49 protein-coding genes (1 of these 49 only partly in view) are annotated in these 57,183 nt (G+C 66.5%); 33 read left to right on the forward strand and 16 right to left on the reverse strand.

The window, feature by feature from the left end; genetic code table 11:
• The first annotated feature begins 373 nt into the window (after positions 1-373).
• The 6 genes from ACVOLJ_RS11205 (at position 374) to ACVOLJ_RS11230 (ending at position 6,063) form a co-directional block, all read left to right on the forward strand.
• Positions 374-829 (forward strand): MarR family winged helix-turn-helix transcriptional regulator, encoded by a 456-nt coding sequence (locus ACVOLJ_RS11205; protein ID WP_475280998.1) that lies wholly within the window; start codon positions 374-376, stop codon positions 827-829.
• 106 nt (positions 830-935) lie between these two features.
• The gene (locus tag ACVOLJ_RS11210) at positions 936-1,145 is read left to right on the forward strand and encodes a DUF1656 domain-containing protein (RefSeq protein ID WP_475280999.1); all 210 of its coding nucleotides are present in this window, start codon (positions 936-938) and stop codon (positions 1,143-1,145) included.
• On the forward strand, positions 1,142-2,059 hold the full coding sequence (locus ACVOLJ_RS11215; protein ID WP_475281000.1) for an efflux RND transporter periplasmic adaptor subunit: 918 nt from the start codon (positions 1,142-1,144) through the stop codon (positions 2,057-2,059). The genes ACVOLJ_RS11210 and ACVOLJ_RS11215 overlap by 4 nt, the downstream gene beginning before the upstream one ends.
• The gene (locus ACVOLJ_RS11220) at positions 2,056-3,516 is read left to right on the forward strand and encodes an efflux transporter outer membrane subunit (RefSeq protein ID WP_475281001.1); all 1,461 of its coding nucleotides are present in this window, start codon (positions 2,056-2,058) and stop codon (positions 3,514-3,516) included. Before ACVOLJ_RS11215 ends, ACVOLJ_RS11220 begins: the two co-directional genes overlap by 4 nt.
• A gap of 3 nt (positions 3,517-3,519) precedes the next feature.
• Positions 3,520-5,562 carry an FUSC family protein gene (locus ACVOLJ_RS11225; RefSeq protein ID WP_481564140.1) on the forward strand — a complete coding sequence of 681 codons (2,043 nt, stop codon included), beginning with the start codon at positions 3,520-3,522 and terminating at the stop codon, positions 5,560-5,562.
• Positions 5,563-5,664: 102 nt separating this feature from the next.
• Complete coding sequence (locus tag ACVOLJ_RS11230; protein ID WP_475281003.1) at positions 5,665-6,063, forward strand: hypothetical protein; 399 nt, start codon at positions 5,665-5,667, stop codon at positions 6,061-6,063.
• Between the two features lie 49 nt (positions 6,064-6,112).
• Here ACVOLJ_RS11230 and recD read toward each other — a convergent pair whose 3' ends face one another.
• From recD to recC, 3 genes are read right to left on the reverse strand one after another with little or no spacing between them, the layout of a single operon-like run.
• On the reverse strand, positions 6,113-7,993 hold the full coding sequence (recD, locus tag ACVOLJ_RS11235) for an exodeoxyribonuclease V subunit alpha (RefSeq protein WP_481564141.1): 1,881 nt from the start codon (positions 7,991-7,993) through the stop codon (positions 6,113-6,115).
• Positions 7,990-11,664: an exodeoxyribonuclease V subunit beta gene (gene recB / locus ACVOLJ_RS11240; protein WP_481564142.1), complete on the reverse strand. Its 3,675-nt coding sequence runs from the start codon at positions 11,662-11,664 to the stop codon at positions 7,990-7,992. Before recB ends, recD begins: the two co-directional genes overlap by 4 nt.
• A complete protein-coding gene (recC, locus tag ACVOLJ_RS11245; RefSeq protein WP_481564143.1) occupies positions 11,661-15,005 on the reverse strand; it encodes an exodeoxyribonuclease V subunit gamma in 3,345 nt (1,114 codons plus the stop codon). Before recC ends, recB begins: the two co-directional genes overlap by 4 nt.
• Positions 15,006-15,199: 194 nt before the next feature.
• Between recC and ACVOLJ_RS11250 the strand changes: the two genes are divergently transcribed.
• From ACVOLJ_RS11250 to ACVOLJ_RS11275, 6 genes are read left to right on the forward strand one after another with little or no spacing between them, the layout of a single operon-like run.
• Positions 15,200-15,988, forward strand: coding sequence for an ABC transporter ATP-binding protein (locus ACVOLJ_RS11250; RefSeq protein ID WP_475281007.1), 789 nt, complete (start codon positions 15,200-15,202; stop codon positions 15,986-15,988).
• A complete protein-coding gene (locus ACVOLJ_RS11255; RefSeq protein ID WP_006404088.1) occupies positions 15,988-16,737 on the forward strand; it encodes an MlaE family lipid ABC transporter permease subunit in 750 nt (249 codons plus the stop codon). Before ACVOLJ_RS11250 ends, ACVOLJ_RS11255 begins: the two co-directional genes overlap by 1 nt.
• Before the next feature lie 58 nt (positions 16,738-16,795).
• Positions 16,796-17,320: an outer membrane lipid asymmetry maintenance protein MlaD gene (gene mlaD, locus ACVOLJ_RS11260; RefSeq protein WP_006404090.1), complete on the forward strand. Its 525-nt coding sequence runs from the start codon at positions 16,796-16,798 to the stop codon at positions 17,318-17,320.
• Positions 17,317-17,979, forward strand: a complete 663-nt coding sequence (locus ACVOLJ_RS11265; RefSeq protein ID WP_100467683.1) for an MlaC/ttg2D family ABC transporter substrate-binding protein — start codon at positions 17,317-17,319, stop codon at positions 17,977-17,979. The genes mlaD and ACVOLJ_RS11265 overlap by 4 nt, the downstream gene beginning before the upstream one ends.
• Positions 17,969-18,280: an STAS domain-containing protein gene (locus ACVOLJ_RS11270; protein ID WP_475281008.1), complete on the forward strand. Its 312-nt coding sequence runs from the start codon at positions 17,969-17,971 to the stop codon at positions 18,278-18,280. The genes ACVOLJ_RS11265 and ACVOLJ_RS11270 overlap by 11 nt, the downstream gene beginning before the upstream one ends.
• A gap of 1 nt (position 18,281) precedes the next feature.
• On the forward strand, positions 18,282-19,283 hold the full coding sequence (locus tag ACVOLJ_RS11275; protein ID WP_481564144.1) for an MlaA family lipoprotein: 1,002 nt from the start codon (positions 18,282-18,284) through the stop codon (positions 19,281-19,283).
• A 129-nt stretch (positions 19,284-19,412) separates the two neighbouring features.
• Here ACVOLJ_RS11275 and ACVOLJ_RS11280 read toward each other — a convergent pair whose 3' ends face one another.
• The 3 genes from ACVOLJ_RS11280 to ACVOLJ_RS11290 all read right to left on the reverse strand — a co-directional run bounded on the left by ACVOLJ_RS11280 (position 19,413) and on the right by ACVOLJ_RS11290 (position 22,041).
• Entirely contained in the window at positions 19,413-19,958 is a 546-nt protein-coding gene (locus tag ACVOLJ_RS11280; protein ID WP_475281010.1) for a glutathione peroxidase, read from the reverse strand.
• 65 nt (positions 19,959-20,023) lie between these two features.
• Positions 20,024-20,422: a hypothetical protein gene (locus ACVOLJ_RS11285; protein WP_475281011.1), complete on the reverse strand. Its 399-nt coding sequence runs from the start codon at positions 20,420-20,422 to the stop codon at positions 20,024-20,026.
• A 71-nt stretch (positions 20,423-20,493) separates the two neighbouring features.
• Positions 20,494-22,041 (reverse strand): DNA recombination protein RmuC, encoded by a 1,548-nt coding sequence (locus ACVOLJ_RS11290; protein ID WP_481564145.1) that lies wholly within the window; start codon positions 22,039-22,041, stop codon positions 20,494-20,496.
• Between the two features lie 45 nt (positions 22,042-22,086).
• On the opposite strand from ACVOLJ_RS11290, the gene ACVOLJ_RS11295 reads away from it, so the two are divergent.
• Positions 22,087-22,692 carry a glutathione S-transferase family protein gene (locus tag ACVOLJ_RS11295; protein WP_481564146.1) on the forward strand — a complete coding sequence of 202 codons (606 nt, stop codon included), beginning with the start codon at positions 22,087-22,089 and terminating at the stop codon, positions 22,690-22,692.
• An 83-nt stretch (positions 22,693-22,775) separates the two neighbouring features.
• Here ACVOLJ_RS11295 and ACVOLJ_RS11300 read toward each other — a convergent pair whose 3' ends face one another.
• Entirely contained in the window at positions 22,776-23,783 is a 1,008-nt protein-coding gene (locus ACVOLJ_RS11300) for a zinc-binding alcohol dehydrogenase family protein (RefSeq protein ID WP_475281014.1), read from the reverse strand.
• A 91-nt stretch (positions 23,784-23,874) separates the two neighbouring features.
• On the opposite strand from ACVOLJ_RS11300, the gene ACVOLJ_RS11305 reads away from it, so the two are divergent.
• The 4 genes from ACVOLJ_RS11305 (at position 23,875) to ACVOLJ_RS11320 (ending at position 27,490) form a co-directional block, all read left to right on the forward strand.
• Entirely contained in the window at positions 23,875-24,849 is a 975-nt protein-coding gene (locus tag ACVOLJ_RS11305; RefSeq protein WP_475281015.1) for a LysR family transcriptional regulator, read from the forward strand.
• Between the two features lie 12 nt (positions 24,850-24,861).
• Entirely contained in the window at positions 24,862-25,491 is a 630-nt protein-coding gene (leuE, locus tag ACVOLJ_RS11310) for a leucine efflux protein LeuE (RefSeq protein WP_475281016.1), read from the forward strand.
• The gene (locus ACVOLJ_RS11315) at positions 25,488-25,892 is read left to right on the forward strand and encodes a hypothetical protein (RefSeq protein ID WP_481564147.1); all 405 of its coding nucleotides are present in this window, start codon (positions 25,488-25,490) and stop codon (positions 25,890-25,892) included. The genes leuE and ACVOLJ_RS11315 overlap by 4 nt, the downstream gene beginning before the upstream one ends.
• A 170-nt stretch (positions 25,893-26,062) precedes the next feature.
• Complete coding sequence (locus ACVOLJ_RS11320; RefSeq protein ID WP_475281018.1) at positions 26,063-27,490, forward strand: amino acid permease; 1,428 nt, start codon at positions 26,063-26,065, stop codon at positions 27,488-27,490.
• 70 nt (positions 27,491-27,560) lie between these two features.
• On the opposite strand, the gene ACVOLJ_RS11325 is transcribed toward ACVOLJ_RS11320, so the two are convergent.
• On the reverse strand, positions 27,561-28,802 hold the full coding sequence (locus tag ACVOLJ_RS11325) for a dipeptidase (RefSeq protein WP_475281019.1): 1,242 nt from the start codon (positions 28,800-28,802) through the stop codon (positions 27,561-27,563).
• A 205-nt stretch (positions 28,803-29,007) separates the two neighbouring features.
• Here ACVOLJ_RS11325 and ACVOLJ_RS11330 point away from each other — a divergent pair, with 205 nt between their 5' ends.
• Together ACVOLJ_RS11330 and ACVOLJ_RS11335 are read left to right on the forward strand one after the other, a co-directional pair.
• Positions 29,008-29,826 (forward strand): protein klaA, encoded by an 819-nt coding sequence (locus ACVOLJ_RS11330; RefSeq protein ID WP_481564148.1) that lies wholly within the window; start codon positions 29,008-29,010, stop codon positions 29,824-29,826.
• Positions 29,823-30,692: a hypothetical protein gene (locus ACVOLJ_RS11335; protein ID WP_481564149.1), complete on the forward strand. Its 870-nt coding sequence runs from the start codon at positions 29,823-29,825 to the stop codon at positions 30,690-30,692. The genes ACVOLJ_RS11330 and ACVOLJ_RS11335 overlap by 4 nt, the downstream gene beginning before the upstream one ends.
• Positions 30,693-30,737: 45 nt before the next feature.
• On the opposite strand, the gene ACVOLJ_RS11340 is transcribed toward ACVOLJ_RS11335, so the two are convergent.
• The gene (locus ACVOLJ_RS11340) at positions 30,738-31,907 is read right to left on the reverse strand and encodes a class I SAM-dependent rRNA methyltransferase (protein ID WP_475281022.1); all 1,170 of its coding nucleotides are present in this window, start codon (positions 31,905-31,907) and stop codon (positions 30,738-30,740) included.
• Between the two features lie 316 nt (positions 31,908-32,223).
• On the opposite strand from ACVOLJ_RS11340, the gene ACVOLJ_RS11345 reads away from it, so the two are divergent.
• The gene (locus tag ACVOLJ_RS11345; RefSeq protein WP_481564150.1) at positions 32,224-33,180 is read left to right on the forward strand and encodes a TerC family protein; all 957 of its coding nucleotides are present in this window, start codon (positions 32,224-32,226) and stop codon (positions 33,178-33,180) included.
• Between the two features lie 106 nt (positions 33,181-33,286).
• A complete protein-coding gene (locus ACVOLJ_RS11350; RefSeq protein WP_481564151.1) occupies positions 33,287-34,057 on the forward strand; it encodes a rhomboid family intramembrane serine protease in 771 nt (256 codons plus the stop codon).
• 111 nt (positions 34,058-34,168) lie between these two features.
• Here ACVOLJ_RS11350 and ACVOLJ_RS11355 read toward each other — a convergent pair whose 3' ends face one another.
• The 7 genes from ACVOLJ_RS11355 to rpmH all read right to left on the reverse strand — a co-directional run bounded on the left by ACVOLJ_RS11355 (position 34,169) and on the right by rpmH (position 42,949).
• Positions 34,169-35,284, reverse strand: coding sequence for a glycerophosphodiester phosphodiesterase (locus tag ACVOLJ_RS11355; RefSeq protein ID WP_481564152.1), 1,116 nt, complete (start codon positions 35,282-35,284; stop codon positions 34,169-34,171).
• Between the two features lie 108 nt (positions 35,285-35,392).
• Entirely contained in the window at positions 35,393-36,337 is a 945-nt protein-coding gene (locus tag ACVOLJ_RS11360; protein ID WP_481564153.1) for a BRCT domain-containing protein, read from the reverse strand.
• Between the two features lie 119 nt (positions 36,338-36,456).
• Positions 36,457-37,806, reverse strand: coding sequence for a tRNA uridine-5-carboxymethylaminomethyl(34) synthesis GTPase MnmE (gene mnmE, locus ACVOLJ_RS11365; RefSeq protein WP_475281026.1), 1,350 nt, complete (start codon positions 37,804-37,806; stop codon positions 36,457-36,459).
• Positions 37,807-37,809: 3 nt separating this feature from the next.
• Positions 37,810-40,479 (reverse strand): polysaccharide deacetylase family protein, encoded by a 2,670-nt coding sequence (locus ACVOLJ_RS11370; protein ID WP_481564154.1) that lies wholly within the window; start codon positions 40,477-40,479, stop codon positions 37,810-37,812.
• Positions 40,480-40,593: 114 nt separating this feature from the next.
• Positions 40,594-42,309, reverse strand: coding sequence for a membrane protein insertase YidC (yidC, locus tag ACVOLJ_RS11375; protein ID WP_475281028.1), 1,716 nt, complete (start codon positions 42,307-42,309; stop codon positions 40,594-40,596).
• On the reverse strand, positions 42,309-42,803 hold the full coding sequence (rnpA, locus tag ACVOLJ_RS11380; protein WP_475281029.1) for a ribonuclease P protein component: 495 nt from the start codon (positions 42,801-42,803) through the stop codon (positions 42,309-42,311). Before rnpA ends, yidC begins: the two co-directional genes overlap by 1 nt.
• Positions 42,804-42,808: 5 nt before the next feature.
• On the reverse strand, positions 42,809-42,949 hold the full coding sequence (rpmH, locus tag ACVOLJ_RS11385; protein WP_006404565.1) for a 50S ribosomal protein L34: 141 nt from the start codon (positions 42,947-42,949) through the stop codon (positions 42,809-42,811).
• A gap of 254 nt (positions 42,950-43,203) precedes the next feature.
• On the opposite strand from rpmH, the gene dnaA reads away from it, so the two are divergent.
• From dnaA to cls, 12 genes are all read left to right on the forward strand, one after another.
• Positions 43,204-44,535, forward strand: coding sequence for a chromosomal replication initiator protein DnaA (gene dnaA, locus ACVOLJ_RS11390; RefSeq protein WP_475281030.1), 1,332 nt, complete (start codon positions 43,204-43,206; stop codon positions 44,533-44,535).
• Positions 44,536-44,811: 276 nt separating this feature from the next.
• A complete protein-coding gene (gene dnaN, locus ACVOLJ_RS11395) occupies positions 44,812-45,912 on the forward strand; it encodes a DNA polymerase III subunit beta (RefSeq protein WP_475281031.1) in 1,101 nt (366 codons plus the stop codon).
• Between the two features lie 891 nt (positions 45,913-46,803).
• Positions 46,804-47,898, forward strand: coding sequence for a DNA replication/repair protein RecF (gene recF / locus ACVOLJ_RS11400; protein ID WP_481564155.1), 1,095 nt, complete (start codon positions 46,804-46,806; stop codon positions 47,896-47,898).
• 112 nt (positions 47,899-48,010) lie between these two features.
• Complete coding sequence (gyrB, locus tag ACVOLJ_RS11405) at positions 48,011-50,470, forward strand: DNA topoisomerase (ATP-hydrolyzing) subunit B (protein ID WP_475281033.1); 2,460 nt, start codon at positions 48,011-48,013, stop codon at positions 50,468-50,470.
• 67 nt (positions 50,471-50,537) lie between these two features.
• Positions 50,538-51,383: a lysostaphin resistance A-like protein gene (locus ACVOLJ_RS11410; RefSeq protein WP_475281034.1), complete on the forward strand. Its 846-nt coding sequence runs from the start codon at positions 50,538-50,540 to the stop codon at positions 51,381-51,383.
• A 71-nt stretch (positions 51,384-51,454) separates the two neighbouring features.
• A complete protein-coding gene (locus ACVOLJ_RS11415; RefSeq protein WP_475281035.1) occupies positions 51,455-52,261 on the forward strand; it encodes a M48 family metallopeptidase in 807 nt (268 codons plus the stop codon).
• A 131-nt stretch (positions 52,262-52,392) separates the two neighbouring features.
• The gene (locus tag ACVOLJ_RS11420) at positions 52,393-53,580 is read left to right on the forward strand and encodes a tetratricopeptide repeat protein (RefSeq protein WP_475281036.1); all 1,188 of its coding nucleotides are present in this window, start codon (positions 52,393-52,395) and stop codon (positions 53,578-53,580) included.
• Between the two features lie 143 nt (positions 53,581-53,723).
• Complete coding sequence (locus tag ACVOLJ_RS11425) at positions 53,724-54,392, forward strand: energy transducer TonB (protein WP_475281037.1); 669 nt, start codon at positions 53,724-53,726, stop codon at positions 54,390-54,392.
• Between the two features lie 94 nt (positions 54,393-54,486).
• Positions 54,487-55,248, forward strand: a complete 762-nt coding sequence (gene exbB, locus ACVOLJ_RS11430) for a TonB-system energizer ExbB (RefSeq protein ID WP_093820368.1) — start codon at positions 54,487-54,489, stop codon at positions 55,246-55,248.
• A gap of 60 nt (positions 55,249-55,308) precedes the next feature.
• Complete coding sequence (locus tag ACVOLJ_RS11435; RefSeq protein ID WP_033832642.1) at positions 55,309-55,734, forward strand: ExbD/TolR family protein; 426 nt, start codon at positions 55,309-55,311, stop codon at positions 55,732-55,734.
• Positions 55,735-55,737: 3 nt separating this feature from the next.
• Positions 55,738-56,151, forward strand: a complete 414-nt coding sequence (locus ACVOLJ_RS11440; protein WP_025875547.1) for an ExbD/TolR family protein — start codon at positions 55,738-55,740, stop codon at positions 56,149-56,151.
• A 154-nt stretch (positions 56,152-56,305) separates the two neighbouring features.
• Positions 56,306-57,183: the 5' portion of a cardiolipin synthase gene (gene cls / locus ACVOLJ_RS11445; protein ID WP_481564156.1), read on the forward strand. 583 nt of this gene lie beyond the right edge of the window; 878 of the gene's 1,461 nt are visible here — the first part of the coding sequence; its start codon is at positions 56,306-56,308; the stop codon falls past the right edge of the window.

Consider the following 57,183-nt stretch of genomic DNA (forward strand, 5'->3'; position numbering starts at 1 on the left):
GGGCTGCGCAGGACACGCCGTGAACCCGTCCATGGGGGCTCGATGGCGCCATCCATGGCGCCAACGGTCCTGCGCAGCCCCCTCTCCCCCTCCCTGACGGTTTCCTGCGGGCGCGGCCGGACCGCCCGAAAGCGGGGTCAAAAGCGGGGGTTCATGGCTTCGGAAGCAGCGCGCCGCTGCTGTGGTGTTTTCTGCTTTGGTGGGTGCGGACCTTGGTCCGCACTGCATCTGCTCCTGCTTTAAGGAGCCAACCGTCCGCGCTCGCGGGGTGATGGGCGGGCAGCGACGTGGCGCAACGCTTTCCTCAACATACCCACCCATTCAGCAAAACCCATTGATAGGAATGAAATTAGTAGTATCCTATCTATCTCTTATGGACCGACCCCTCGACGAACGTACCGTGCTGCAGATGCAGCTCAGCTCCGGCCTGCTGTATGCGGGGCGGCAGTGGCAGCGCCTGGCCGACAGCCGCCTGGGCAGCTACGGCATCTCCACCGCCTGCACCATGCCCCTGCTGATGATCGGCCGCTCCGGGGGTGGCATCCGCCAGGTGACGCTGGCCCAGCAGCTGGGCATGGAAGGTCCTTCACTGGTGCGCCTGCTGGACAAGCTCTGCGCCAGCGGGCTGGTGCGCCGCGAAAGCGATGCCAGCGACCGCCGCGCGAACCTGCTGTGGCTGACCGATGAGGGCAGCGCGCTGGTGAGCGAACTGGAAGACCAGTTGATCGGCCTGCGCCAGGATGTGTTCGGCGAACTTTCCATGGATGAACTGCATGCGGTGCTGAAGGCATGGCGCCTGCTGGCCGAGGCGGCCGACCGCATCACGTAAGACCGTTGCACCCCAACCTCGCCGCTGCCGTGCACACGCCAGCGGCTTTTGCCCGTTGTCGTTGTCTTGATTTTCCTCCCCTCCCCATCGCCCCTCCCCCTTTCCGATGCCCGGTGAATTCAGTCTCCACGGAGTGTTCGTCCCGACCCTGCTCGGGTTGATGCTGTTGGCCTACCTGGTCAACGCCGGCCTGCACGCGCTGCTGCAGCGTGCCGGCGCCTATCGCCATGTCTGGCATCCGGCGCTGTTCAACCTGGCGCTGTACGGAATCGTGCTGGGCCTGCTGTTCCATCTTCTGCGTTGGATGCAATCGTGAACAAGATCGTGAAAAAGACGCTGCCGGTGCTGCTGACCAGCGCAGCTGTGATCGTTGCCCTGCTGGTACTGCGCCAGCTGTGGGTCTACTACATGGATGAGCCATGGACCCGCGACGCCCATGTCGGCGCCGATGTGGTGCAGGTGGCGCCGGATGTGTCCGGCCTGGTGGAAACGGTGCAGGTGGCCGACAACCAGGCGGTGAAGAAGGGCGATCTGCTGTTCGTGATTGATCGGGCGCGCTACCGCATCGCGCTGGAACAGAGCCGCGCCAGCCTGGCCGAGCGCCAGGCATCGGTGACGCAGCTGCGCCGCGAGATCGGGCGCGATCGCAGCCTGCAGGACCTGGTCGCCGCCGAGGATGCCGAAGTACGCCGCGCCAAGCTGCAGGCCGCACAGGCCGCGCTGGCCACCGCCCAGGCGGCGGTCGACCTGGCCGAACTCAACCTGGCCCGTACGGAAGTGCGTGCGCCGGCCAATGGCCGCGTCAACGACCGCACGATGCGCGTGGGCGACTACGTGGTGGCCGGCAAGCCGGTACTGGCGCTGCTGGATACCGGGTCGTTCCGCATTGATGGCTACTTCGAGGAAACCCGCCTGCGCGGGGTCGCGCCCGGGCAGGCGGTGGATATCCGCCTGATGGGTGAGGACACGCCGCTGCGCGGCCATGTCGAAAGCATCGCCGCCGGTATCGAAGACCGCTATCGCAGCAACGGCAGCACGCTGCTGCCGAATGTGACCCCGGCCTTCGACTGGGTGCGGCTGGCGCAGCGCATTCCGGTGCGCATCGCCATCGACGAGGTGCCCGAGGGCGTCGAGCTGATCGCCGGCCGCACCGCCACGGTAACCGTGGACACCGGCCGCCGCCGGCACGACGACAAGGCCGGCATCGCGCCGACACAGGCGGGCCTGTGAACGCCACCCTGCCCCGTCTCGGCCTGATCGTCGCGCTGGCCAGCCTGGCCGCGTGCAGGACCGTCGGACCCGACTACGCGCTGCCGGATGGCTCGGCATTCAAGCGTCCGCAGGCCAATGCGTCCTTCATCGACACCGACAATCCGCAGGTCGCTGCCAACCAGGCGCTCCCCGACCGCTGGTGGTCGCTGTACAACGATCCGGTGCTGGATGGCCTGATCACCCAGGCACTGCGTGACAATGTTGAACTGAAGGCTGCCGATGCACACCTGCGCCGCGCTGCGGCGGTGTATGAGCAGGCGATGGATGCCGGTGGCTTCGAGTACGAAGCCGAGGCCGGCGTGAGCCGTGCACAGTTGTCGGCCGAATCGTTCCTGCAGGAACACGAACTGCCGGTGATCAACCTGGCCGATGGCAAGTTCGCGGTCAGCTACCAGTTCGACCTGTTCGGCAAGCTCAAGCGCGGTGCCGAAGCTGCGCGCGCCGACGAGCAATCGGTTGCCGCCGCACGTGACCTGGCCCAGGTAAGCGTGGTGGCCGAGGTGGCCGACAGCTACCTGGAAATCTGCCATGCCAACCACGAACTGCACGTGGCCGGGCATTCGCTGCAGCTGCAGCAGCGCAGCCGCTCGGTCACCCAGCGCCTGATCGCTGCCGGCCGTGGCACCCCGCCGGAGCTGGCCCGCGCCAATGCGCAGGTCGCTCTGCTGGAAGCTGCACTGCCGCCACTGCACGCACAGCGTTCGGCCGCCGCCTATTCGCTGGCGGCACTGCTGGGGCAGACCCCGGGGCAGCTGCCCGCCGGGGTGATCGACTGCGCGCATGCGCCAACACTGGCCCAGCCCTTGCCGGTGGGTGATGGCCGCGCACTGCTGCAGCGCCGCCCCGACATCCGCCAGGCGGAACGTAAGCTGGCCTCTGCCACTGCACGCATCGGCGTGGCCACCGCCGAGCTGTATCCAGACATCCGCCTCGGTGCATCGGTGGGTGCGGCGGGCCTTCTGGAGGACTTCGGCCAACCCATGACCCAGCAATGGTCGATCGGCCCGCTGATCTCGTGGACGCTGCCGTCGTCGGGCACCCACGCGCGCATCCACGCGGCAGAGGCCGGCGCCGATGCCGCGCTGGCCGAGTTCGACCACGCTGTACTGCAGGCACTGCGTGAAACGCAGACCGCACTGGACCGCTACGCACAGGACCTGCGCCGCCTGCAGTCGCTGCGCGTCGCGCAGGAACAGGCCGCGCTGGCCGCCGAGCAGAACCGCCGCCTTTACCAGGGCGGGCGCACGCCGTACCTGTCCAGCCTGGACGCCGACCGCAGCCTGGCCAGCAGCGATGCCACCCTGGCCGCCGCCGAGGCGCAGGTCTCGCGCGACCAGATCCACCTGTTCCTGGTGCTGGGTGGTGGCTGGCAGGAAAGCGCCGCGTCCACCGCTGCACCGACGGCGGCGAGGTAAATGATGAACGGGTTGACCGATCGTCAGGCCTGGCTGTTCTCGATCAAGACCTACCTGGCGGCGATCGTCGCCCTGTACATCGCCATGGCCGGCAACCTGTCGCGGCCGTACTGGGCGATGGGTACGGTGTACATCGTCAGCCAACCGCTGCTCGGCCCGACCCGGGCCAAGGGCGTGTACCGCATCGTCGGCACGCTGGTGGCGGGCCTGGCCACCCTGCTGGTGCTGCCGGCGCTGGTGGAAACGCCGCTGGTGCTGAGCGCGGCGATGTCGATCTGGCTGGCCGGCTGCCTGTTCATGGCCCTGCTCAACCGTGGCCCGCGCGGTTACGCATTCCTGCTGGCCGGCTACACCACCGCCTTCATCGGCTTCCCCGCAGTCACCTCGCCGGAAACCATCTTCGACACCGTGGTGGCGCGCAGCGAGGAGATCATCCTCGGTACGGTGGTCGCGGTACTGTTCGCCTCACTGCTGTTCCCGGCCTCGGTGCGGCCGATGCTGCACGCGCGCATCGGCAACTGGATGGAGGATGCCGCGCAGTGGTGCCGGCAGATCCTTGAACGTGGCCGCGCGCATGCGCCGCGCAACCGGCTGGCGGCCGACCTGGTGCAGTTCGAGGCGCTGATCGAGTTCCTGCGACGCGACGACCCGCGCCATGCCGGTTCGGCGGTATCGATGGAACGCCTGCGTGAACGCATGCTGTTGCTGCTGCCGGTGTTGTCGTCGATCGCCGACCGCCTGAGTGCATTGCGCAGCGACGGCCAACCGCTGCCCGAGGGCCTGCCAGGGCTGGTCGATGACATCCACGACTGGATCGACACACCGTCCAGTGCCAGCGACTACGCGCGCCTGCGCGCCCGCATCAGTGCACTGAAACCGCAGGTGGACCGCGATCTGCAGCACCTGCAGCTGGCCAGCCTGCTGCTGCGGCTGGAGGAACTGGTGGACCTGTGGCAGGACTGCCGCACCCTGCAGCACGCCATCGACCAGGGCACCGCGCCGTTGGACCGCGCGCACTACCGCATCCGCACCGAACGCACCGCCAGCGACAGGCATGTGGACTACGGCATGGCGCTGTTCTCCGCGCTCAGCGCCGGCGTCGCGCTGATGAGCTACTGCGTGTTGTGGATCGGCCTGGGCTGGGAGGGCGGCGGCAACGGCGCGATGATGGCCGCGGTGACCGCCGCCTTTTTCGCTGCACAGGACGATCCGGCCCCCAGCATGGTTTCGTTCCTGGTCTGGGCGATGGTCGCCTCGGTGGTCGCAGGCGTGTATCTGTTCGGTGTGTTCCCCGCCGTACATGACTTCGGCCTGCTGGCACTGGTGCTGGCGGTGGCGTTCCTGCCGCTGGGGCTGCTGCTGCACCATCCCAAGAGCGCACTGTTCGCGCTGCCGCTGACGGTCAACCTGGCCGCGTTGTTGAGCCTGCAGAACACGTACAACGCCAACATCCAGAGCTTCCTCAATTCGTCGATTGCCATGTTCATCGGAATTGGCTTTGCGGTGGTGATGACCCGCCTGTTCCGTTCGGTGGGCGCCGAGTGGACCGCGCGGCGGCTGGTGCGGCAGGGCTGGACCACCCTGGCCGAGGCCGCCGAGGGGCGCGGCCAGCAGGACCGGCAGCGCTTTGCCGCACGCATGCTCGACCTGCTGGGCCTGCTCGCGCCGCGCCTGGCGGCGACGCCCGAGGGCAGCGACATCGCCTCGGTGGACATGCTCAACGAAGCACGCATCGGCCTGAACATCCTGCAGCTGCGCCGCGCGCGCCTGGAGCTGCCCGAGCGCAGCCGTGAAGCGGTCGAACACATCCTGGAAGAGATCGCCGTGCATTACCGGCAGCAGGTCGCCGCGAAAAGGCCGATTGCCGCGGCAGATGCGCTGCGCGAACGGCTGGACACTTCGCTGGCGCGGGTCGGCAACGTGGCCGCATGCAAGGCACGCGACGAAGCGTTGATGGGCCTGGTCGGCCTGCGCTTCGCGCTGTTCCCGGAGGCAAAGGCGCTGGTGCCAGGGTTGTTGGCGGACGCCGCAGCGCCATCCGTGTGATTCGATCCGCCGGGCGATGCGATCCGCCGGGCGCGGCGCAATAATGAGCGGTGGCGCCGGGCCATGCCCGGCGGTCTTTCGCCCCGACAAAAGGACGATTCAATGAGTTACGACATGATGGTGTTCGAGGCGAGCGCCGCTCCCCGTGAGGCATCGGCCTTCATCGCCTGGTTCGAGACGCAGGTCCAGTGGGGCGAGCGCCACGAGTACGACGACCCGGCGGTGAGCAGCCCCGCGCTGCAGGCGTGGTTTGCCGAGATGGCGCAGGCCTTCCCTCCGATGAACGGTCCACTCAGCAACGATGACGACGACCGTGCCGAAGTGACCGACTACAGCATCGGCCACCACGTGATCTACGGCGCATTCGCCTATTCGGTTGCCGAGCGTGCGCACGGCCTGCTGCAGGACCTGGCCGAGAAGCATGGCGTGGGGTTCTTCGATGTGAGTGCCGACGAAGCGGCAATCGTGTTCCCCGATGGGCTGGTGCTGGTCGCAGCGTAGACCGATGCCAGGCGTGGATGAACGCCGAAGCGATCGAAGCGCGCCCGGTTCAGAACAACGTGCCCTGCACCGTGGGCTGTTCGATGCGCGTCGGTTGTTCGGCCACGTCTTCCGCGCCCAACCGCCATGCCAATCCACCGAGGCGGCTCGCGTGCCGCTTCAACGCCGCTTCCAGCACGTCGGCACTGCCGGCCACATGCAGATGCTGGCGGGCGCGGGTCAGGCCGGTATAGACCAGCTCGCGCGACAGCACCCGGCTGTCCTGCCGCGGCAGCTGCAGCCAGACCTCGTCGAACTCTGAACCCTGTGCCTTGTGCACGGTCATCGCAAAGGCGCTTTCATGCGCCGGCAGCGCGGCCGGGTGGAAGGCGCGCGGGTGTTCGAGGGTTTCGCCGGGGAACCAGGCCACCATCGCGCCACTGCCGTCGCGCAGGCAGATACCGATATCGCCGTTGAACAAGCGGTGCCGATAGCTGTTTTCGGTAACCAGCAGCAGCCGGCCCTGGAAGTAACCCGGCGTGCTGCCAGCCAGCAGCTGCTCGATGCGGCTGTTCAGCCCGCGTGCGCCCTGGGGTCCTTCGCGCAGTGCGGTCAGCACACGCAGGCGGCTGGCCTGCTGCAGCGCCAGCACCGGGTCGGGGGCATCGGCCAGCGCGCGCCAATGGCCGAGCAGGTGCTCGCGCTGGGCGCGCAGCGGGTCGGCTTCACCGTCGTGGAACCGCACCCCGGCCAACGCACCGCTGCGCAGCAGCTGCAGTGCGGTAGCGCTGTCGCCCGCGCGCACCGCATCGGCCAGCGGTGCCAGCCCCAGCGAATCGCTCTGCCGGTAGCCGCGCTGCAGCTGCACGCGACGGCCGGCAAAGGCGCGCGGTGAGGCCTGCGGCTGCAAGGTGGCCGGTGCCAACAGGCCGTGCAGCGCCTGCGCATCATCGGCGCGGGTACCGATGCCATCGCCACTGGCGCGCAGGATGGCACTGAGCACATCGCCCGCTTCCACCGACGGCAGCTGGTCCGGATCGCCCAGCAGGATCAGGCGGGTACCGCTGGCGATCGCGTCCACCAGCTTTGCCATCATCGGCAGATCGATCATCGACGCTTCGTCGACCACCACCACATCCATCGGCAAGGGATTGTCGGCGTGGTGGCGGAACCGTGGCGAATCGGGAATCACACCGAGCAGCCGATGCAGGGTGCTGCCTGCTGTCGGCAGCGCGGTGCACAGGGCCGGGTCCAGCCCTTCTTCCTGCAGACGCTGCACCGCCAGGCGCAGGCTTTCGGCCATGCGCTCTGCTGCGCGACCGGTCGGTGCGGCCAGTGCGACCTTGGGCGCAGGCAGGCCCGCGTGCAGTGCCTGCGCAGCCAACAGCAGCAACAGGCGCGCGATGGTGGTGGTCTTGCCGGTGCCGGGGCCGCCGGTGACCAGGGCCAGCGGATGGCGCAGCGTCACGCCAGCGGCACGTGCCTGGTGGTCCTCGCCCGCGGTGGCCTGCGGGAACAGGCGCGCGAACAACGGCGCCAACGCGGCCATGTCCTGCGCGGGCAGCGGGTGCCGGCCGATGCGTTGCAGGCCAACGGCCAGCTGCCGTTCGTACTCGCGGTAGCGACGCAGGTACAGCAGGCCATTCTCCAGTACCAGCGGTGCTTCCACCGCGCTGGCGGCGGCGTCGTCTGGAATGGCCACCCACGGTGATGCCCGCAGCTGCGCCAGCCATTGCTCCGGTTGCGGCCAGCCAGACACGCCTTCGATCAAGCGCTGTGGCTGTCGCGGATCGAACCCGGCATGGCCCTGCGAAATCGCCAGCGAGGCCAGTGCGGCCGCCAGTGCAACGGCCTCCGGTGTGTCCCCGCGCAGGCGACCGAGGCTGGTGGCCAGTGCATGGTCCAGGGTGCGCAGCTGGCCGCTGCGATGCAGCTCGCGCAGCAGATTCACAGGCGCTCCCCGCGCGCACGCGCGGCCATCTCGGCCTGCGCCGCCTGGCCACCGGCGAACAGCGCATCCAGCGCATCCACCAGTTCCGGTGCGAAACGCTGTACGTGCACGCCGTGGCCGGCGATATCCAGGCCGCGGCAGAACAGATAGCGGATGCCCCCCATGTCGCGCGCATAGTCGTAGGCGCTGCCCAGGCGGAAGCGCAGCCAGCGATGCAGGGCGACGGTGTAGATCAGTGCCTGCAGGTCGTATTCGCTGTGGCGCATGGCGATCTCCAGCAGGTCCGGGCTGTAGCCCGGCAGCCGGTTGGATTTGTAATCCAGCACGTACCAGCGGCCATCACGCACATAGGTCAGGTCGATCTTGCCGGTCATCAGGCCTTCCAGCCTGCGGCGCAGGCCAAAGCCGCGTCGTGCACTGGAAATGCCATGGTCGTGCAGCAGCTGCAGCAACGTCGGCACCGTGGTCGGTTCAATCGCGAAGTGGAACTCGATTTCGGCCCGACGCTCGGCTTCAGGCACGCTGTGCAGGGCGCCGCCTTCAGGCAGCGGCACGGTCAGCGTATGGCCGACCAGCGGCACCAGCACCGACACGCCGTCGTCCAGGTCTTCGTCGGCATAACCTTCAGCGTGCAGCGACCTGCGCAGCACCTCGGCCTGCCCTTCCGGCGCCGGCTGCCCTGCCTGCCATCTCCCCCAGGCAGCGAAATCCACGTTTTCCAGCGCGTCGTGCAACACGTTGCCGAAGCGGCTGCCCATGAAGCGGGGGTCTGGCGCTGCAGTGTCTTCGGTTGCCGCCTGCGGCAACGCCGGTTCCAATGGCAGCTCCGGGCCGGCCGGTTCATCAGCCGCCGGTGCAGGAAGTTCGGTGGCCGCGGCCTCGATGTCGTCGCTGTGGCCTGCATCTGCATGCGCCAACTGGGTGAAGCTGTACACCCACCAATCCTGCGGTACGCGCCGGGTCAACAGGCGCACGGCAGGCAGCTCGCCCTCGCCTTCGGCCAGCAACTGCGGCAGGCGGCCCGGCAGCTCGCGGTCATCAAGATATACGTCCGCATGCGCGCGCAGCGCCTGCAGGTCGCCCAGCAATGGCGCCAGCCGCGTCTTCGCGTGCCCGGCCAGCTCGCCGATGGCAATCCACAGCGCGTGTTCGGCGCGGGTCAGGCCCACGTACAGCAGACGCGCGTCTTCAGCGCGCTGTTCGCGCTCACGCTGGGTGCTGGCCGCTTCCCACGCCTCGTCCTTGTCCAGCTTCCAGTGCAGCTGGCGTTCGCCCTGCAGGTGCACGGTGCAGTGCGCAGCGGTATACGGCGCGCCACCATCGATGCCAACGAACGGCAGGAACACCAGCGGGTATTCCAGGCCCTTGCTCTTGTGCAGGGTGATGATCTGCACGCGCCGTGCATCGGACTCCAGCCGCAGCAGCTGCTGCTCATCATCCTGGTCGGCGTTGGCCATCTGCCCCTGCAGCCAGTCCAGCAGTCCATGCATGCCCAGCGCCTGGGCCGATGCTTCCTGCAGCAGCTCGCCCAGCTGCAGATAGTTGGTCAGGCGGCGTTCGCCGTCGATCAGTGCCAGCAGCCGCTCGCCCTGCGCTGCACAGACGTCAGCGATCACGGCGAACGGACCACCACGCTGCCAGCGCTCACGCCAGTGCAGCAGCTGCGCCTGGAACCCACGCTGCAGGTCACCTTCGCGTTCCATGCTGGCAATCGCGCTTGCGCGCTGCCCCAGCAGCACGGTGGCCAAGGCGGCGCGCAGGCGGCCCTCGTCGGCCGGTTGCAGCAGTGCCAGCAGCAATGCGCGGAGGTCACGCGCCTCGCTGGTGGCAAACAGGCTCTGCTTGCCCGCAGCCACTGCAGGAATGCCCACCGCAGCCAGCGCGCGCTGCACCAGCGTTGCCTCGCGGTGCGAGCGCACCAGCACGGCGATGTCACCGGGCTGCACCGCATGTCCACGCAGCAGCGCGGTACCGGCGCGCGCATCGACCAGAATCTGGTGGATGGCGGCCACGCAGGCCTGGGTGGCCGCATCGCGTGAAGCATCGGCACCCAACGGCTTGTCACCTCCGCTGCGCAGCAGGCGCAGGGTAAGCGCCGGTGCAGGCCGGCCATCGCGCAGGTAGTCCGCATCGGCGCGCACACCACCGGGGCGCACCGGTTCGAACTGGATGTCGCGTTCGAGGAAGGCATCCTCACCGGCGTTGTCATACAGGGCCTGCAGCGCGCGCAGCACGGCCGGGCGCGAGCGGAAGTTCTGGTCCAGCGCCGGCGCCTGCCGTGCAGCCTGCTTGGCCTTCAGGTAAGTGTGGATGTCACCGCCGCGGAAGCCGTAGATCGCCTGTTTGGGATCGCCGATCAGGAACAGCGCGGGCTGCAGCGCCAGGTCTTCCACCTCGGGCGAGGCACCGAACACCGTGTGGAAAATGCCCCACTGGCGATCATCGGTATCCTGGAACTCATCCACCAGGGCGATGCGGTACTGCGCGCGCAGTTGCTTGACCAGGGTCAGCCGCTGCGCGCCTTCCAGCGCCTGGGCCACGCCATTGATCAGATCGTCATAGGTCTGCACCCGGCGCAGTCGTTTCAGCGCGGCCAGGCGCTCACTGGCCTCCTCGCGCAGGGCATGCAGGAAATTCAATGCGCTCGCCCGCAGCCACTGCTCGCGTTCGGCCAGCAGCGCCACGTAGCGCGCCAGTGGTGCCTGCATGGGCGAGGACGGCGTGCGATCGGGAAACTTGCGGTTGGTCTTGTCAGCCAGGATCTCCGGCAGCAGCGCCGGCAGCCGATCGCTTGCAAGCAGCTCGCGCGGATCGCCGCGCTCGGCCCAGCCCAGCACATGGCGCGCCAGCGGCTGCAGCCAACCCAGCTTGTAGGAAACACCGTTCAACCATTTGTTCTCTACCGCCGTGCACAGATCGGTGAAGAAGATCTCGCCATGCGCGCGGGTGGCCGCGATCAGGTCCGCTGCTGCCGCGTCCAGCGCCGCACGCGGGTCGGTCGGGGCAAGTGGCAGTGGCTGTGGGTACAGCGGCGGTGATCCCAGCAGCGCGCGCAGGTCCGCGGCCAGTGCGTCCGGGCTGGACCACAGCCAGGTCAACGGTTCCAGCGTGGCCGGATCGTTGGCGTGGACCCGCCACAGGTCGGCGGCCAGTTCTTCCAGCAGTTCGCGATCGCTGGCCAACAGCTCCGGCGGGTCGAAGGTATGCCCGCTTTCCAGCGCGTGTTCGCGCAGCACCCGGGTGCAGAAGCCGTGGATGGTGAAGATCGACGCCAGGTCGATCTCGTCGGCGGCCACCTGCAGGCGTCGCTTCAACGCCACAGCGCTTTCCGTGCCCGCATCGAGGTGGCGCTGCAGGACATCCCGGGTCAGGCGTGCATCCGGCGCTTCGTCGGCGTCCGGCGGCAGGTCAACCAGCCGTGCGGCCAGCGCCAGGCGTTCGCGGATGCGCTTGCGCAGCTCCTGCGTGGCGGCGTCGGTGAAGGTCACGGCCAGCACCTGGCCGATGCGCAGCCCCTGTTCGACCACCAGCCGGGTAAACAGCGTGGCCAGGGTGAAGGTCTTGCCGGTGCCCGCGCTGGCTTCGATCAGGCGCACGCCCTGCAGCGGAAGATCCAGGTAGGGATCGGCGCGGAGGTGTTCGGCCATCGTGTCGGCCGCTGCGGTGTTCATGCCACACCGTCCTGGCCGATCACCGCGGCCGGCGTGCGTCCATCGCGCACCGCACCGAAGACGATCTGGCTGTTGCGCAGGAGATCGGCATAGCTGGCGTCATCGGCGAAGGGGTCGGCACCGCGCAGCAGCAGCTGCCAGGCGTCGCTGCTGGCTTCGCCCCAGCTGCGGTCGCTGCCATGCCATTGCTTCCAGCCCTCGCTGCGCTGCTTTTCCACCGGCGCGTTGTACAGCACCCATCCGGTGTACGGCGCGAAGCGCAGCGGCTCGCGCAGGCCGCGCTGGCGCAGTTGCAGCAACGCACGCAGGGCAGCGCGCGCAGCGGGCGCAGTCAACGCCGGCAGCACATGCGGTCCTGGGCCGGCGTCGCCGCCATCGTGGAACTGCACCAGCGGCAGTGCATCGCCCGCGGCATTGGCCAGCAGCCAATCCAGGCCCTGGCGGATCACCGCCGTGCCGTTGAGCGTGCCCGCACGCAGGCGCACCAGGCCGTCGGGATGGCGATCCCCCACCCGGCCATGCAACCGCACCCCATCGATCTCCACTTCATAGCGACGGCTCTCCAGCGGTGTGCCGCGCAACCAGCCGAGCATCGCGGTGGCGTAGGGCCGGGTCTTCAGCTGCTCCGCCTCGAACTGGCGCTCACCCAGCGCGCCCGATGGCAGCAGGCCGCGCGCGCGCAGCCGTGGGTACAGCGGCTCGCTGTCGCCGGCCAGGGTGGCCTGCACCACCGCCAGCTGCACGCTGCGCTTTTCCGGCCCGCGCCCGGACAGCACCAGCGGCTCCAGGTCGTCAACCTCCTCGACCTCGTCGGCCAGCCGCAGGCCCAGCGACTGCGCCAGGAACTGGCCGGCCGGGTCGCACAGGAAGCGGCGCAGGCTGTCGAGCGCAACCTCGTCCTCCACCCCGGCATCGGCGGGTGGCGGCAGCGGCGCATCGAACCACGGCAGCAGGCCACCGCGCTGCCCACCCAGGCGCCCGGCAGCGGGATGCCACTGCCGGCGATAGCTGAAGCGGCGCAGGTCGCCATCGCCAAAGGCGGCAGGCGAGAACGGCTGCAGCGCATGGCGCACGGTGAAATCGCGCACGGCCGCAGGCGGGTCGAGGTGATGGCTGGCGGCCACGTCGATCAGTTCGCTGACCAGCACCGAGGGCTCGCGCACGCTGCCGTCGCGCGGATCGGCGCCCAGGTAGCTCAGGTAGAACACGTCCTGGGCTGCGGCAAACAGCTGCAGGAACAGGAAACGATCATCCTCGCGGGTGGAGCGGTCGCCACGCCGGCGGCGCGGGGTATCCAGTTCTGCGGTCAGCTGGTTCAGGCCAGCGGCCGGGTCGCGGCGCGGGAAGTCGCCGTCATTGAGGCCCAGTACGCAGATCACCCGGAACGGCAGCAGGCGCATCGGCACCATGCGGCCGAAACTGATGCCGCCGGTCAGCAGTGGCGCGCGGGTATCGGCCTCGGCCAATGCCCCGGCAAAGTGCGACCGCACCACTTCCGGCGGAACACCGTCGGCAAATCCGGCTTTGGCCGCATCTTCTGCAAACTGGTTGAGCAGCTTGCGCAGGCGCTCCAGCGCGCGCTGGCTGTTGGGCGAGCTGGGTGCCGTCGGCAGCAATGCATCGAGCAGCGACAACAGGCGCTGCCGCCACTGTGCCGGGGTCAGCAGTTCGCCAAGGCGGCGCTGGTAGACGGCCAGTACCCGCAACAGGCGCAGCAGCCGGTCCAGTGCATCCAGCGCCCCGCCTTCCAGCTCGATCCACGGCGCCACCCCGGCCAGGTCCACCTCGCTGCCGGTGGCGTGGCCCAGCAGCAGGCGGTCCAGTGCAAACTGCCAGGTATAGGCGTCGTCGCTGGGCGCGCGCAGCTGGCCACGGTGGCTGGCGTCCAGGCCCCAGCGCGCGCCGGCCTGCTGCAACCAGCCATGCAGTCGATCGAAGTCGACCGCCTCCAGCCCAGCCGCCTCGGCCAGCGGTGCACTGGCCAGCAGGTCCAGCACTTCATTCAATCCAAAGCGCGAGATCGGCAGGCCCAGCAGGTGCACGAACACATCGGCCAGTGGTTCACCGGCCAGCGGACTGCTGTCGGCCAAGGCATAGGGAATGTGTTCGTCGCCGCCGCCGCGCCCGCCAAACACCGCTTCCAGGTAGGGCACGTAGGGATCGATGTCCGGCGCCAGCACGGCGATCTCGCGCGCCTGCAGCGGCGGGTCGAAGCGGGGGTCCTGCAGCAGGCTGCGCAGCTGGTCGTGCAGCACCTGCAGTTCGCGCAGGCGGGTATGGCAGGCATGCACCTGCAGGCTCGGGTCATCCCCACGCAGGCCATCGCGCAGCGCACCGGAGGGCAAGGCACGGCGGTGGAACAGGTCGCGCTGCAGGCGATGAAGCAGGCTGTCGGACAACCCGCCCTGGTCCATCGTCGGCCGCCCGTCGTCTTCGGGGTCGGAGTACGCGGCGATCTCACCGGCCGGATGCACCACTTCATAGCTGCCCAGCACCGCCATGAAATCGCGGCCGGCCGCACCCCAGGCCTCCAGCAGGCGGTTCTCGCCGGCTGCGGCGCCAAACGGATCAGCCGCGCCGCTGCGCAGGCGCTCGGCCAGGGTCTGCAGATCGCCCCAGTAGGACTGCACCGGCGTGGGCAGGTAGAAATGCAGTTCGCCCACCCGCGACTGGGTCGCCATCACCCGCAGCACGTCGGGCGAGATGTTGAGCGTTGCGAACGCGGACATGCGCGGCGGCAAGCCTTGTGGCAGCGGCTGGCCAGCACCTTCGAAGCGGTCCAGGTAGGCCTGGATGCGGCGTGCGCGGTAACCATGGCCGGCGGCGATGCTGCGCCACAGGATCGCCTGCGGATCGGCCGGATCGGCGCCCGCTTCCCAGCGCAGCAGCCAGTCACGGCGCCAGGCCTGGTATTTCTCGAACACCGAGGCCAGTTCGCCGGCCAGCGCCCACGGCTTCAGCGCGTCGCCAGAGGCAAGGTAGGACTGCAGCGCACGCATCGCTGGCTGGGCCAGCAGCTGCGGGTCGCGCAGCGCCTGGTAAAGCCGCCAGTGCAGGCCTGCCGCATCCAGATCGTCGGCTTCGCCTTCAACGTTGGCGTTCAACGCCCGCGCCACGAACTCACCCGGGGTCAGGAATTCCAGATTGGCCGCGACCCCGAATTCGGCGGCCAGTGTCGCCTGCAGCCAGCGTCGCATCGCCACCTGCGGGATCAGCACCACCTCCGGCGCCAGCAGCGGCTGGCCGGCAACCGGCACACGCACGTTGCGCGCCAGCAGGGCTGCCAGCACGTCCAGCGAATTGGAATGGTAGAGGCGGAAATCGCTGCCCGGGTCACTCATCGTGCACAGTGTGCAGCACGCCCGGCCGTATTCAATGCCGGCAGGTGGAGATCGCGACGGATTGTTCCGGCCGTTTCCAGAATTGTCCCGGTCCGGCCGGAGCCCCGCCGTGCAACAATACTGGACCGTCCAGTCTGCTTATGTTCAGCAGCCTGACCCGATCCTTCAATGTCGAAAAAACGTTAAGGGTGCCCATGTCGGCTTCCATCTCCAGTCTGGTGCAGTTGTCCAACGTCCGCATCGACCGGAGCGGACGTACGATCCTGCGCGACGTATCGCTGCAGGTACCCAAGGGCAGCATCACCGCCGTGCTCGGTCCGTCCGGCAGCGGCAAGTCGACCCTGCTGGCGGCGCTGACCGGTGAGCTGCGCCCGGTCACCGGCGACATCACCCTGTTCGGCAAGCCCATCCCGCAGCGCACCGCTGAACTGCTGGAGATGCGCAAGAGCGTGGGCGTGCTGCTGCAGGGCAATGGCCTGCTGACCGACCTGACCGTGGCCGAGAACGTGGCCCTGCCGCTGCGCACCCACACCCGCCTGCCGGCGCCGGTGCTGCGCCGGCTGGTGCAGATGAAGCTGCATTCGGTGGGCCTGCTGGCTGCCGCCGATGCGTGGCCGCGTGAGCTGTCCGGCGGCATGGCCCGCCGCGTTGCGCTGGCCCGCGCGCTGGCGCTGGACCCACCGTTGATGATCTACGACGAGCCGCTGACCGGGCTGGACCCGATCGCCTCGGGGGTGATCATGAGCCTGATCCAGCGCCTCAACCACAGCCTGGGCCTGACCAGCATCATCGTCAGCCACCATGTGCATGAGACCCTGCCGATCTGCGACCAGGTGATTGCCATTGCCAATGGTGGCATCGTGTTCCAGGGCACGCCCGAGGCGCTGCAATCGAGCCAGGACCCGCTGCTGCGGCAGTTCCTGCATGGCCAGCCCGATGGCCCCATCCCGTTCGATGCCGCACCGCGCGCGAGGGTTGCCTGATGCCGTTCGTGCAAGCCACCCGTTCGCTGGGCCGCGCTGGGCTGTTCTCGCTGACCGTGCTGCGCGGTTCGCTGCCGACCCGTGATTTCCTGGCCGAGCTGACCCGCGAGATCTACAAGATCGGTGCACGTTCGCTGCCGATCATCGCCGTGGGCGGTGCCTTCGTGGGCCTGGTGCTGACCCTGCAGGGTTACCGCACGCTGACCACGTTCGGCGCGGCCGACGCGCTGTCGACGCTGCTGGGCCTGTCGCTGTACCGCGAGCTGGCCCCGGTGCTGACCGCGCTGCTGTTCATCGGTCGTGCCGGCAGCTCGATCGCCGCCGAACTGGGCCTGATGCGCGCCACCGACCAGATCAAGGCGCTGGAGCTGATGGCCATCGACCCGGTGGCCAAGGCCGTCGCGCCACGCTTCTGGGCGGCGGTGCTGACCGTGCCGCTGCTGACCGGCATCTTCTGCTCGCTGGCGATCAGCGCCAGCTATTTCGAAGCCGTGCACGTGCTCGGCCTGGACAATGGCGTGTTCTGGTCGGCGCTGCGTGGCAGCGTGGACTTCTGGGACGACTTCGGCGTGGCGATGCTGAAGTCGGCGATCTTCGGCGGCACTGCAGCGCTGGTGGCCGCCTATGTCGGCTTCCACGCCGAACCGACCATCGAAGGCACCTCGGTCGCCACCACCCGCGCGGTGGTCAACGCCTCGCTGCTGGTGCTGATGTTCAACTTCGTGCTGTCGGCAATGTTGTTCACCTAACCCCTCCATCGGCGGCGCGCATCGGCGCGCGGCCACCACGACTGATCAGGTACTCCACATGGCCATCCGCGGTCCCAGACTTGAATTCTCTGTCGGCGCTTTCCTGCTGCTGGCCCTGGCCTCGCTGATGGTGCTGGCCGTGGCCTCGACCAACCAGCGCTGGAGCTGGGGTGGCGAAGGCTATGAACTCAAGGCCCGTTTCTCCCAGGTCGGCCAGCTGCGCAAGCAGGCGCCGGTGAAGATCGGCGGCGTCACCGTTGGCCAGGTCGCCGCGATCGACCTGGACCCGGTGAAGTTCGAATCGATCGTGACCCTGCGCATGGACAGCAAGGTCAAGGATCTGCCGGCCGACACTTCCGCCGGCATCTTCACCAGTGGTTTGCTGGGCGAGAGCTATATCGGTCTTCAGCCCGGCGGCGATCCGGACGTGCTCAAGCCCGGTGAGGAGATCGTCTTCACCCAGCCGGCGGTGGACCTGATCCAGCTGGTCGGCAAATACATGTTCAGTGGCGGCGCCGGTGGCGGCGCTGCTCCGAAGCCCAACGATGGCGCGCAGGCGCCTGCAACGGAACCGCAACCATGAAGATGAAACTGATCCCGGCCCTGCTCGCCTCGTCGCTGCTGCTGGCCACCCCGTTCCTGGCCCAGGCGCAGGCTGCCGCCCCCGCTGCCGCCGCCCCCCAGGGCCAGGCCGGCAAGGTGGTGATCGACGCCAGCACCCGCATCCTCAATACCCTTCAGCAGCGCCGGGCCGAGTTCAGCGGCAACCCGGCCAGCCTGCGCAGCTACATCGACAGCGAGCTCAACCGCACCTTCGACCGCGACTATGCCGCGCGCCTGGTGCTGGGTACCCACGCACGCGGTGCTGCCGATGCGGACATCAAGCTGTTCGCCAATGCCATGGCCGACAACCTGATGCAGCGCTACGGTTCGACCCTGCTCAACATCCAGGGCAAGCCGAGCTTCCGCTTGAAGAGCGAGAGCCCGCTGCCGGGCAACCGTGGCGTGCGCGTGCTCACCGAGCTGGTGCGCGCCGGCAGCGAACCGACCCCGGTGGAGTACTGGATGCGCAATGAAGGCGGCCAGTGGAAGATCTTCGATGTGAACATCGAAGGCATCTCCTACGTGCAGACCTTCCGCAACCAGTTCGATGCTCCGCTGCGGCAGAAGGGTATCAAGCAGGTTGCCACCGAGCTGCGCAGCGGCAGCATGCAGGCCGGGCCGACGGGCAATGGCAAGTAAGGCGCTGGCGCTGCTGGAAGCTGACACCCTGCGCCTGCGCGGGGTGTTGGACCGCGCCGCGGTAATCGCGCTGTGGCCGCAGCTGCAGGCACTGCCTGCGCAGCTGTCCCGGCTGGAGCTGAGCGAGGTCGAGCGCGTGGACAGCGCCGGCCTGGCGCTGCTGGCCGAGTTGGCCGCGCGCGCGCGCAAGAGCGGTCATCCGCTGGCAATCTCCGGCGCCCCCGCCGGCTACAACGAGCTGAGCGCGGCCTACCGGCTGTCGCCCGACCTGGATTTCAACGCTACTTCTGCTGCGAGCTGACATGAACGTCGTACGCGCTTTCCCCCTGATCCTCCTGGCCGCGGCGCTCAGCGCGTGTGCCGGCAAGCCGGCACGCAGCGATGCACCGGCCGCCGACACCCTGGTGCCGGCGACGACGGACGCACCGGCAGTCGCCGACGCGGCCCCTGCCGAAGCAGCGCCGGCCAGCGCCGCCGCCGATGCCCCGGTGCCGGCAATGACCCCGCCGCCGCCGAGCGCCGCAGCCACCGATCCGGCGGGCAGCGCAACCGCCGCCACGGCCGGCGACGACGATGATTTCGACGCGTTGTACGGCGCCAATGGCGGTACCACCAACGCCACCGCCTACGACCCGTGGGAACCGTTCAACCGCAAGGTGCACGGCTTCAACAATGCCGTCGACCGCGGTATCGCCCGCCCGCTGGCCACCGCCTATACCCACGTGGTGCCGCGCTTTGCGCGTACCGGCGTGAGCAATTTCTTCAGCAACCTGCGTGCTCCGCTCACCATCACCAACCAGCTGCTGCAGGGGCGTCCTGCCGATGCATGGGACAGCCTGGGCCGATTCCTGATGAACAGCACGCTGGGCATCGGTGGTCTGTTCGACCCCGCCAGCAAGGCGATGGTGCCGCGTCGCAACGAAGACTTCGGGCAGACCCTGGGTGCCTGGGGCTGGCGTCGTTCGCGTTACGTTGAACTGCCGTTCTTCGGCCCGCGTACGGTGCGTGATGTGTTCGGCCTGGCCGGTGACATTCCGCTGTCGCCGATCCGCCGTATCGAGTCCGACAAGTACCGCATCGGCCTGCAGGGCCTGCAGCTGGTCGACACCCGCGCACAGCTGCTGGCGATCGACGACCTGCGCGACACCGCCGTGGACGAGTACGCACTGGTCCGCGATGCCTGGATGCAGCGCCGCAACTACCAGATCGAGAACGACCTGCGCGGCAAGCGCGAGCGTGGCAGCGACGACGCCAATTCGCCGATCCCGGTGGACGCGATGCCCATGCCGCAGTGGACCAACTGATCACTGCCGGCGACCCATGAAAAACCCCGCCTCGGCGGGGTTTTTCATTTCCAGCATCTTCTGCCTTTCTGTAGGTGCCAACCTTGGTTGGCACGCCTTCTGCCTTTCCGGTAGGTTGGCAGACCTTCTTCAAGCGGCCAGCGCTGCCTCGACAGCTTCGCGCAGGCGCGCGTCATCGGCAGCCACATCCGGCGCGAAGCGGGCGATGACCTTGCCATCGCGACCGACCAGGAACTTCTCGAAGTTCCACAGTACAGCCGGTGCCGCGTGGATCGGAATCTCCTTGCTGGCCAGGCGCTCGCGCAACGGGCCTTCGCCGATCGCCTGCGGCTGCGCCGCGGTCAGCTGCTGGTACAGCGGGTGGGTGTCCTCACCGGCAACGCTGATCTTGGCGAACATCGGGAAGCTCACCGCGTAAGTCAGCTGGCAGAACTGCTGGATCTCCTCCTCGCTGCCCGGTTCCTGGCCGAGGAAGTTGTTGGCCGGGAAGCCGAGTACTTCCAGGCCCTGTGCCTGCTTTTCCGCGTACAGCGCCTGCAGGCCCTCGTACTGCGAGGTCAGGCCACACTTGGAAGCCACGTTGACCAGCAGCAGTACCTTGCCCTGGTAGTCGGCAAGCGAGGACGGCTGGCCTTCGATGGTGGTGAGGGAAATGTCCTGGATCGGGGTGCTCACGTACGGCTCCGGCAACGGCGGGGAATGGCCTGCCAGCATAGCGCCGCACGATGCCGGCACGACGATCAATCCACGCAGATCGTGCCCAGCGCCTTGCCGCCATCGATGCGCTGGCGGCAACCGAAGTTCTGGCTGATGTCGCGCTGGCAGGTACCGGTGGCCACCGCGCCGGCAGCCACCCTGTCACTGGCCAGGCACTGGCCGCTGCAGTCACTCTTGTTCCCGCAGGACCTGCCGGCATCTGCATAGGGAATCACGCACTGCACGCGCTGCAGGCGGCCCAGCGGCTGCAGCGTGCCACCGGCGGCCTGGCAGTCCACGTCGCGCGCTTCCTGGTAGGCGGCCGCGGCTTCAGGTGTATCGGCCACGGTGGCGGTTGCATCGGCATCGGCGGCTGGCGGGGCGCTGCTGCAGGCGGCGAGCAGCGCAGTCAGGGCGAGGCTGGCACAGAGACGCAAACGCATGGCGATACCTGTCAGGGCGGACGGAGGGCAAGCATACGCACTCCGCCATGCAGCCGGCGTGTCGGTGCAGCTCAGGCCTCTTCGCCCTCGGCCCCGTCCTCGCTGCCGTCCTCGGCAGCCAGGGTGTCGGGGAGCAGCTGCCGGCTCTGCTCGGCGGGCAACGACTCGACCTCCCGCAGCTTGCGGGCGATCGCACGCGTGCGCACGCCTGTCTGGTCGATCTGCTTGCTGGCCTGGTCGAGTTTGGTCTTGACGCTGTCCAGCACGCTGCCGAACTTGCCGAACTCGGTCTTGACCGCCCCCAGCAACGTCCACACTTCGCTGGAACGCTGTTCGATGGCCAGGGTACGGAAGCCCATCTGCAGGCTGTTGAGCAGGGCGGTGACGGTGGTCGGGCCGGCCACCACCACGCGGTGCTCGCGCTGCAGCAGGTCGACCAGGCCCGGGCGCCGGATCACCTCGGCGTACAGGCCCTCGGTGGGCAGGAACATCACCGCGAAGTCGGTGGTGTGCGGCGGCACGATGTACTTTTCGCAGATCGACTTGGCCTGCACGCGCACCGCACGCTCCAGCTGGATGCCCTGCAGGCGCACGCCCTCTGCATCGCCCTGTTCCTGCGCATCGAGCAGGCGCTCGTAGTCCTCGCGCGGGAACTTGGAATCGATCGGCAGCCACACCGGCGTGTCGTCGTCGCTGCGGCCGGGCAGGCGCACGGCAATGTCGACCATCTCGTTGCTGTCCGGACGCACCTTCACCGAGCGCGCGTACTGCTCCTGGGTCAAGGTCTGCTCCAGGATGTTTTCCAGCTGCACTTCACCCCAGCTGCCGCGGTTCTTCACATTGGTCAGCACGCGCTTGAGGTCGCCCACGCCGGTGGCCAGCTGCTGCATTTCACCCAGCCCACGCTGCACCTGTTCCAGGCGCTCGGAAACCAGCTTGAAGGAATTGCCCAGGCGCGTTTCCAGCGTCGATTGCAGCTTCTCATCGACGGTGTGGCGCATCTGCTCCAGCTTCTGCGCATTGTCGGCCTGCAGCGTGCGCAGCTGTTCTTCCAGGGTCGCGCGCATCTCGCCGATGCGCTGTTCATTGCGTTGGGTCAGCTCCTGTAGGCGCAGGCCCAGGCTTTCGGTCAGGCGCTGCTGGGACTGCGCGCTTTCCTCACGCCCCTTGCGTGCATCGTCCACCAGCGTCTGCCGCAGCACGCCGAACTGGGTATCGGTGCGCCCGGTCAGCTCCTGCAGCTGCTGGCCGAACGCGTGGATGCGGGCTTCCTGCTGCTGGCCGAACACATCCAGCTGCACACGCAGTTCCTGCAGGCGCTGCGCCATCAAGGCGCCACTGCGCTGCTGGCTGTCGGCGGCTTCGGCGCGGGCCTTGCGCGCGTCTTCACCCAGCGCCTCGCGCAGCAGGTCCAGGCGCTGGTCGGTGCGGGTCGACAGATCGGTCAGCGCGCGGGCGAAGCCATCCAGCTGTTCGCGCAGTTCACTGCGGCCAGCGCGCGCTTCCTCGCGCACGGCCTGTTCCAGGCGGTCATGGGGCGGCCGGCGCAACAGAGCGACCAGCTGCAGGATGAGTACGACCAGGAGCAGGCCGGCGATGAGCAGGGATTCGGTTTGCATGCCACAAGTGTAGGCTGGCCCAGTCTCAGCTGCTGCAACACCACCATGCTTGAACTCTACGGAAAGCCCACTTCGATCAACGTGCGCAAGGTGCTGTGGCTGTGCGCCGAACTCGATCTCCCGGTCTCACATGACCCGGCACCTGCGCCGGACCGCTTGGCCGCGCTGAATCCCAACCAGCAGGTACCGGTGCTGCGCGACGGCCGCTTCGTGCTGTGGGAATCCAACAGCATCTGTCGCTACCTGGCCGGCCGGCAGGACCGCGATGACCTGCTGCCCCGTGCCGGGCAGCCGCGCGCGCAGGTCGAGCAATGGATGGACTGGCAGGCCACCGACCTCAACAACGCCTGGCGACCGGTGTTCATGGCGCGCGTGCGCCGGCATCCGGACCATCCGGACAACGCCACCGCCGAGGCAAGCCTGGTGCTATGGAACCGGCTGATGGGCATGCTCGACACCCAGCTTGCGGCAAGCACCGGCCATGTGGCCGGCAGCGGTTTCACCCTTGCCGACATCGTGCTCGGCCTGTCGACCCAGCGCTGGCGCAGTACCCCCGGCGACAAGCCGGTGCTGAACCACGTCAATGCCTGGTTCGAGCGCCTGCGTGGTCGTCCCGGGTTCGCCGAACACGTGGACAACGGCGTGGCGTAGCGTGCTGCCGGCCAAGCGGCCGGCACTACCGTTTCCCTCATCCGCGCATGGCGTGGATCTGCTGCCCCGCGCCGCCGCGGGGCTTACCAGCCTTCCAGCACGATCTTGCCCTTGGCCCGATGGCTTTCCAGCAGCGCGTGCGCGCGCCGCAGGTTGGCTGCGTCGATCCGGCCGAAGTGCTCGCCCAGTGTGGTCTGCAGCACGCCGGCATCGACCAGCTCGGCGACCCGGTTCAGCAGATCGTGCTGACGCTGCATGTCGGCAGTCCTGTACAGCGGCCGGGTAAACATCGATTCCCAGTGCAGCGACAGTGCCTTGCGCTTGAGGGCCATGACATCCAGCTGGCCGGGATCATCGATCAGGCCCAGCTGGCCCTGCGGCGCCAGCACCTGCACGATCTGCTCGTAGTGCTGGTCGGTGTGGGTCAGGCTGGCAACGTGCTGCACCTCGCTGATGCCGAGCCGGGCCAGGCCCTCGGCCAGTGGCAGGCTGTGATCGATCACGTGGTGCGCGCCCATCGCATACACCCAGTCCTGCGTGGCCGGACGCGACGCGGTGCCGATCACCGTCAGCCGGGTCAACCGGCGTGCCAGCTGCACCAGGATCGAACCGACGCCACCGGCCGCACCAATCACCAGCAGGTTCTGCCCTTCACCGCCACCCTCGGCGATGCGCAGGCGGTCGAACAGCAGTTCCCACGCGGTGATCGCAGTCAGCGGCAACGCCGCGGCCGCCGCATCCTCCAGGCTGGCCGGCTTGCGGCCGACGCTGCGCTCGTCCACCAGCTGGAACTCGGCGTTGCTGCCCGGGCGATCGATCACGCCGGCGTAATACACCGCGTCGCCCGGCTGGAACAGGCTCACCTCGCTGCCGACCGCATCGACCACGCCCACTGCATCCCAACCGAGCACGCGCGGGGCGTCGGTGGCCATGCTGCGGCGGACCTTGGTATCGACCGGGTTCACCGCCACCGCCCGCACCGCCACCCGCAGGTCGCGCGGGCCCGGTTGCGGCAGTGGCAGGTCGATGTCGATCAGGGCCTGCGGATCATCGATCGGCAGGCCCGCTTGGGTGTAGGCAATGGCGCGCATGGGGCTATCCAGCAAAGAGGAGAGCCCACAGCGTGCGCCGTGCATGCCCCTGCAGAAAGGCGCAGAATCCGGCAACACTTTCACTCCTGTAATGAAAATGATCCGTTTCGACGATCTGCAGCTGTTCGCCCGTACGGCGGCCTTGGGCAGCTTCTCGCAGGCCGCGCGCGAGGCCGACCTGCTGCCCGGCCAGGTCGCCGCAGCGGTGGCGCGGCTGGAACGCGAACTTGACCTGCGCCTGTTCGTGCGCACCACCCGCAGCCTGCGGCTGACCGCCGAAGGTGCGCTGTATCTGCCCTACGCGCAGGACGTTCTGGCCACCCTGCGCGAAGGCCGCGCGCGGGTGCAGGGCGAGGACGCAGAACTGCACGGCACCCTGCAGCTGTCGGCGCCTTCCGATTTCGGCCGCAACCTGCTGCTGCCCTGGCTCAGCGCCTTCCGCGCGGCGCATCCACGGCTCCGCCTGCATCTGCGCCTGTCCGATGAAGTGGCCGACGTGTTCCGCGATCCGGTGGATGTGGCGATCCGGCTCGGCCAGTTCGATGACGCCAACTACGTCGCCCTGCCCCTGCTGGAGGGCAACCGCCGGGTGCTGTCGGCCGCACCGGATTACCTGCAACGGCGCGGCACGCCGCAGCGCTTGGAAGACCTGCGCGAACACGACTGCCTGGCCTACCAGCTCGGGGGTCGCGCCTACGACCGCTGGTCGTTCGAGGTCGACGGGCGCCGCGTGGTGATCCCGGTACGCGGCCCGCTGGTCTGCGACGACGCCGACGTGGTGCGGCGCTGGGCCGTGGCCGGTGAAGGCATCACCTACAAATCCTGGCTGGATGTGCGCGAGGACGTGCTGGCCGGCCGCCTGCAGCTGCTGCTGGGCGGCATCGGCAGCCACATTCCACTGCAGCTGGTATGCCCGCATCGCAAGCAGTTCTCGCCGGCGGTGCGGCAACTGCACGCGCAGCTGCGCCAGCACCTGCAACCGCTGCTGTCTGGCCTGCCCGGCGCCCAGGCCCAGCCCCTGTCGCCTGCAGCAGCACTGGCCGACAATGGCGTTCCCCCGTTGTAAGAGAGTCGCGCCATGCCGTGGATGGGCATCCAGGATCTGTGGACATTTCTGCTCGCCGTGCTGGTGTTCCTCGCCCTGCCCGGGCCGGGCACGTTCACGCTGCTGACCGCCACCGGACGTGGCGGGGTGCGCGGTGGCTATACGGCACTGGCCGGCCTGCTGGTGGGCGATCAGATCCTGATGTGGCTGGCGCTGGCCGGCGTGGCCGCACTGCTCAAGGCCAACCCCACTGTGTTCCATGCCGTGCAGTACCTCGGCGCGGCCTACTTGGTATGGGTGGGCATCAGCCTGCTGCGCACGCCCAAGGGTGACGGCGGCGAGGTCGGCCCGGTACGCATGCAGCCGGGCCGCTATTTCCACCAGGCGATCCTGGTCAGCCTGCTCAACCCGAAGGCGATCCTGTTCTACATGGCCTTCCTGCCCCTGTTCATCGACCCCAAGGCGCACCAGGGCATGGCCACGTTCGCGGCCCTGGCCGGCATCATCTTCGTGGTCAGCATCGCCTACTGCTCGCTGCTGATCTGGGTGGGCAACCTGGCCCGCCGCCGCCTGATCCAGCATCCACGCGTCAGCGACGCGCTGCGGCGTGTGGCCGGGCTGTTCCTGGTCGGCTTCGGCATCCGCCTGGGCTTGAACGGATGATCGCGCGCTGGCCGCTGCTGGTGGTGGGGTTGCTGCTGGCCGGCACTGCCAGCGCTGCACCGGAGCACCGTTGCCTCAGCGGGGGCCGCAACGACGCGGTGCACCTGGAATGGCGGTGGCTGGCCGACGGCCGGGCCGATGTGCGCTACCACGGCCATCGCCAGCGCCTGGCGCTGCGCCGAATATCGGAAGAGACCACCGTGCTGGCCGAAGACCGTCCCTACCAGTTCGATACCGTGTGGGAAGAGCGCGTGGATGGCCGCGTGACCGGCCACTACACGCTGAGCACGCAGGGCGCGCGGGTCTACAGCTTCAGTTACACGCGCCAGCGCGACGGTCGACGCACCGATTTCGCAGAAGATCTGCAAGCTTTCCAGGATGACGGCTGCCACTGGCCGTAACCGCCGGTGGGGTCGAGCGCTGGACGCCTCCCGGAATGTGCCGATTCCGGCAGCCTCGTCGGGGGACGGCACCCGCCCTGACGCATATGACCCCCGTCAGTGGCAATGCTGCGCTGCGTTCGGTCACACTCGGGGACTTGTCGTTCTCAGTCACCCCTTCCGAGGCCAGCATGTCCCTGCTCCGGCGCAAGTCCCTAGATTCCGTCACCGTCCATGAAGCCGGCCGGCGCCTGGTCCCGACCCTCAGCTGGCCGCATCTGATCGCGCTCGGCATCGGTGCCATCGTCGGCACCGGCATCTACACCCTAATCGGCGTCGGCGCCGACCGTGCCGGCCCCGCCGTGCTGATCTCCTTTGCCATTGCCGGTGCGGTGTGCGCCTGTGCGGCCCTGGCCTACGCCGAACTGTCGACGATGATGCCGGCCGCCGGCAGTGCCTACACCTACAGCTACAGCGCCCTGGGCGAAGTGTTCGCGTGGGTGGTGGGCTGGAGCCTGATCCTGGAGTACTCGCTGGTGGTGAGTACGGTGGCCGTGGGCTGGTCGGGCTATTTCGTCGGCTTCCTCGAATGGGTGCATACCCAGTTCGGCTGGGACCTGCGGCTGCCGGCCATGCTTGCCGCCGGCCCGCATGTGGCAGGCGGCATGATCAACCTGCCCGCCATCATCATCACCTGGCTGGTGGCACTGATGCTGATGGCCGGTACCAAGGAAAGCGCCACCCTCAACGCGATCCTGGTGGTGTTCAAGCTGATCGCGCTGGGCATCTTCGTGGCGGTGGCCCTGCCGGCATTCGATCCCAGCAACCTGCAGCCGTTCATGCCCTATGGCTTCGCCAAGACACTGGGGCCGGACAACGTCGAGCGCGGCGTAATGGCGGCAGCGGCCATCATCTTCTTCGCGTTCTACGGTTTCGATGCGATCTCCACGGCGGCCGAGGAAACCAAGAACCCCGCGCGCGACCTGTCCATCGGCATCATCGGTTCAATGGTGGGCTGCACCATCGTGTACGTGCTGGTGGCGCTGGCTGCGATCGGTGCGATGAGCTACACCGTGTTCGGCCAGAGCGCCGAGCCGCTGGCACTGATCATGCGCCAGCTGGGCCAGCCGACCGCCGCGATGCTGATCGGTGTGATCGCCATCATCGCCCTGCCGACTGTCCTTCTGGCCTTCCTGTATGGCCAGAGCCGCATCTTCTTCGTCATGAGCCGCGACGGCCTGCTGCCGCGTGGCCTGTCCAAGGTCAACGCGCGCACCGGCACGCCGGTGGCCACCACGCTGTTCACGGCGGTGGTGGTGTCGGCGCTTGCAGGTGTGGCGCGGCTGGATGAAATCGCCGCGCTGGCCAACGCCGGTACCCTGGCCGCGTTTACCGCGGTGGGTATCTGCCTGGTGGTGCTGCGCGTGCGCGAGCCGAACCGCGAGCGCACGTTCCGCACGCCGTTTGCCTTCATCGTGGGCCCGCTGGCGGCACTGGGCTGCATCTACCTGTTCATCAGCCTGCCGCACACCACCCAGCTGTACTTCCTGGCATGGAACGTGGTCGGCCTGGTGTTGTACTTCGTGTACAGCCGTCGCCACGCGCTGATCGGCAGATAAAGGCGGCGCCGACAGCATGTGGGAATCGCCGGGCCATGCCCGGCGCAATCCCGATTGCCGCGCAGGTCGGTTACCCGCCCTGCTTTGCCGCGTAGTCCTGCGCCTGCCGCATCACCCGCAGCAGGTTGCCGCCCCATATGCCGGCGATCTGCTTCTCGGTATAGCCCTTGCGCAGCAGCCAGGCGGTGATCTTCGGCAACTGACTGACATCGGGCAGGTCGCTCAGGCCACCGCCGCCATCCCAGTCCAGGCCGATGCCCACATGCTCGGGCCCGACCACCTTCAGGATGTGCTCGAAGTGGGCGAAGAAGTCGTCCAGGCTGGCGTGGCGCACGGGATGTTCATGGTCAAGGGCCTGCTCGGCCTTCAGCAGGGCCACGCCCTGCTCGATGCCCATCCCTTCCCAGCCACCGAGCTGTTTGCTCAGGGCGTCCTCGGCCTGCTTGCGCTCGGGCGTCTTCGCCGTGTCGATCAGGTAGCCGCCGTAGGCGTTCACCTGGATCACGCCGCCGGCCTTGGCCAGCCTGCGCAGGCGCGCGTCGTCCAGATTGCGCGGGTGGTCGTAGATCGCCTTGGCCGAGCTGTGCGACAGCACGAACGGCACCGGCATCATCGTCATCAGGTCATCGAACACCGCGTCGGACGCATGCGACTGATCGATGACGATGCCCAGCTTGACCGCCGCGCGGACCAGGTCCTTGCCGGCCGGGCTCAGTCCCTTCCATTCGGCGCCCTTCGGATCGGTGGCCGAATCGGCGAACGCGTTGTTGGCGAAATGCACGGTGCTGAGCAGGCGCAGGCCGGCACGGTGATAGAACGACAGCAGGCTCGGGTCGGCTGCCAGCGGGCTGGCGTTTTCCATGCTGATGTAGACCACGCGCTTGCCGGCGGCCTTGATGCGCGCAGCATCGTCAGCGGTGAGGGCCAGGGCGAAGCGTTCCGGGTTGGCCGCCAGCATCTGGCGGATCTCAAGCAGCCGCTGCAGGCCGTGGTCGCGCTCGGCCAGGTTGGCCGCGGCGGTGCGGTCGCCCTGGTCGGTGTAGATCGCCCAGAAGCCGCCATCGAGCGCGCCTTCGACCATGCGCGGGTAATCCACCTGCGACAACGCATTGCGATCATGCCGCTGCTCGATGTCGAAGCCATCGCGGGCGAAGTTGGCCGGGGTATCCAGATGGCTGTCCAGGGTAACCAGGCGTTGCTGCAGCGCCTTGGCCCGCGCCAGCTCCTGCGCGCTGAACTGGATGGCGTGGGCGGACAACGGCGCACCCAGCGCCAGCGCAAGCACTACAGACAGGCAACGCAACGAGGGCATGGTGATCCACCGGTAATGGGAAGGACCCGACCATAGCGCCCGGACGGCCCCACACGGTAGTGCCGCCTTGGTCAGCGTGCTCTGCAACAAGCATGCTCCGTGACAAGCGTGCTCCACTGCCGGCGCGCTCCATTACACTCGCCGGCAACCACGCTTCGCAGCACGCAACGCCGCGTGCCGCCTCGACCATGGAATGGACACACCGATGTCGAAGTCCCAGCCACCGCCGCTGCCGGTAAAGGAAGCGAAGACGGTGCCCGCCGGCGCGGTCAGCGTCGAACAGCTCAAGCGCGAGGTCCTGCCGGCGCTGTTTGCGGGGCGCACCGACATCGGCCGCTATGGACCGCCGGATCTGGCCCATGCCAGCGCCGAACCGGCCTGGCAGGATGGCAGCGCCAACGCACTGGCCCGTGTCCTGGCCGAACTGGTCACCCGGCTGTCCGAGCACGATCCCAATGCCCTGCTGCAGCGCGCCCGATGGTGGGACCGGTTTACCGGCGCCGACATCGAACAGCGGCTGCGCCGGCGCATCGCCATGGGCAGCAACGTCGAGGTGCTGGCCGAGATCGAGCGCCAGGCCATCGCCGTGCGTGCCAGCGTGGATCGACTGGACGCGCAGCTGATCGAGCATGACGTGCAGGGCGTTCGCCTGCAGACCTACATCGATGCCGGCGTGCAGTTCCTGCAGGAACTGCCAGCCGATGCCAGCGGCGCGGATGACGCACCCTTGCCCGATCGTCCGGTCGAGCGCCTGCAGCGTCGGCTCGCCAACCTGACCGCGCTGCTGGCCAGTCATTCGATGAGCCGGGTCCAGGTACAGCTCGCCCGCAGCGCGGCCATCGACCTGCTCGACCGCTACAGCGAGACGGTGCAGATCCTGCTGCCGATCTGGCGCCAGACCATCCAGGCACTGCACAACAGCGACAACGCCAGCGCGCAGATGGTCGCCAGTGCCGCACAGGCGCAGGACCAGCTGAAGCGGGCACTGCAGGCGTTGCTGCAGGCACAGGCGGTGGGTGCATGAGCGCACGCACCACCGACCCGCTGCAGATTCCGCCCGCGCTGCGGGACCGGGTGGAGGGAGTCGCAGGGCTGCGCGCGCTGTACCGGCGTGGGTCGCTGCTGCGCTCGCTGGGCCTGGCCTGCCTACCGATGTGCGCGCCGTTGCTGGTCCTGCTCCTGCTCAGCGCCGATGCACACCGCGGCGTTCCTGCCTGGGCGCATGTCCCCGCCGGCTTCGGCGATGGCGGTGCCGGCCGTGGCGCCTTCCTGTACCTGCTGGCCGTGCCGGTGCTGGCGTGGATGGGCATGGGCCTGCGCGCGGTGATGCACAACCGCGGCGTGCGGCAGTTCACCTACGCCATGGTGTTCGGCACGGCGCTGCTGTGGATGGCCGCTTCGGGCGTCGATTTCGCGCGTCGTGGTTTCACCGCACAGGAGGCCGGACAGGGCGGCCCGTTGGCGTACGGGAAACTGCACGCCTTGATCGAAAGCCCTGCCTTCGCCGGGTTCAGCCCGGCATGGCAGCGCTACCTGCGCGCGCAGGATTCGATGGTGGCCGGCCGTGATGGCAGCGAGCGGGATGCACTGGCACGCGCGCTGGCCAACGGCCAGGACATCGGCGTGCCGGTGCCGGCGCTGTGGCAGGCGGCATTGGAGAAAGCGGCCCGGTTGCCGGCGTCGGCGCGCAGCATCCAATGGCATCGGCAGCAGTCGCTGCGCATGGCCCTGTTTGAATACGGCTGGGTCATCAGCCTGCTCGGGATTCCAGCGCTGCTGCTGGCCGGCAGCGGGCTGGCGGCGCTGGGCTGGTACCTGCGCAGGCGGGTGACCGTCATCAACGGTCTGCTGCTGCAGCTGCAGGCGCCAGACGTGTCGGCGCGGCCCTAGCGTCGCGCTGGAAGGTGCCGACCGTGGTCGGCACCCGTTGCATCGTCAATCCACCACGCGGCAGAAGACGGCCTTGAGGTAACGCGATTCCTGCACGTGGGCCATGAACGGATGGTCCGGGCCGGCGCCTGCCACCTTCAGGATCTGGATGGTGCGGCCGGAGAAGTACGCGGCACGGCGCAGCATGTCCAGGAACTGATCCTCGGCCACCAGGCCGGTGCACGAGAACGTGGCGAACAGGCCACCGGGCTTGACCACGCCCAGCGCCAGCTTGTTCATGTCCAGGTACTTCTTCAGTGCGGTGATGACCTGGTCGCGGTCGCGGGTCATCTTCGCCGGGTCCAGGATCACCACGTCGTACTGTTCGCCGCGGTTGGCGGCGTCGCGCAGCCACGGGAAGATGTCGGACTGGACGAACTTCGGACGCACGTTGTTCAGGCGCGAATTGCCCTTGGCGATCTGGATCACGTCCTCATCGATGTCGATGCCGACCACTTCAGAGGCGCCCCGTGCGGCGGCATACACGGCGAAACCGCCGGTGTTGCAGCACAGGTCCAGCACGCTCTTGCCTTCCACCTGCTGGCTCAGCCACTCGCGGTTCTCGCGCTGGTCGGCGAAGAAACCGGTCTTGTGGGCACCGGCCGGGTCGGCGCGGAACTTGATGCCGTACTCGGTGATCACCGACGCTTCGGTGGTGGTGTTGCCGTGGAAATCGAAGCTTTCCTGCTTCTGCACGTGTTCGTCGGCGAAGCTGTGGAAGCGGCACCCCGGGAACTGCTCGCGCAGCGCTTCGTAGATCCATTCGCGATGGCGGAACATGCCGGCGGCGAAGAACTCGACCACCACCAGATCGTTGTAACGGTCCACCACCAGGCCGGACAGGCCATCGCCTTCGCTGTGCACCACGCGCCAGGCATCGGACACCGTATCGAGCTTCAGCACCTCACGGCGCAGCGACACCGCCTGGGCGATCTTGCGCGAGAACCAGCCGGCATCCACCGGGATCTGCGGGTCGGTTTCAAGGATGCGCACGGCGATGCGCGAATGCCCGTTGTAGAAGCCACGGCCGATGAACTCGCCGTCGATGCCGACGACATCGACGATGGAGCCCGGCTTGGGCCGGACGGTCGGCTTCTCGACCAGTTTCTGGAAAATCCACGGGTGGCTGGAACGCCACGCGTTCTTGAGGCGGACAACGGGGAGGGCGGTATTCATCTGCCTATTGTAGCCGGGCGCCGGGGCCAGGTCCGCGCTGGAGCGCGGTCCCGGCAGTTCTCCGGGCCCCCGGGGCATTTGACGCCGGCCCGGCCAGGCCGCAGAATCGGCCGCAGAAGGGGAGTAGCTCCCAGACGTTGTCGCCGTCAATTCGAGCCCGCAGGCTCCGGTGCAACGGCAGTTCCAGCCCATCGGAACTGCGAGCGAGACCTTCGCCGTACCGGCGAAGCTCTGTCCCTGGATTCCCTCCCGATCCTCCGTTGCAGATCCTCGCCGTCCGGCTTGAGGCTTTTTTCATTTCCCAACGGATAAACCCATGCAGACGATCGGTAATTTGTGGTTGTGGGGCGGCTTCGCAGCGGTGGTGGTCATCGCGCTGCTGGTCGACCTGGTATTGATGCGGCACGGCGGCCCGCACAAGGTCACTTTCAAGGAGGCCCTGTGGTGGTCCATCGGCTGGGTCGCGCTGGCGCTGGCCTTCAATGGCGGCCTGTGGTTCTACCTGAACGAAACCGCCGGCCAGGTCGTGGCCAACAAGGTCGGCCTCGAATTCCTGACCGGCTATCTGGTCGAGAAGGCGCTGGCGGTGGACAACATCTTTGTCTTCCTGATGATCATGAGCTACTTCGCGGTGCCGGAGGAACAGCGCCAGAAGGTGCTGATCATCGGCATCCTGGGTGCGATCGTGCTGCGTACGATCATGATCTTCGCCGGCAGCGTACTGATCACCCAGTTCCATTGGCTGCTCTACGTGTTCGGCGCGTTCCTGCTGTTCACCGGCTGGAAGATGTGGTTCGCCGCTGGCCAGGAGCCTGATCTGGAGGCCAACCCGGCGTTGCGCTGGATGCGCAAGCACCTGCGCCTGCTGCCCGATTACGCGGGCAACGCCATGAGCGTGAAGCGTGATGGCGTGCGCTGGTTCACCCCGCTGTTCGCGGTGCTGATCCTGATCGCCGTCACCGACGTGATCTTCGCGGTGGACAGCATCCCGGCGATCTTCGCCATCACCACCGACCCGTTCATCGTGCTGACCTCCAACGTGTTCGCGGTGCTGGGCCTGCGTGCGATGTTCTTCCTGCTGGCCGGCATGGCCGACCGCTTCCACCTGCTGCCGTATGGCCTGGCGCTGGTGCTGGGCTTCATCGGCATCAAGATGATGATCATCGACCTGTTCAAGATCCCGACCCCGATCTCGCTGGGCGTGGTCGCCGTGATCATCGCTGCCACGGTGGTGCTGAGCCTGAAGAACCCGCCGAAGGAAGGCGGCGCCTGATCACCAGGTGCTGGACGGCACGGCCGGCGGATTGTCCCGCCGGCCGCTGCCACTCTCCCGCAGCGGTGGCCTTGGTTTCGCGCCAGCCACCGCCATTGCTGAGGGTATGAACACGAACGCGCCCCTGCCCGCCGGCGACGTACCGGCCGACCGCACTGACCGCTCGCGCATCCTGCGCGCCTTCAATGCCAGCCTGGCAGCCGTGCTGCTGCTGATCGCGGTGTTCGCCCTGCAGGACTATTTCGATTGGCGGATGTGGGCGGTCGCCCCGCTGGAAGCCAAAGGCCTGCTCGGCCTGGTCGGCGGTCCGCTGCTGCATGGGTCGGTGGAACATATCGCCTCCAACAGCTTCGCCATCCTGATCCTCGGTACCCTGGCCGGCAGCGTGTACCCCAAAGCCACCCTGCGTGCCCTGCCCCTGCTGTGGCTGGGTTCGGGTATCGGCGCGTGGATGCTGGGCAATCCCGGCAGCGTGCACCTGGGTGCCAGCGGCGTCACCCATGGCCTGATGTTCCTGCTGGCCAGCCTGGGCCTGCTGCGCCGTGACCGTGCGGCGATCGCCACCGGCCTGATCGGCATGCTGTTCTACGGCGGCATGTTGATGACCATCCTGCCGCATGCCGATGGCGTGTCCTGGCAGTCGCACATGGGCGGTGCCTTCGCCGGCATCATCGCCGCGCTGCTGTTCCGCAACGCCGACCCGCTGCCACCGCGCCCGCGCTACAGCTGGGAAGACGAAGAGGATGAAATCGAACCGCTGGCCGACGACGAGCTGGAGCCGCCGTCGCCGCAGCGCGTGCCGGTGCTGTGGCAGCCGCGCGAAGGCCAGGACTATGTCGTGGTTCCGTTCCGGCGTCCGGAAGATCCGCGCGGTTGAAAATGCCCGGTAGTGCCGGCCGCTGGCCGGCAACCTCATGAACCGGTAGTGGCCGACCTTGGTCGGCACTCCTGCCGTGTGCCAACCAAGGTTGGCATCTACCGGAGCCCGTCAGTCTGCCGCGTTGCCCGCCGCGCCCACGCCATCCACTGCCTGTCGCCCAAGCGCCGGGTCATCGGTAAAGAACGCATCGATGCCGGTGGCCAGGTAAGCACGCATTTCGGCAATCGAGCCTTCCGCATTGCGCGCGTTGTCGGCGCCCTTGCGCAGGTTGCTGGCCTGGAAGTGGTTCTCCGGGCGGAACGTGTACGGGATCACCATCAGGCCCGCCGCGTGCGCATCGCGCACCAGCGCCGTCGGCGTACCCAGTGCGCCACGGGCATCGAGCGGAATGATCGAACGCAGCTCCGGACCAATGCCGTCGGCGTAGCTGGCGATGTCCTTCAGCCCGGCCGGCATCATCATCTGTGCGTAGGTCAGCGCGCCACCGGCCTTGGCGATGTCCGCCGGCTGGGTGTCGCCCTTCCACAGCAGCTGCAGCAGGCGGATGTTGCTGCCACGCGGAATCCTGCCGCGCAGGTAGCGCAGGTTGGCGGTCTCGAACGACTGGATCGTGACCGGGCCGACGTTGGTATAGGCATTGCCGCGCAGCGCGGCCAGCAGCTTGTCTTCCATCGGCAGGCCGATCGACTGGAAGTAGGTCGGGTGCTTGATCTCCGGCACCAGACCGATACCGCGGTTGGCACGGCCGGCCTGCTGCACCAGGAAGCTGAGGATTTCGTCCAGGCTGGCGATGCGGAACTGGCCGTCGTAAGCAGTGCTGCGCAGCTCCGGCAGGCGCTCGCGGGCGTAGAGGGTCTTCAGCTCGGCCAGGGTGAAGTCCTCGGTGAACCAGCCCTCCACCGTCTGCCCGTCGATGACCTTGCGGGTCTTCCGCTCGGAGAATTCCTTGTGCTCGGCCACATCGGTGGTGCCACCGATCTCGTTCTCGTGGCGGGCCACCATCACTCCGTCCTTGGTCATCACCAGGTCCGGTTCGATGTAATCGGCGCCATCGGCGATGGCCTGCGCGTAGGCGGCCAGGGTGTGCTCGGGCAGCAGCGCGCTGGCCCCGCGATGGCCGTAGACCGACGCCTTGGGCGCAGCCGGGGTGGAGGATTCAGCACTCATGGCCACCGATGGTGCCACGGCCAGCGACAACAGCAACGCACAACCCCACGACTTCACTGCGACTTCCCCAAAAGCGGTATGTGATGGGGGTCAGTATGCGGCGGGAATGTGACAGGTTGGGGGACCTGGACTCGGATCCCCGAAGGGGCTCTGTCCCCCGCTTCCTCAGTCAACCAAGGCGTCATGGAAATCGCGTTCATGGACAATCATGATCCGCAGGCCTTCCTTGCGCAGTTCCACCGCACGTTCCACCTTGCGTCCGTAGCAAGCGTAGCTCCAGCAGGGGTTTCCCTCAGCACCAATCACCAAGTAGTCCACCTTTTTCGAAGGCACACTGTGCACGCGTCCTCCTCGCGCCATTACCAGTGCTTGGATGTCAGCGCGTGACCCTCGGGACGAGGCGCCCGTGAAGCAGAATCCCCTCTCCTCGAAATGGATTTCGGGAGCCACCGCGCAAAGCCCGACCAGACTTCCGGCGATATGCAACGAGGGATCGGTCAGGGTGCGGTCATCGCCGAGGGCGACGAACTCGCTGAAGAACTGGCGAAGCAGAACCTGTTCCTGCGCATCTACCACACCATCAGCCAGTACCTTGGCCACCAGATGTCCGATTTCATCGTACGGCCAGCATCCCTGTAGATGAACATGCTCGTCCATCCAGTCCGAGAGACCACGCAGCTCGGCCTCCGAAATGCGGCCATCAGCGATTATGCCGCCCAGTACAGCATGAAGCCGCTGGAGATCGGCCGTGATGGCGTTTACCCGATCACTTGAGCGCATCCGGTCGATCAACCACCGCAGATCTTCCGCCGCATCTTCGTCCATGCGGCCCTCACCAAGTGCGCGCTCGAGCACGGGCACCAGTTCGGTAAAGGGATGCTGCTGGCGCTGATGGAGGTGATCCTGGATCCAGTGGGCCAGGAAGCGGCGCTCATCGGTATTGATCTCTCCGTCAATGGAGATTCCCTCGATGATGCCCGCCAAGGAGTTCAACGCCCGAGTGAGCTGCGCCGGGCTTGTGAAGTGAACGTACGAAACGTGGTCCGGATGCATCCGCAATTCCTTTGCCAGAGTTTCGTGCACGCTAGCGTGGTCGAAGCGGGTACTCAAGATGTACCGCGCAAGACTCTGGAGTATTGGGATGATCGCGTCATTTTTTGGGGCCAGAGCCCCTCGGGGATTCTGACCCCGAGGGGCTGCCCCAGCCGAGCGCGGGCTCCGCTCTACCGTTACTTGCCGATGCAGAAGCTGGAGAAGATCCGTCCCAGCAGATCATCGGCACTCATCTGCCCGGTGATCTCGCCCAGCGCGTCGTGCGCCAGCCGCAGTTCCTCTGCGGCCAGTTCCAGGTGTTCGTGCACCAGCTCGCCATCGGCGCGCTGCGCATGTTCCTGCGCGCGTTCGATCGCATCCACGTGGCGGGTGCGCGCAGAGAACTCGCCATCCACCTGCTCCCCTGCCCCGGCCGATGCAATCGAACGCAGGCGGGCGTGCAGGTCTTCCAGACCGGCACCGGTAGCGGCCGAGACGAACACGCGGTCCGCATCGTCCAGCGTCGGCAACGCATCCAGCAGGTCCGACTTGTTATGGATGTAGACCTTGTGCGGCACGGCGGCCACGGCCTCGCCCAGTGCGGCTTCACCGGCAGCGGGGTCGCGCGCGTCCAGCACGATCAGCGCCAGGTCGGTGCGCTCGATTTCCACGTGCGCGCGGCGCATGCCTTCGCGTTCGATGGCGTCGCCGCCGTCGCGCAGGCCGGCGGTATCCACCAGCGTCAGCTCCAGGCCGTCCAGCCGGATGGTCTCGCGCAGGGTGTCGCGGGTAGTGCCGGCGATGTCCGTCACGATGGCGCGCTCACTGCCGGCCAACGCATTCAACAACGAACTCTTGCCGGCATTCGGCGGGCCGATCAGTACCGCGTGCAGGCCATCGCGCAGGCGGCGGCCGCGCTCGGCGTCCCGGCGCAGCAACGCCAGATCGCTGCGTGCCTGTTCCAGTCCGCGCCGCACCTGTGCTCCCCCGAGCGTATCCAGTGGCTCATCGGCGAAATCGATGGCGGCTTCCACGTGGACGCGCAGCAGCACCAGCTGCTCGACCACCGTATCGATGCGGCGCGAGAACACCCCATCCAGCGAGCGGCGTGCCGCACGCGCGGCGCGGTTGTCGCCCGCGGCGATCAGATCGGCGATGGCCTCGGCCTGGGCCAGGTCGAGCTTGCCGTTGAGGAACGCCCGTTCGCTGAACTCACCGGGCCGCGCCTGCCGCGCACCCAGCGCGATGCAGCGCGTCACCAGCTGTTGCAGCAGCACCGGGCTGCCATGGCCCTGCAGTTCCACCACCTCTTCGCCGGTGAAGCTGTTCGGTGCCGGGAACCACAGCACGATGCCGTCGTCGATCACCTCGCCGTCAGCATCGCGCAGGCGCGCATAGTGCGCATGGCGTGGACGCAGTGCCGGTGCGCCCAGCGCAGTGGCAATCGCCGCCGCGCGTGGGCCGGACAGACGCAGCAGACCAACGCCGCCCGCGCCGGGGGCACTGGCGATGGCAACGATGGTGTCGGTGCGGATCACATCATTCATGGCTCAGAGCTTCTGCAGCTGCGCGCGTGCCTGCGCGGCCCCGCTGCCCTGCGGCTGCAGGGCCAGGTAGGTGGTGTAGGCCTGCTTCGCCTTGGCCTTGTCGCCCGCGTTGAAGTAGGCATCGCCCAGATTGAGGTGGGCTACCGCACGCGACGGGTCGATCTTCAGTGTGTTTTCCAGCCAGCGCGCCGCTTCGGCGTAGCGCTGCTGGCGGTAGTAGACGAAGCCGAGGTTGTTGGCGGCCTGGGCAAAGTCCGGGCGCAGCTTCAGCGCCTCGGCAAACTGCACGGCAGCTTCGTCGTAGCGCTTTTCGCGGTACAGCTGCAGGCCACGGTCATTGGCCTGCTGCGCACGCTGGCGGTCCGAGGCCGGCCCGGCAGCGGGCACCACCAGCTTGGCCTTGCCGCCCTGCAGGTCGGCCACGGTCACCGGCGCAGCACCGCTCTTGGCGTCCTGCGCCGCATCAACCTTGTTGTTCAGCGCGATCGCATCGGGTGTCAGCTGGCGGGTATCGGCGTTGAGGTATTCCTGGCTGTCGGGCACCTGGAACACGAACTCACCACCCTGCGAACCGGGCAAGCTGCCAAACGCCGGTGTCTGCTGCGAAACCGCCGAAACTGCGGGCGCCACATAGGCGGCCAGCTCGGTGCCGGTGATCAGGCCGTCGCCATTGAGATCACCCTTGCCGGCCAGCGCCTGCAGCAGCACCCAGGTGAACACCGAATGGCCGTTCGGGCCGGCATCGGCCACCTGCTGGTCGGCGCCGCCGGCGGTCAGCATCTGGCGCGCACTGCGGCGCGCATTCTGGCGCAGGAACGAGGACGACGAAGGACCGCCACGGGTCAGGCCGAGCCCGCTGTAACAAGCATCCATCACGAACATCACATGCTTGGCCTGCATGCTCTCGGCGATGTTCTGGATGTCGGTCATCGCGATCGCGTCGGTCGCAAATTCCTTCGGGTCCGAATCTACCGGGATGATGTAGCCCAGGTCGCGTCCCGAAGCGAGCTGGCGTGTGGCGCCGTGGCCGGCGAAGAACACGAACACCCGATCGTTCTTGCCGGTGCGGTCATCTGCCAGGCGGTCGTGGAAAGCAGCCAGGATGTTGTTGCGGGTGGCCTGCTGGTTCTTCAGCACGATCACCTGCGAGGTGGGGAAGCCGAACTGGCCGGTCAGGGTGTCGGCGATGGCCTGGGCGTCATGGCTGGCGTACTCCAGTTTCGGCCATTTGGCGTAGTCGTCGATGCCGACCACGATCGCCCACGACTTCTCATAGCCGGTGGTGACGGTGGCATCGCGGTCGCTGCCCTTGCGGGCGCGGGCGACGCTGAAGTCGCGGCCATTCCAGCCGGCGAACTGGTAGCCGTCGGCGATCAGCCGGTCGAGGATCTGCGGCAGTGCTTTCACCGCACGGTCGTGGATGTCGTGGAACAGGATGATGCCGCGCTGTTCCTTGTTCACCTGGTCGAGCACGCGCTGCACGATCGACTCCGGCACGGGGTCGGCCCAGTCCATCGAATCGATGTTCCACATGATCGATTTCAGGCCCGCTTCGTTGAGCAGCTGCAGGCCTTCGGCGTTGCGCGCGCCATAGGGGAAGCGGAACAGGGGCGCGCGCTTGCTGTCGACATCCTTCAGCAGCGTATCGGTGTCGAGCACCTGCTGGCGCAGTGCATCGCCGGTGGTGCGCGACAGCTGGGCGTGGGTCAGGCTGTGGTTGCCCACCGCGTAGCCATCTTCCATCAGGCTGCGGCTGATCTTTGCCATCGGCCCCAGGCTGACCTTGCCATCGGTCTCGACCTTGCCCAGGTTGCGGCCGACCTCGAAGAACACGCCCGGCACGTCGTAGCGCTTGAGGATGGCCACCACCTCATCGGTGTAGGCCTTGTGCGGGCCGTCGTCGAAGGTGAGCACCACGGTTTTCGGCGGCAGGTCGCGACCAAAGATTTCGCGGTCGCTGTCCTTCATCGACATCGGGTAGGGCTCGATCACCCCGTAGTCGCGCAGAATCGCTTCGCGGCTGTAGTCCTTGTGCAGGTGGGCGATGTAGTCGTCCCACTTCTCGCGCTTCAGCTCGATCGCGCGGGTACGTTCGAAGCGGCTGAAGATGCGGGTCAGTTCCTGGTTGTAGTTGCGCTCGATCTCATCCAGCGCCTCCAGGTCCTCGCCGATGCGCTGGTGCAGCTTCACCGCCGGCAGTGAGGAGTCCGCACCAATGCGCTCGTGCAGGTCACGCAGCACTTCGCGGAAGGCCAGCCGATCGGCATCGAACAGTTCCGGCGCCGACTCGATGTAGTCCAGCACCGTGCCCAGGGTGGCGAAACGCTGCGGGCGGGTATCGCGCAGCAGCGCATCGAACCGGGCGGCGATGGCCGTGCGCTGCTCCAGGCCGTCATGGAACAGCTGTTGCCCGATGCGGGTGGAAGTTCCGCGGTCCGCGGCCGACTGCGTCTCTTCGTCGGCCAGCAACACGATGATGCGGCGGTAACCATCGAGCTGCTTCTGCAGCGCGCCCAGCAGCGGCGCAGCGGCAGGGTCTGCGGCGGCCGCCGCCTGCGCGCTCGGCTGGGTCGGCGTTGCCGGAGCCTGCGCGTCCTTGTCGCCACACCCGGCAACAAGCAGGGTCAGCAGCAGCGAGGGCAGGAACAGGCGGAACGACGGCACACGAGGCATGGCGGACTCAGGCTGGGGGAAGCGGCGTGCGGACGATTCTACCGCCGGATGCGAAAAGCCCGCCTTGCGGCGGGCTTTTGCTGAGGTCAGCCGGCCAGCGGCCGGCTCTACCGATTACTTTTTCTTGGCAGGTGCGGTGGCGGCGGTGGCCGGCACCGGGTCGCTGCCGTGGCGCTTGGTCATCCACCACTGCTGCAGCAGGCCCAGGCCACCGTTGACCACCCAGTACAGCACCAGGCCGGACGGCATGAAGGCCATCATGACGCCGAACACCAGCGGCATGAACTGCATCATCTTCTGCTGCATCGGGTCCATGCCCGGTGCCGGCGTCAGCTTCTGGGTGAACCACATCACCGCCACGTTGATCACCGGCAGGATGAAATACGGGTCGCGTGCAGTCAGATCCTGGATCCAGCCGAACCAGGGCGCCTGGCGCAGCTCGACCGATTCCACCAGCACCCAGTACAGGGCGAAGAAGATCGGCATCTGGATGAGGATCGGCAAGCAGCCGCCCATCGGATTGATCTTCTCCTTCTTGTACAGCTCCATCATCGCGGTCTGGAACTTCTGGCGATCATCGCCATAGCGTTCCTTCAACTGCGCGATGCGCGGCTGGAACCGGCGCATCTTGGCGCCGCTCTTGTACTGCGTCGCCGACAGCGGGTACAGCACGATCTTCAGCAGCACCACCAGGCCGACGATGGCCCAGCCCCAGTTGCCGACCAGCTTGTGCACCTGGTTGAGCACCCAGAACAGGCCCTGGCCGATCACCGCCATCATCGAGAAGCGGCTGTAGTCGACCACGCGGTCCAGGCCCGGCACGTCTTCCTTGGCAATCAGGTTGACCAGCTTCGGGCCCACCCACAGGCGCGCTTCGGTGCTGGTGGACTGGCCCGGGGCCACGGTGAAGGCCGGGCCGCGCGCCTCGATCAGGTCACGGCCAGCCACCTGCGACAGCACGTAGTGCGCGGTCTGGTCCTTCTGCGGGATCCAGGCGGTGAAGAAGTGGTGCTGCAGCATCGCCAGCCAACCGCCGGTGATGTTCTGGTTCAGCGCGCCATCGTCCAGGTAATCCTTGAACGCACGACGCTGGTACTTCTTGTCGTTGTCGTACCAGGTGGCACCGTTGAAGCTGAACGAATCCGGGTTGGTCATGCTCCGCGACAGGATCGTCGGGGTGCGGTCCAGCGTGCGGTAGACGTAGCCGTTCCACGGCGCGGCACCAGCGTTGCTGACCTCGTCCTTGAAGCGGATCGCATACTCGTTGCGGCCCACGATCAGGGTGCGCTTGATGGTCACGCCGTTGTCGGCGGTCCACACGAACGGGATCTGCAGCTCGTCCTGGCCCTTGGCCAGCACGAAGTCGCGGGTGTCACCGACCAGCTTGAAGCCGTCGGCACCCGGCACCGGGGTGTTCTTGTCTTCGCTGGCCCAACCGCTGATCGCGCTGTACGGATGCGCGGGATCTTCGGTCAGCAGGCGCACCGGCGGGCTGCCCTCGTCCTTGCTCTGCGGGAACTGCAGCAGCTCGGCATCCAGCACCCGGCCGCCGTCGAGCTGCAGGCGCAGCACGTCGGTGGTGATGGTCACGCGCTGTGCAGACGGCGTCGCGCTGGCCTGGGCCTGTGCGGCGACCTGGCCCGGGGCACCGGGGACCTGCGCGCTGGGAATGCTGCCCGGGGCAGCGCCCGGCACACTCTGTGCGGCGGCCGGGGCCGAGCTGGTCGTCGGCGCCGGGGTCGGGGCGGACTTCTCTCGGCTCCACTCCATCCACAGCAGCACGGCCACCATCAGCCAGGCAAAGATCAGGAAAACACGGGTCTGGTTCATCAGCAGGCAGGCTCAGCGGGGCCGGGACGCGGTGCCGGCTCGGTGATGGAGGAAATGGCAATGCCATCAGGCGGCGGCATTGTGCCGTCCACGCCCGGCGCGGGCAATGCGCGCAGGCGCCGCAACAGGCGCAGGAAGGCCTGGCGGATATCGTCGTTGCTGGCGTTACGCGCAGCACTACGAGCCACGACGACGAAGTCGCCTGGCTGTATATCGGTTCGTGTCTGACGCAGGGCATCGCGCAGGACGCGCTTGATCCGGTTACGCCCAACGGCGTGAGGATCGACCTTGCGGGACACCGCCAGACCCAACCTGGCCGGCCGGTCAACCGGCAGCCAGTGAAGGGTCATCAGCGGTTCGGACACACGGCGGGCGCCGTTGAAGACCGTTGAATATTCGGCACGCGTGCGAACCCGCGCAGAGCGAGGGAATCGCTTGCGCGGGTCTGCAGTATTCACTGTCGAATGGATTGCGTCTGCCGCTGGATGCGGCATGGCAATCAGGCGCTCAGGACTTTGCGGCCCTTGGCGCGGCGACGCGACAGGATCTTGCGGCCGTCAGCGGTCTTCATACGGGCACGGAAGCCGTGGTCGCGCTTACGCTTGAGGTTGCTGGGCTGGAAGGTGCGCTTGGTGGCCATGTGGGCCTCTCGTATGAATGGGACGGAAAGAACCGGAAATTTTAGAGAGGTCTACCCCCCTACGTCAACCCCTGTCAGCTACGCCAATTCACCGGCCTGTGCAATAGCTGTGGATGTTTTTGTGAATAAGTAGGGGACAAGCATTCCGAAGGCGGGCGCTCGGTGGTAGTCTGAGCCATCCATTTCCCCCCTTTCAGGCCTGTGTTTGGGCGCCTTTTCGCGCCTATGCATCGGTCACCGGATGATTATTGCTGATGGATGCCTGGTCCCGTAGTCTCGAGCGTCTCGAAGCGGAGTTCCCGCCTGAGGATGTTCATACCTGGTTGAAGCCGCTGCAGGCCGATCTGCGCGCTGACAGCCTGGTGTTGTATGCACCCAATGCCTTCATCGTCGATCAGGTGCGCGAGCTGTACCTGCCGCGCATCCGCGAGCTGGTCACCCACTTCGCCGGTTTCGGCGACGTATTTCTTGAAATCGGCTCCCGCCCGCGGCCCGTGGAGGCACAGATCGCGGCCGTTTCGAGCCCGTCGGCGCAGGCCCCGGTGCAGCCGCAGGTGCCCTTCGCCGGCAACCTGGACAATCACTACACCTTTGCCAACTTCGTTGAAGGCCGCAGCAACCAGCTGGGTCTTGCAGCGGCGTTCCAGGCAGCGCAGAAGCCGGGCGACCGCGCGCACAATCCGCTGCTGCTGTACGGGGGCACCGGCCTGGGCAAGACCCACCTGATGTTCGCCGCCGGCAACGCCATGCGTCAGGCCAATCCCGGCGCGAAGGTCCTGTACCTGCGTTCGGAGCAGTTCTTCAGCGCGATGATCCGGGCCTTGCAGGAAAAGACCATGGATCAGTTCAAGCGCCAGTTCCAGCAGGTCGACGCGCTGCTGATCGATGACATCCAGTTCTTCGCTGGCAAGGACCGCACCCAGGAAGAGTTCTTCCACACCTTCAACGCCCTGTTCGATGGCAAACAGCAGATCATCCTGACCTGCGACCGCTATCCGCGCGAAGTCGAAGGCCTGGAAGCGCGCCTGAAGTCGCGGCTCGCCTGGGGCCTGTCGGTGGCGATCGAACCGCCGGACTTCGAGACCCGCGCAGCGATCGTGCTGGCCAAGGCCCGCGAGCGAGGTGCCGAGATTCCCGATGATGTTGCGTTCCTGATCGCCAAGAAGATGCGCTCCAACGTGCGCGACCTCGAGGGCGCGCTGAATACCCTGACCGCCCGCGCCAATTTCACCGGCCGCGCGATCACCACTGAATTCGCCCAGGAAACCCTGCGCGACCTGCTTCGCGCCCAGCAGCAGGCGATCAGCATTCCCAACATCCAGAAAACCGTTGCCGACTACTACGGCCTGCAGATCAAGGATCTGCTGTCCAAGCGTCGTACCCGTTCGCTGGCTCGTCCGCGCCAGGTCGCCATGGCCCTGACCAAGGAGCTGACCGAGCACAGCCTGCCTGAGATCGGCGACGCATTTGCCGGTCGTGATCACACCACGGTGCTGCATGCCTGCCGGCAGATCCGCACCCTGATGGAAGCCGACGGCAAGCTCCGCGAGGACTGGGACAAGCTGATCCGGAAGCTGAGCGAATGATGCACGTGCGCCGATAAGGCGTCATCGCATAAAACGGTGCAGAATCCGGTAGCAAGCGCGGGACAGGGTGTGGATAAGAATGCCGTCTGATTTCGCGGTAAATTTATCCACAGCTTTCCCCACCCCTTGGGGGCTGGTAATGCAGAGGGTTTCGAAGCCTGAAACCTCTTTTATTACAAAGACTTAGCTGTGTTTTCCAGCGATTCTGGCTCTACCAGCACCACCAAGCTTTTGATTTATTCCACATCTTTTTAAAGCATAGGGGCACGGAACCACATGCGTTTCACACTGCAGCGCGAAGCCTTTCTCAAGCCGTTGGCACAGGTCGTCAACGTGGTCGAACGCCGCCAGACCCTTCCGGTTCTGGCCAATTTCCTGGTGCAGGTGCAGAACGGCCAGCTGTCGCTGACCGGTACCGACCTGGAAGTGGAGATGGTGTCGCGGATCGCGGTAGAAGATGCCCAGGACGGCGAAACCACCATCCCCGCCCGCAAGCTGTTCGAGATCATCCGCGCCCTGCCTGACGGCAGCCGGATCACCGTCTCGCAGACCGGTGACAAGATCACGGTGCAGGCAGGCCGCAGCCGCTTCACCCTGGCCACCCTTCCCCCCAACGACTTCCCGTCGGTGGACGAAGTGGAAGCCACCGAGCGCGTCGCGATCGGCGAAGCCACGCTGAAGGAACTGATCGAGCGCACCGCGTTCGCGATGGCCCAGCAGGACGTGCGCTACTACCTCAACGGGCTGTTGTTCGACCTGCGCGGTGATGCACTGCGTACCGTCGCCACCGACGGCCACCGCCTGGCACTGTGCGAAACCGATCTGGCCAAGCCGAGCGGTTCCAAGCGCCAGATCATCGTTCCCCGCAAGGGCGTGACCGAACTGCAGCGTCTGCTGGAGAGCGGTGATCGCGAGATCGAGCTGGAAGTCGGCCGCAGCCATGTCCGCGTCAAGCGCGACGATGTCACCTTCACCTCGAAGCTGATTGACGGCCGTTTCCCGGATTACGAAGCGGTGATCCCGATCGGTGCCGATCGCGAAGTGAAGGTGAACCGTGAATCGTTGCGTGCGTCGTTGCAGCGTGCGGCGATCCTGTCCAACGAGAAGTACCGCGGCATCCGCGTGGAAGTTTCGCCGGGCAACCTGAAGATCAGCGCGCATAACCCGGAGCAGGAAGAAGCCCAGGAAGAAATCGAGGCGGACACCACCGTCAGCGACCTGGCAATCGGCTTCAACGTGAACTACCTGCTGGACGCGCTGTCTGCCCTTCGCGATGAGGACGTCATCATCCAGCTGCGCGATTCGAACTCTTCGGCGCTGGTGCGTGAATCCAGCAGCGAGAAGTCGCGTCACGTCGTGATGCCGCTTCGTCTCTGACACGTCAGTTCCACGTGGAACATAGAACGCCCGGATGAAACCGGGCGTTTTTTTTTTGTTCCACGTGGAGCATTGCGTACAGGCGGTCCATGCATGACATCTTCCAGCCGTGCTTCTCACCGGGCACTCGCTTGCGCCGGACTCAGCCTCGCATGCCGTGCCGGAAGCGTTGGTCGCGATTCGCGGCTGAAGCGATGTCTGCATGGCCTATCCCTTCGCTCCTGCTGACGGCACTGTCCACAGGCCCGGTTCGTCTGGATGTGGCCCGTCCCTAGCTTCTAAATCTGGGTATAAATCAAAAGCTTGGTGGTGATGGTAGAGCCAGATTTCGTGGAAAACTACCCTATCTTATTGATTAATATCTACTTTATAGGGGTGAAACCCCCTGTATATGAGCCTCTCAGCCTGGGTGGGAAGCTGTGGATAGTTTTTCAGGTGTGGAAAACCTGCCTTTTTATCCACAATCCGCCCACAGGCTGTGCATAAGTCATACAGCCCAACTGTGCACCGCGTGAAACGATCACATTGAATTTCTTCAATTCTGTGGAACACAGCAGAGGGACAGCTGCCAGATTTCAAGGAAATTTTCATCGAACCGCGCGGAGGGAGGCTGTCGCCAGTTGATTCGGCGACTGTACGGGTCTGCAGATTCTTCAAATCTGGCTGTTTCGATGCACCTCCCCGCCCCCGATTTCAACGATTTCCGCCCCGATCTGACCTCCGATCCGAGGCGAGCCGCGCCAGTGCTTCCACCACGTGGAACGGCCAGTGCCGGATTGACGTGCTCGAATGGAGCCCACGCCGGCGCTGCGGCGTCGGACTTGACCGATGCAGTAAGCTGGGTGATTCCCTGCCCCTCTACCGCCTTGCGCGGATGGTCCGCCGTCTCCCATGCAGATTCGTCGTCTTGCCCTGCACCAGTTGCGTCGTTTCGATGCCGTGGAGCTGTTGCCGCAGCCAGGATTGAATCTGCTGACCGGCGACAACGGCGCCGGCAAGACCAGCGTGCTCGAGGCGCTGCATCTGATGGCCTACGGACGCAGCTTCCGCGGCCGTGTTCGCGATGGATTGGTGCGGCAGGGCCAGCAGGCGCTGGACATCTTCGTGGAATGGGACGAACAGCGCGGCGATCTGCCTTCGCAGCGGCGAAAGGCGGGTCTGCGCCACAGTGGACATGAGTGGAAGGGACGTCTGGACGGTGAGGATGTCGCCCAGCTCGGAAATCTGTGCGCCGCCCTCGCGGTGGTCACGTTTGAGCCGGGCAGCCATGCGCTGGTGAGTGGAGGTGGTGAGCCACGCCGCCGGTTCCTGGATTGGGGTCTGTTCCACGTGGAACCAGACTTCCTGTCCCTGTGGCGACGCTACTCGCGGGCATTGAAGCAGCGGAACGCGCTGCTCAAGCAGGGCGGACCGTCGCGGATGCTCGACACATGGGATCACGAGCTTGCCGAGGCCGGCGAGCCACTGACTACTCGACGCCAGCACTATCTGGAGCGCCTGCAGTCGCGGACCATCGCATTGGCCGAAACACTGGCTCCGCAGCTAGGCATTCTTGGCCTTACCCTGAGCCCGGGTTGGCGTCGGCACGAGCTGCCGCTTTCCGATGCACTGCTGCTGGCGCGCGAACGCGACCGCCAGGCCGGTTACACCTCGGTGGGGCCGCATCGGGCGGACTGGAGCGTCGAGTTCCACAGCATTCCCGGCCGCGACGCACTTTCCCGTGGCCAGGCCAAGCTGACCGCCCTCGCCTGCCTGTTGGCCCAGGCCGAGGATTACGCCGAACAACGGGGCGAATGGCCGGTCATTGCCCTGGACGATCTCGCGTCGGAGCTGGATCGCACACATCAGGCACGCGTTCTGCAGCGTTTGCTGGCAGGTCCGGCGCAGATATTCATTACCGCAACCGAAACCCCGTCCGCGCTGGCGTCTTTGTCCAGCATCACCCGGTTCCACGTGGAACATGCACAGATCGTGGCTGTGCCATAGTGGACCCGACAAGGCCGATCAGCCCCGGCTGGTATAATTCAGGCTGCTATCCCTTCATTCTCGGTCCATCGCAGCAAGCGGTGGCCGACCTGCGGAGCCTACGGCAAGCGCAATGACCGACGAACAGAACACCCCGGCAAACAACGGCAACTACGACGCCAACAGCATTACGGCCCTGGAAGGCCTGGAGGCTGTCCGCAAGCGCCCAGGCATGTACATCGGTGACGTCCATGACGGTACCGGTCTGCACCACATGGTGTTCGAGGTGGTGGACAACTCCATCGACGAAGCCCTCGCCGGCCATGCCGACAACGTGTCGGTAACGATCCACGCCGATGGCTCGGTTTCGGTATCGGACAACGGACGCGGCATTCCGACCGGCAAGCACGAGCAGATGAGCGCAAAGCTCGGCCGCGAAGTCTCCGCAGCCGAAGTGGTCATGACCGTGCTGCACGCTGGCGGCAAGTTCGACGACAACAGCTACAAGGTTTCCGGCGGCCTGCACGGCGTGGGTGTCAGCGTGGTCAATGCGCTGTCGCAGAAGCTGCTGGTGGACGTGTTCCAGGGCGGCTTCCATTACCAGCAGGAATTCAGCAACGGCGCCGCGGTCAGTCCGCTGGCGAAGCTGGAGGCCACCACCAAGCGCGGTACCACCGTGCGCTTCTGGCCGTCCACGGTCGCGTTCCACGACAACGTGGAATACCACTACGACATTCTGGCGCGCCGCCTGCGCGAGCTCTCGTTCCTGAACTCCGGCGTCAAGATCGTGCTGGCCGACGAGCGTGGTGAGGGCCGTCGCGACGACTTCCATTACGAGGGCGGCATCCGCAGCTTCGTCGAGCATCTGGCGCAGCTGAAGACCCCGCTGCACCCGAACGTGATTTCCGTCACCGGCGAGCACAACAACATCGTCGTGGATGTGGCGCTGCAGTGGACCGACTCCTACCAGGAGACGATGTACTGCTTCACCAACAACATTCCGCAGAAGGATGGCGGTACCCACCTTGCCGGCTTCCGTGGTGCGTTGACCCGCGTGCTCAACAACTACATCGAGCAGAACGGCATCGCCAAGCAGGCCAAGATCAACCTGACCGGCGACGACATGCGCGAAGGCATGATCGCCGTGCTTTCGGTGAAGGTGCCTGACCCGAGCTTCTCCAGCCAGACCAAGGAAAAGCTGGTCAGCTCGGACGTGCGCCCGGCCGTGGAAAACGCCTTCGGTGCGCGCCTGGAAGAATTCCTGCAGGAGAACCCGAACGAAGCCAAGGCGATTGCCGGCAAAATCGTCGATGCTGCCCGCGCCCGCGAAGCTGCGCGCAAGGCCCGCGACCTGACCCGCCGCAAGGGCGCGCTGGATATCGCCGGCCTGCCAGGCAAGCTGGCTGACTGCCAGGAAAAGGATCCCGCGCTGTCGGAACTGTTCATCGTCGAGGGTGACTCTGCAGGTGGCTCGGCCAAGCAGGGCCGCAACCGCAAGAACCAGGCGGTGCTGCCGCTGCGCGGCAAGATCCTCAACGTGGAACGTGCACGTTTCGATCGCATGCTGGCCTCGGACCAGGTCGGTACGCTGATCACCGCGCTGGGCACTGGTATCGGCCGCGACGAGTACAACCCGGACAAGCTGCGTTACCACAAGATCATCATCATGACCGACGCCGACGTGGACGGCGCGCACATCCGCACCCTGCTGCTGACGTTCTTCTACCGTCAGATGCCGGAGCTGATCGAGCGCGGCTATGTTTACATCGGCCTGCCGCCGCTGTACAAGATCAAGCAGGGCAAGCAGGAGCTGTACCTGAAGGACGATCCGGCACTGGACAGCTACCTGGCCAGCAGCGCGGTGGAAAATGCCGGGCTGGTACCGGCCGGTGGCGAGCCGCCGATTGATGGCGTGGCCCTGGAAAAGCTGCTGCTGGTCTACGCGGCCGCGCAGGAAACCATCAACCGCAACACCCACCGCTACGACCGCAACCTCCTCGAGGCGCTGGTCGATTTCATGCCGCTGGAGCTGGAAAACCTTCGCAAGGCAGGTCCGGGCGAAGGTCTGGATGCGTTGGCCAGGCAGCTCAACCAGGGCAACCTGGGCAGTGCCCGTTTCACCCTTGAACTGCAGGAACCCAACGAGCAGCGCCCTGCTGCCGTGCTGGTGACCCGCAGCCACATGGGCGAGCAGCACATCCAGGTACTGCCGCTGGCGGCACTCGAGAGTGGCGAACTGCGTGGCATCCACCAGGCCGCGCAGCTGCTGCACGGCCTGGTGCGCGAAGGCGCCGTCATCACCCGCGGCGCCAAGTCGATTGAAGTCGAGTCGTTCGCACAGGCCCGCAACTGGCTGCTGGACGAAGCCAAGCGCGGTCGCCAGATCCAGCGATTCAAGGGCCTGGGTGAAATGAACCCGGAACAGTTGTGGGATACCACCGTCAATCCGGAGACCCGTCGCCTGCTGCAGGTACGCATCGAAGATGCCGTGGCTGCGGACCAGATCTTCAGCACCTTGATGGGCGACGTCGTCGAGCCGCGTCGCGACTTCATCGAGGACAACGCGCTGAAGGTCGCCAACCTGGATATCTGACACAATCCAAGCAGGGCCGGTGCGCGGGGAGGCGCGCCGGCTTTGGTCCCTTTATCGCAGGTAATCGATGTCCGCTTCCGCCCCGGTTTCCGCCCCGCCGCCGGTTCCGCCGGCAACCGCCGCGCCCCGCGCCTCCTCGCCGTTGGCGGGTTTCTTCATCGACATGGGTATCGCGATCATCACCCTGCTCGGTCTGAGCCTGCTGGGTGGGGTGGTCTGGGGGCTCTATCGCGCCGTGATGGTGGGCTACGCCAGCGCCCAATCCGGCGGCGCAACGCCTGATGCCGCCGCCGCCATGCAACAGGTCGGCCAACCCGGCGCACTCGGGCAGATCCTGATGGCGCTGGTCGCTACCGGTGGCGCAGCGCTGCTGGTGTATTTCTGGCGACGCCCCGCCGATGCCGTCGAACGGCAGCGCTCGCGCGACGCGCTGCGTTGCCCGTCGACCTGGGGTTGGACCCTGCTGGTGGCGACGCTGATCGTACTGGGCAGCAATGGCATCGCTTTCCTGGCCAGACAGTTCGGCATCGAGCCGGTGCCGACCAATCTGGAACTGATGCAGAACGCGGTCTCGCGTTTTCCGCTGTTCCTGACGCTGTTTGCCGTGGTGCTGGCGCCCGCCTACGAGGAACTGCTGTTCCGGCGCGTGCTGTTCGGGCGCCTGTGGCAGGCCGGCCGGCCATGGTTGGGCATGATCCTCAGCAGCCTGGCATTTGCCCTCATCCATGAAATTCCCGGCACCAGCGCCAACGGCCCGGCCGAAATCGCCCAGTTGTGGCTGGTTTACGGCGGCATGGGCGCGGCCTTCTGCTGGCTGTACCGCCGCACCGGAACCCTGTGGGCGGCCATCGCCGCACATGCGCTCAACAATGCGGTGGCGCTTGCCGCGCTGGTGTTTTTCGGGGCAACGTAAGGCATTGCCCGCTTGACGAAAGATTAAGCAGGGCCGTTACACACTGGGCATCTGAACACGGGGGTGGGTCCATGAAACATCTGCTGTTGGCCATTGTCATCACCACGCTGGTCAGCGCCTGCGCGACCACGACGTCCCCCACCGGCCGTCGGCAGATGGTGGGTGGGGTGTCACAGGCACAGCTGGACCAGCTGGGCGCGCAGGCCTTCGCCGAAACCAAGCAGAAGGAAAAGATCAGCAGCGACGGCCGCCAGAACGGCTACGTGCAATGCGTGGTCAATGCGCTGGTCGCACAGCTGCCTCCTCAGTACCGTGGCGTACGGTGGGAGACGGCCGTATTCGTCGACAAGGAGCCCAACGCATTTGCCCTGCCCGGCGGCAAGGTCGGTGTGAACACCGGCATCTTCAGCGTCGCCAAGAACCAGGACCAGCTCGCTGCCGTGATCGGCCATGAGATCGGCCACGTCATCGCTCGCCACCACGAGGAGCGCATCACCCGGCAGATGGGGGCGCAGACCGGGCTGGCGGTGCTGGGCGCTCTGGCCGGCGCCTACGGTGGCGAAGGCGCGGCCAGCACCGTGAACCAACTGGGCGGCATGGGCGCGCAGACCGCGTTCCTGCTGCCTGGCTCGCGTACCCAGGAAAGCGAGGCCGACGTGATCGGTCAGCGGCTGATGGCCGAGGCTGGATTCAATCCGGCGCAGGCCGTCGATCTGTGGCAGAACATGATGTCCGCCAGTGGCGGGCGCAGTCCGCAATGGCTCTCCACCCACCCCGATCCAGCCAATCGGATCAGGGAGTTGCAGCGCGATGTACCCGCTCTCGGCCCCGTCTACCAGCAGGCCCAGGCGGCCGGACGCCGGCCAAAGTGTGGCTGAGTGCGCATATTCATGCTGTATTGCAGCACATAAAACGATTTCTCACGCCATAAGTTTCTGATACGTTTGGCGGCTCAGATTTTTCTGACAGTCCGACTTTGCCGCTACCGGCGGTTCGATCGAGGTGAACGATGATTTTCCGTAACCACAAAGCTGTGCTTTCCGTCCTCATCGCCACTGCCCTGACCGGCGCTGTGGTCACCGACGCGTTCGCGCAGTCCTCGCGTTCGTCCGAGCGTGGCAACCGCGGTGGCAAGCAGGCCAAGGCCGAAGCGCTGTTCCCGAACGCGACCCGCCAGGAACCGGCAGCGAAGTCGTCGGCCAAGCTGGGCAGCAAGCTGCAGAAGATGATTGACAGCTACAACAAGGAAAAGTTCCCGGAGACCCGCACGCTGGCCGACGAGATCCTGGCCAACGAAGGCGCCAACGAGTACGACAAGTCGCTCGCTGCGCAGCTGGCCTCGCAGGCCGCCTACCAGACCGACGACACCGCCGCCGCGATCGCGTACCTGAAGCAGGTGCTGCAATTCAACGGCCTGGACAACAACGGCCACTTCCAGTCGATGCTGATGCTGGGCCAGCTGGAGATCCAGGAAGACAAGACCGCCGAAGGCCTGGCGACCCTGGACAAGTACTTCGCCGAGAGCAAGTCGACCAAGCCCGAAGAGCTGATCATCAAGGGCCAGGCGCTGTACCAGCTGGAGCGCTACCAGGAAGCGATCCCGGTGCTGAAGCAGGCCATCGCCGGCGCCACCGAGCCCAAGGACAACTGGAACCAGCTGCTGATGGCCGCGCTGTCCGAAGCCGGCCAGACCGGTGAGGCCGTGCAGGCTGCCGAGGCACTGGCCGCCAAGAACCCCAACGACAAGAAAGCGCAGCTGAACCTGGCCAACATGTACATGCAGGCCGACCAGATGCCGAAGGCCGCCGCGGTGATGGACAAGCTGCGCAGCAGCGGCCAGCTCACCGAAGAGCGTGAGTACAAGCAGCTGTACTCGATCTACGCCAACACCGAGAACAAGGAAAAGGACGTCATCGCGGTCATCAACGAGGGATTGCAGAAGGGCATCCTGAAGCCGGACTACCAGGTCTACCTGGCGCTGGCCCAGTCCTACTACTATTCCGACCAGGTGCCGCAGGCGATCGATGCGTGGCAGAAGGCCGCCCCGCTCTCCAAGGACGGTGAGACCTACCTGAATCTGGCACGCGTTTTGCACAGTGAAGGTCGTGTCCCGGAGGCCAAGCAGGCCGCCCAGCAGGCGCTGGCGAAGGGCGTGAAGAACCAGGCGGATGCCAAGAAAATCATCAACCTGAAGTAAGTAGGAATAACGCCTGAATGCCTGCTCAGTTGATGCGCAGGCGCTCAGGATTGGTATAAGCTTGGAGGTTCCTGCGGTGTCATGCACCGCTGATCAGGGATCCCGCCCCCGGGATTCCGGCCCCACTATTGAGCTCTTGGCGCATGACGGAACAACTAGTCGTTCACCGGTACGAACAACCCGATGACTCGGGGCTGAGCTGGCCTCGCATCGTTGGTATCGCGTTTGTAATCGCCCTGCATCTGGCCGCCTTCATGATGCTCCTGATCCCCGCCGTGGCCCCCAAGGCCGTTGCGGAGAAGGAGCGTAACGTCATGGTGACCATCGTCGACGCACCGCCGCCGCCGCCACCGCCGCCGCCGCCGCCGCCGCCGACGGACACGCCGCCGCCGCCGGTGAAGAATCTGTCGCCGCCGAAGCCGTCGCCCGTCCCGCCGCCGCCGCAGGCGCCGGTCGTCGACGTGCCGGAACCGCGCCCGAACGATATCGTCACCCCGCCGTCGCCGCCGTCGCCGCCGGCTCCGCCGACCTCGATCGAGGCCAGCGTGGACATCTCGTCGAAGGCCATGAATCCGCCGCGCTATCCGCCGGCCGCCTTCCGCGCTGGTATCCAGGGCGAAGTGATCCTGATCATTGATGTCGATGCCAGCGGCAACGTCACCAATGTCACGGTGGAAAAGTCCAGCCGTAACCGCGACCTGGACCGTGCTGCGATGGAAGCTGCCCGGAAGTGGCGTTTCAACGCCGCCGAAGCTGGCGGTAAGAAGGCTGCTGGCCGCGTCCGCGTCCCGGTCAACTTTGCACTGAACTGATGCGCCCGGGCGGCCGCCCGGCCGCCCTCGCCCCCGGTTCGATTGTTTAGCTTAGCTACACCCTTTATCACCACACACAACAAAGGTAAGCGTCATGCTGCAGGAAATTTTCATCGCCGCTGCTGCCGGGGGCAATCCGTCCAACGCCCTGTCGCAGATGGGCTTCGAGCATCTGATCCACGAAATGACCACCAAGCCGGGTGATTTCGCGGTTTCCTGGGTCGTGCTGCTGACCCTGGTCGTAATGTCGGCCATGTCCTGGTACTGGACCGTCATCAACATCTTCCGCGCTACCCGCCTGAAGAGCGCCGCTGACCGTGTCGTCAGCCTGTTCTGGGATACCCCGAACGCGCAGGACGCCATCCGTGCCATGGAAGAGCAGCCGGCTTCGGAGCCCTTCTCCAAGATCGCACTGGACGCTGCACAGGCTGCTGCCCACCACCAGCGCGCTGAAGGCGGTGCTGCTGGCGGCGTCGGTGAGAACCTGAGCCGTTCGGAGTTCGTCGACCGCGCCCTGCGTCAGGCCGTGACCCGCGAAAGCAACAAGCTGCAGTCGGGCATGACCCTGCTGGCCACCGTCGGTGCAACCGCTCCGTTCGTCGGTCTGCTGGGTACCGTGTGGGGCATCTACGGCGCGCTGATCAAGATCGGTGCTACCGGCTCCGCTTCGATCGACGCCGTTGCCGGCCCGGTGGGTGAAGCACTGATCATGACCGCCATCGGTCTGTTCGTCGCGATCCCGGCCGTGTTCGCCTTCAACTTCTTCAGCAAGATCAACAGCGCGACCATCAGCAAGTTCGATACCTTCGCGCACGACCTGCATGACTTCTTCGCCACCGGTTCGCGCGTCCGCTAATTGCGACGCGCTGTACCTGCGACGAAGTAAGTAGTCACCAAGATCTAGACGGAGCCCGTTATGGCTTTCAGTAGTGGTAACAGCGGCGGCCCCATGGCCGACATCAACGTTACGCCCCTCGTGGACGTGATGCTGGTGCTGCTGATCATCTTCATCATCACGGCGCCGCTGATGTCCCACAAGGTCAAGGTGGATCTGCCGGAGGCCAACCTGGTCCAGAAGCCGGACGACACCAACGACCGCAAGGGTCCCATCACCCTGGCAGTCAAGGAAGACGGTTCGATCTACTGGAACGACGAGAAGATCGACAAGCAGACCCTCGAGTCGCGCTTGGCGACCGCCGCCCAGCAGACCCCGCAGCCGCCGTTGAACCTGCGTGGTGACCGCACCACCAAGATGCGTGTCATCAACGAGATGACCAAGGTCGCGCAGGAACAGGGCATGCTGGACGTCGGCTTCGTGGCGACCAAAGAGAAGGGGCAATAAGCCATGGCATTCAGTAGTGGTGGTGGCAAAGGCCCCATGGCAGACATCAACGTCACGCCCCTCGTGGACGTGATGCTGGTGCTGCTGATCATCTTCATCGTCACCGCGCCGATCATGACGTACCCGATCGCCGTGGACCTGCCGCAGCGTGTGCTCAACCCACCGCCGCAGCTGGTCGAACCGCCGCCGCCGATCGAATTGAAGATCGACGCCAGCAACCAGGTCTCGTGGAACAACAGCCCGATTGGCACGCACGAACTGCAGCAGCGGATGGAGCAGGAGGTCCAGCGTGACCCGACCAACCAGCCGGAACTGCGGATCGATGCCAGCCCGGATTCCGAGTACGACGTGATGGCCAAGGTTCTGGCCGCCGCGAAGAATGCTCAGATGAAGAAGATCGGCTTCGTGCAGCAGTAAATCGCTACACCGCAATACAACAGTCATGACGCGACTGCAGACGCCCCTGGAAACAGGGGCGTCTTTTTTGTGGCCACGGCCTGTAGATCCACGCCACGCGTGGATGTCCCCGCAATCCCCAACGCAGATCGCACGGGCCCGCTATGATCGGCGGATGCTCGCCCTCTTCGATTCCGTGCGCCATTGGCTGGATGGCATCGCCCACCTGGGAACGATCCTGGCGGTGGCCTATCTGCTGTACCTGCTCGCGCTGACCGGCTGGATCATGCTGCAGAAGCGCGAGCCGGTGGCCACGCTGAGCTGGATCCTGTCGCTCGCCCTGCTGCCCTACCTCGGGCTCTTCATCTATTACCTGCTGGGTCCGCAGAAAGTAAAACGGCAGCGGCTGCGCCGGGGCCGTGCGCGCTCGGGCATGGAGCATTACAGCGATGTCTGCCCGCCGGACGCCGACTGCACCGAGCTGGCCAAGATCGCCCAGGCAACGACCGGACTGGCGCCGAGCACGGCCACCGAAGTCACCTGGCTGGTCGATGGCGCAACCACGTATGCCGCACTGCTCGAAGCGGTGGCGCAGGCGCGCGACCACCTGCATCTGGAGTACTACATCTTCAATCCCGATCATGCGGGCACTGCCCTGCGTGATGCGTTGGTCGAGCGTGCACGGGCCGGTGTGCAGGTGCGCCTGCTGCTGGATGCGGTCGGCTCCTCGGCGGTGCGCCAGCGCTTCCTGCAGCCACTGCTGGACGCCGGTGGCGAAGCGATCTGGTTCCATCCGCGGCAACTGTTGAAGCCGTTCAAGCGACCCTGGTTGAACCTGCGTACGCACCGCAAGCTGGTGATCGTCGATGGCCGGCTGGCCTTTACCGGCGGCATCAACATCACCGATGACGAAGATGAAAGCCGCAACCCGGATGCCTACCGCGATCTGCACATGCGCCTGCGCGGGCATGTGGTGCGCAGCCTGCAGCTGGTGTTCGCCGAAGACTGGCTGTATGCCAGTGGCCAGGACCATTCGCGGTTCGACATCGCCCG

The sequence above is a fragment of the Stenotrophomonas sp. STEN046 genome, from assembly GCF_056759755.1.

What these genes read in the sequence shown, in the direction of transcription:
- ACVOLJ_RS11255 (WP_006404088.1), top strand. Translation starts at nt 15,988, where the DNA reads ATGCCGTTCGTGCAAGCCACCCGTTCGCTGGGCCGCGCTGGGCTGTTC.
- mnmE (WP_475281026.1), bottom strand. Translation starts at nt 37,806, where the DNA reads ATGAATGATGTGATCCGCACCGACACCATCGTTGCCATCGCCAGTGCC.
- recC (WP_481564143.1), bottom strand. Translation starts at nt 15,005, where the DNA reads ATGAGTGACCCGGGCAGCGATTTCCGCCTCTACCATTCCAATTCGCTG.
- ACVOLJ_RS11305 (WP_475281015.1), top strand. Translation starts at nt 23,875, where the DNA reads ATGAAAATGATCCGTTTCGACGATCTGCAGCTGTTCGCCCGTACGGCG.
- mlaD (WP_006404090.1), top strand. Translation starts at nt 16,796, where the DNA reads ATGGCCATCCGCGGTCCCAGACTTGAATTCTCTGTCGGCGCTTTCCTG.
- ACVOLJ_RS11420 (WP_475281036.1), top strand. Translation starts at nt 52,393, where the DNA reads ATGATTTTCCGTAACCACAAAGCTGTGCTTTCCGTCCTCATCGCCACT.
- ACVOLJ_RS11315 (WP_481564147.1), top strand. Translation starts at nt 25,488, where the DNA reads ATGATCGCGCGCTGGCCGCTGCTGGTGGTGGGGTTGCTGCTGGCCGGC.
- ACVOLJ_RS11270 (WP_475281008.1), top strand. Translation starts at nt 17,969, where the DNA reads ATGGCAAGTAAGGCGCTGGCGCTGCTGGAAGCTGACACCCTGCGCCTG.
- ACVOLJ_RS11210 (WP_475280999.1), top strand. Translation starts at nt 936, where the DNA reads ATGCCCGGTGAATTCAGTCTCCACGGAGTGTTCGTCCCGACCCTGCTC.
- rnpA (WP_475281029.1), bottom strand. Translation starts at nt 42,803, where the DNA reads ATGCCGCATCCAGCGGCAGACGCAATCCATTCGACAGTGAATACTGCA.
- ACVOLJ_RS11415 (WP_475281035.1), top strand. Translation starts at nt 51,455, where the DNA reads ATGAAACATCTGCTGTTGGCCATTGTCATCACCACGCTGGTCAGCGCC.
- yidC (WP_475281028.1), bottom strand. Translation starts at nt 42,309, where the DNA reads ATGAACCAGACCCGTGTTTTCCTGATCTTTGCCTGGCTGATGGTGGCC.
- dnaN (WP_475281031.1), top strand. Translation starts at nt 44,812, where the DNA reads ATGCGTTTCACACTGCAGCGCGAAGCCTTTCTCAAGCCGTTGGCACAG.
- ACVOLJ_RS11440 (WP_025875547.1), top strand. Translation starts at nt 55,738, where the DNA reads ATGGCATTCAGTAGTGGTGGTGGCAAAGGCCCCATGGCAGACATCAAC.
- ACVOLJ_RS11435 (WP_033832642.1), top strand. Translation starts at nt 55,309, where the DNA reads ATGGCTTTCAGTAGTGGTAACAGCGGCGGCCCCATGGCCGACATCAAC.
- ACVOLJ_RS11320 (WP_475281018.1), top strand. Translation starts at nt 26,063, where the DNA reads ATGTCCCTGCTCCGGCGCAAGTCCCTAGATTCCGTCACCGTCCATGAA.
- recB (WP_481564142.1), bottom strand. Translation starts at nt 11,664, where the DNA reads ATGAACACCGCAGCGGCCGACACGATGGCCGAACACCTCCGCGCCGAT.
- ACVOLJ_RS11225 (WP_481564140.1), top strand. Translation starts at nt 3,520, where the DNA reads ATGAACGGGTTGACCGATCGTCAGGCCTGGCTGTTCTCGATCAAGACC.
- ACVOLJ_RS11265 (WP_100467683.1), top strand. Translation starts at nt 17,317, where the DNA reads ATGAAGATGAAACTGATCCCGGCCCTGCTCGCCTCGTCGCTGCTGCTG.
- ACVOLJ_RS11425 (WP_475281037.1), top strand. Translation starts at nt 53,724, where the DNA reads ATGACGGAACAACTAGTCGTTCACCGGTACGAACAACCCGATGACTCG.
- ACVOLJ_RS11340 (WP_475281022.1), bottom strand. Translation starts at nt 31,907, where the DNA reads ATGAATACCGCCCTCCCCGTTGTCCGCCTCAAGAACGCGTGGCGTTCC.
- rpmH (WP_006404565.1), bottom strand. Translation starts at nt 42,949, where the DNA reads ATGGCCACCAAGCGCACCTTCCAGCCCAGCAACCTCAAGCGTAAGCGC.
- recF (WP_481564155.1), top strand. Translation starts at nt 46,804, where the DNA reads ATGCAGATTCGTCGTCTTGCCCTGCACCAGTTGCGTCGTTTCGATGCC.
- ACVOLJ_RS11285 (WP_475281011.1), bottom strand. Translation starts at nt 20,422, where the DNA reads ATGCGTTTGCGTCTCTGTGCCAGCCTCGCCCTGACTGCGCTGCTCGCC.
- exbB (WP_093820368.1), top strand. Translation starts at nt 54,487, where the DNA reads ATGCTGCAGGAAATTTTCATCGCCGCTGCTGCCGGGGGCAATCCGTCC.
- dnaA (WP_475281030.1), top strand. Translation starts at nt 43,204, where the DNA reads ATGGATGCCTGGTCCCGTAGTCTCGAGCGTCTCGAAGCGGAGTTCCCG.
- ACVOLJ_RS11345 (WP_481564150.1), top strand. Translation starts at nt 32,224, where the DNA reads ATGCAGACGATCGGTAATTTGTGGTTGTGGGGCGGCTTCGCAGCGGTG.
- ACVOLJ_RS11230 (WP_475281003.1), top strand. Translation starts at nt 5,665, where the DNA reads ATGAGTTACGACATGATGGTGTTCGAGGCGAGCGCCGCTCCCCGTGAG.
- ACVOLJ_RS11295 (WP_481564146.1), top strand. Translation starts at nt 22,087, where the DNA reads ATGCTTGAACTCTACGGAAAGCCCACTTCGATCAACGTGCGCAAGGTG.
- ACVOLJ_RS11370 (WP_481564154.1), bottom strand. Translation starts at nt 40,479, where the DNA reads ATGCCTCGTGTGCCGTCGTTCCGCCTGTTCCTGCCCTCGCTGCTGCTG.
- gyrB (WP_475281033.1), top strand. Translation starts at nt 48,011, where the DNA reads ATGACCGACGAACAGAACACCCCGGCAAACAACGGCAACTACGACGCC.
- ACVOLJ_RS11300 (WP_475281014.1), bottom strand. Translation starts at nt 23,783, where the DNA reads ATGCGCGCCATTGCCTACACCCAAGCGGGCCTGCCGATCGATGATCCG.
- ACVOLJ_RS11290 (WP_481564145.1), bottom strand. Translation starts at nt 22,041, where the DNA reads ATGCAAACCGAATCCCTGCTCATCGCCGGCCTGCTCCTGGTCGTACTC.
- ACVOLJ_RS11205 (WP_475280998.1), top strand. Translation starts at nt 374, where the DNA reads ATGGACCGACCCCTCGACGAACGTACCGTGCTGCAGATGCAGCTCAGC.
- ACVOLJ_RS11350 (WP_481564151.1), top strand. Translation starts at nt 33,287, where the DNA reads ATGAACACGAACGCGCCCCTGCCCGCCGGCGACGTACCGGCCGACCGC.
- ACVOLJ_RS11330 (WP_481564148.1), top strand. Translation starts at nt 29,008, where the DNA reads ATGTCGAAGTCCCAGCCACCGCCGCTGCCGGTAAAGGAAGCGAAGACG.
- leuE (WP_475281016.1), top strand. Translation starts at nt 24,862, where the DNA reads ATGCCGTGGATGGGCATCCAGGATCTGTGGACATTTCTGCTCGCCGTG.
- ACVOLJ_RS11335 (WP_481564149.1), top strand. Translation starts at nt 29,823, where the DNA reads ATGAGCGCACGCACCACCGACCCGCTGCAGATTCCGCCCGCGCTGCGG.
- ACVOLJ_RS11250 (WP_475281007.1), top strand. Translation starts at nt 15,200, where the DNA reads ATGTCGGCTTCCATCTCCAGTCTGGTGCAGTTGTCCAACGTCCGCATC.
- ACVOLJ_RS11410 (WP_475281034.1), top strand. Translation starts at nt 50,538, where the DNA reads ATGTCCGCTTCCGCCCCGGTTTCCGCCCCGCCGCCGGTTCCGCCGGCA.
- ACVOLJ_RS11275 (WP_481564144.1), top strand. Translation starts at nt 18,282, where the DNA reads ATGAACGTCGTACGCGCTTTCCCCCTGATCCTCCTGGCCGCGGCGCTC.
- ACVOLJ_RS11325 (WP_475281019.1), bottom strand. Translation starts at nt 28,802, where the DNA reads ATGCCCTCGTTGCGTTGCCTGTCTGTAGTGCTTGCGCTGGCGCTGGGT.